This window comes from Leptolyngbya sp. FACHB-8 (assembly GCF_014695575.1).
Classification (GTDB): Bacteria; Cyanobacteriota; Cyanobacteriia; order Elainellales; family Elainellaceae; genus Vacuolonema.
The window spans coordinates 1-57,671 of record NZ_JACJOO010000031.1 but is presented as its reverse complement, the minus strand read 5'-3'; the positions used below and the strand labels follow the sequence as shown (position 1 = coordinate 57,671).

General features: G+C 52.5%; 48 protein-coding genes (1 of these 48 running past the window's edge). 28 read left to right on the top strand and 20 right to left on the bottom strand.

The window, feature by feature from the left end; all coding sequences use genetic code 11:
• Nucleotides 1-1,855 carry the end of a filamentous hemagglutinin N-terminal domain-containing protein gene (locus tag H6F91_RS06445; protein WP_190773266.1) on the top strand. 2,051 nt of this gene lie to the left of the window's left edge, so only the last 1,855 of its 3,906 coding nucleotides appear in the window; its start codon lies off the left edge, out of view; its stop codon occupies nucleotides 1,853-1,855.
• Nucleotides 1,856-1,926: 71 nt separating this feature from the next.
• On the top strand, nucleotides 1,927-4,437 hold the full coding sequence (locus tag H6F91_RS06440; RefSeq protein WP_190773267.1) for a CHAT domain-containing protein: 2,511 nt from the start codon (nucleotides 1,927-1,929) through the stop codon (nucleotides 4,435-4,437).
• 220 nt (nucleotides 4,438-4,657) lie between these two features.
• Here the strand turns inward: H6F91_RS06440 and H6F91_RS06435 are convergent, their stop codons facing one another.
• Nucleotides 4,658-5,377, bottom strand: a complete 720-nt coding sequence (locus H6F91_RS06435) for a bifunctional 4-hydroxy-2-oxoglutarate aldolase/2-dehydro-3-deoxy-phosphogluconate aldolase (RefSeq protein ID WP_199307667.1) — start codon at nucleotides 5,375-5,377, stop codon at nucleotides 4,658-4,660.
• A gap of 44 nt (nucleotides 5,378-5,421) precedes the next feature.
• On the opposite strand from H6F91_RS06435, the gene H6F91_RS28535 reads away from it, so the two are divergent.
• Both H6F91_RS28535 and H6F91_RS06425 read left to right on the top strand, forming a co-directional pair.
• Nucleotides 5,422-5,850 carry a TMEM165/GDT1 family protein gene (locus tag H6F91_RS28535; protein WP_190770288.1) on the top strand — a complete coding sequence of 143 codons (429 nt, stop codon included), beginning with the start codon at nucleotides 5,422-5,424 and terminating at the stop codon, nucleotides 5,848-5,850.
• Between the two features lie 59 nt (nucleotides 5,851-5,909).
• The gene (locus H6F91_RS06425; RefSeq protein WP_190770279.1) at nucleotides 5,910-6,200 is read left to right on the top strand and encodes a TMEM165/GDT1 family protein; all 291 of its coding nucleotides are present in this window, start codon (nucleotides 5,910-5,912) and stop codon (nucleotides 6,198-6,200) included.
• A gap of 295 nt (nucleotides 6,201-6,495) precedes the next feature.
• Here the strand turns inward: H6F91_RS06425 and H6F91_RS06420 are convergent, their stop codons facing one another.
• A complete protein-coding gene (locus H6F91_RS06420; RefSeq protein WP_199307666.1) occupies nucleotides 6,496-8,157 on the bottom strand; it encodes an ATP-binding protein in 1,662 nt (553 codons plus the stop codon).
• 351 nt (nucleotides 8,158-8,508) lie between these two features.
• On the opposite strand from H6F91_RS06420, the gene H6F91_RS06415 reads away from it, so the two are divergent.
• On the top strand, nucleotides 8,509-10,020 hold the full coding sequence (locus H6F91_RS06415; protein ID WP_190770280.1) for a UDP-N-acetylmuramoyl-L-alanyl-D-glutamate--2,6-diaminopimelate ligase: 1,512 nt from the start codon (nucleotides 8,509-8,511) through the stop codon (nucleotides 10,018-10,020).
• Nucleotides 10,021-10,101: 81 nt separating this feature from the next.
• On the opposite strand, the gene H6F91_RS06410 is transcribed toward H6F91_RS06415, so the two are convergent.
• Both H6F91_RS06410 and H6F91_RS06405 read right to left on the bottom strand, forming a co-directional pair.
• Nucleotides 10,102-11,196, bottom strand: a complete 1,095-nt coding sequence (locus tag H6F91_RS06410) for a HAMP domain-containing sensor histidine kinase (RefSeq protein WP_190770281.1) — start codon at nucleotides 11,194-11,196, stop codon at nucleotides 10,102-10,104.
• A gap of 2 nt (nucleotides 11,197-11,198) precedes the next feature.
• Nucleotides 11,199-12,512: a hypothetical protein gene (locus tag H6F91_RS06405; RefSeq protein ID WP_190770282.1), complete on the bottom strand. Its 1,314-nt coding sequence runs from the start codon at nucleotides 12,510-12,512 to the stop codon at nucleotides 11,199-11,201.
• Nucleotides 12,513-12,831: 319 nt separating this feature from the next.
• Here H6F91_RS06405 and H6F91_RS06400 point away from each other — a divergent pair, with 319 nt between their 5' ends.
• The 3 genes from H6F91_RS06400 to H6F91_RS06390 all read left to right on the top strand — a co-directional run bounded on the left by H6F91_RS06400 (nucleotide 12,832) and on the right by H6F91_RS06390 (nucleotide 15,088).
• Nucleotides 12,832-13,029, top strand: coding sequence for a hypothetical protein (locus tag H6F91_RS06400; protein ID WP_190770283.1), 198 nt, complete (start codon nucleotides 12,832-12,834; stop codon nucleotides 13,027-13,029).
• A 229-nt stretch (nucleotides 13,030-13,258) separates the two neighbouring features.
• The gene (locus tag H6F91_RS06395; protein WP_190770284.1) at nucleotides 13,259-13,861 is read left to right on the top strand and encodes a DUF721 domain-containing protein; all 603 of its coding nucleotides are present in this window, start codon (nucleotides 13,259-13,261) and stop codon (nucleotides 13,859-13,861) included.
• Between the two features lie 912 nt (nucleotides 13,862-14,773).
• Nucleotides 14,774-15,088: a hypothetical protein gene (locus H6F91_RS06390; protein WP_190770285.1), complete on the top strand. Its 315-nt coding sequence runs from the start codon at nucleotides 14,774-14,776 to the stop codon at nucleotides 15,086-15,088.
• On the opposite strand, the gene H6F91_RS06385 is transcribed toward H6F91_RS06390, so the two are convergent.
• The gene (locus H6F91_RS06385; RefSeq protein WP_190789258.1) at nucleotides 15,030-16,178 is read right to left on the bottom strand and encodes a TonB family protein; all 1,149 of its coding nucleotides are present in this window, start codon (nucleotides 16,176-16,178) and stop codon (nucleotides 15,030-15,032) included. The genes H6F91_RS06390 and H6F91_RS06385 overlap by 59 nt on opposite strands.
• A gap of 466 nt (nucleotides 16,179-16,644) precedes the next feature.
• On the opposite strand from H6F91_RS06385, the gene petN reads away from it, so the two are divergent.
• Together petN and H6F91_RS06375 are read left to right on the top strand one after the other, a co-directional pair.
• Nucleotides 16,645-16,734 carry a cytochrome b6-f complex subunit PetN gene (gene petN, locus H6F91_RS06380; RefSeq protein ID WP_075599400.1) on the top strand — a complete coding sequence of 30 codons (90 nt, stop codon included), beginning with the start codon at nucleotides 16,645-16,647 and terminating at the stop codon, nucleotides 16,732-16,734.
• A gap of 13 nt (nucleotides 16,735-16,747) precedes the next feature.
• Entirely contained in the window at nucleotides 16,748-16,894 is a 147-nt protein-coding gene (locus H6F91_RS06375) for a hypothetical protein (protein ID WP_190770290.1), read from the top strand.
• Nucleotides 16,895-17,186: 292 nt separating this feature from the next.
• Here the strand turns inward: H6F91_RS06375 and H6F91_RS06370 are convergent, their stop codons facing one another.
• Both H6F91_RS06370 and ligA read right to left on the bottom strand, forming a co-directional pair.
• Complete coding sequence (locus H6F91_RS06370) at nucleotides 17,187-18,863, bottom strand: alpha/beta hydrolase (protein ID WP_190789257.1); 1,677 nt, start codon at nucleotides 18,861-18,863, stop codon at nucleotides 17,187-17,189.
• Nucleotides 18,864-19,072: 209 nt separating this feature from the next.
• Nucleotides 19,073-21,115, bottom strand: a complete 2,043-nt coding sequence (ligA, locus tag H6F91_RS06365; protein ID WP_190770712.1) for an NAD-dependent DNA ligase LigA — start codon at nucleotides 21,113-21,115, stop codon at nucleotides 19,073-19,075.
• 220 nt (nucleotides 21,116-21,335) lie between these two features.
• Here ligA and H6F91_RS06360 point away from each other — a divergent pair, with 220 nt between their 5' ends.
• The gene (locus H6F91_RS06360) at nucleotides 21,336-21,827 is read left to right on the top strand and encodes a hypothetical protein (RefSeq protein ID WP_190770711.1); all 492 of its coding nucleotides are present in this window, start codon (nucleotides 21,336-21,338) and stop codon (nucleotides 21,825-21,827) included.
• A gap of 344 nt (nucleotides 21,828-22,171) precedes the next feature.
• Entirely contained in the window at nucleotides 22,172-24,901 is a 2,730-nt protein-coding gene (locus H6F91_RS06355; RefSeq protein ID WP_190770710.1) for a GAF domain-containing protein, read from the top strand.
• 30 nt (nucleotides 24,902-24,931) lie between these two features.
• Here the strand turns inward: H6F91_RS06355 and H6F91_RS06350 are convergent, their stop codons facing one another.
• Nucleotides 24,932-25,552, bottom strand: coding sequence for a DUF3611 family protein (locus H6F91_RS06350; protein ID WP_190770709.1), 621 nt, complete (start codon nucleotides 25,550-25,552; stop codon nucleotides 24,932-24,934).
• Between the two features lie 176 nt (nucleotides 25,553-25,728).
• Nucleotides 25,729-26,589: a CPBP family intramembrane glutamic endopeptidase gene (locus H6F91_RS06345; RefSeq protein WP_242035660.1), complete on the bottom strand. Its 861-nt coding sequence runs from the start codon at nucleotides 26,587-26,589 to the stop codon at nucleotides 25,729-25,731.
• A 213-nt stretch (nucleotides 26,590-26,802) separates the two neighbouring features.
• On the opposite strand from H6F91_RS06345, the gene H6F91_RS06340 reads away from it, so the two are divergent.
• Both H6F91_RS06340 and H6F91_RS06335 read left to right on the top strand, forming a co-directional pair.
• Nucleotides 26,803-27,585, top strand: coding sequence for an SAM-dependent chlorinase/fluorinase (locus tag H6F91_RS06340; protein ID WP_190770715.1), 783 nt, complete (start codon nucleotides 26,803-26,805; stop codon nucleotides 27,583-27,585).
• Between the two features lie 81 nt (nucleotides 27,586-27,666).
• Nucleotides 27,667-28,650, top strand: a complete 984-nt coding sequence (locus tag H6F91_RS06335; protein ID WP_190770708.1) for an ATP-binding cassette domain-containing protein — start codon at nucleotides 27,667-27,669, stop codon at nucleotides 28,648-28,650.
• A gap of 305 nt (nucleotides 28,651-28,955) precedes the next feature.
• Here the strand turns inward: H6F91_RS06335 and H6F91_RS06330 are convergent, their stop codons facing one another.
• Complete coding sequence (locus H6F91_RS06330) at nucleotides 28,956-29,690, bottom strand: response regulator transcription factor (RefSeq protein WP_190770707.1); 735 nt, start codon at nucleotides 29,688-29,690, stop codon at nucleotides 28,956-28,958.
• A 373-nt stretch (nucleotides 29,691-30,063) separates the two neighbouring features.
• Nucleotides 30,064-30,483: a hypothetical protein gene (locus H6F91_RS06325; RefSeq protein WP_190770706.1), complete on the bottom strand. Its 420-nt coding sequence runs from the start codon at nucleotides 30,481-30,483 to the stop codon at nucleotides 30,064-30,066.
• 97 nt (nucleotides 30,484-30,580) lie between these two features.
• On the opposite strand from H6F91_RS06325, the gene H6F91_RS06320 reads away from it, so the two are divergent.
• A complete protein-coding gene (locus H6F91_RS06320) occupies nucleotides 30,581-31,165 on the top strand; it encodes a TIGR00730 family Rossman fold protein (protein WP_190770705.1) in 585 nt (194 codons plus the stop codon).
• A gap of 84 nt (nucleotides 31,166-31,249) precedes the next feature.
• Here the strand turns inward: H6F91_RS06320 and ruvB are convergent, their stop codons facing one another.
• On the bottom strand, nucleotides 31,250-32,410 hold the full coding sequence (gene ruvB, locus H6F91_RS06315) for a Holliday junction branch migration DNA helicase RuvB (protein WP_190770704.1): 1,161 nt from the start codon (nucleotides 32,408-32,410) through the stop codon (nucleotides 31,250-31,252).
• 256 nt (nucleotides 32,411-32,666) lie between these two features.
• Here ruvB and H6F91_RS06310 point away from each other — a divergent pair, with 256 nt between their 5' ends.
• Together H6F91_RS06310 and H6F91_RS06305 are read left to right on the top strand one after the other, a co-directional pair.
• Entirely contained in the window at nucleotides 32,667-33,218 is a 552-nt protein-coding gene (locus H6F91_RS06310; RefSeq protein WP_190770703.1) for a hypothetical protein, read from the top strand.
• 56 nt (nucleotides 33,219-33,274) lie between these two features.
• Nucleotides 33,275-33,703 (top strand): hypothetical protein, encoded by a 429-nt coding sequence (locus H6F91_RS06305; protein ID WP_190770702.1) that lies wholly within the window; start codon nucleotides 33,275-33,277, stop codon nucleotides 33,701-33,703.
• Here H6F91_RS06305 and H6F91_RS06300 read toward each other — a convergent pair.
• The 4 genes from H6F91_RS06300 to H6F91_RS06285 are packed head-to-tail and all read right to left on the bottom strand — an operon-like array spanning nucleotide 33,700 to nucleotide 38,634.
• On the bottom strand, nucleotides 33,700-34,941 hold the full coding sequence (locus tag H6F91_RS06300) for an O-antigen ligase family protein (protein WP_190770701.1): 1,242 nt from the start codon (nucleotides 34,939-34,941) through the stop codon (nucleotides 33,700-33,702). The genes H6F91_RS06305 and H6F91_RS06300 overlap by 4 nt on opposite strands.
• A gap of 4 nt (nucleotides 34,942-34,945) precedes the next feature.
• On the bottom strand, nucleotides 34,946-36,388 hold the full coding sequence (gene wbaP / locus H6F91_RS06295; RefSeq protein WP_190770700.1) for an undecaprenyl-phosphate galactose phosphotransferase WbaP: 1,443 nt from the start codon (nucleotides 36,386-36,388) through the stop codon (nucleotides 34,946-34,948).
• Nucleotides 36,389-36,433: 45 nt separating this feature from the next.
• Nucleotides 36,434-37,540: a glycosyltransferase family 4 protein gene (locus tag H6F91_RS06290; protein WP_190770699.1), complete on the bottom strand. Its 1,107-nt coding sequence runs from the start codon at nucleotides 37,538-37,540 to the stop codon at nucleotides 36,434-36,436.
• 2 nt (nucleotides 37,541-37,542) lie between these two features.
• Nucleotides 37,543-38,634, bottom strand: coding sequence for a polysaccharide pyruvyl transferase family protein (locus H6F91_RS06285; protein WP_190770698.1), 1,092 nt, complete (start codon nucleotides 38,632-38,634; stop codon nucleotides 37,543-37,545).
• Nucleotides 38,635-38,924: 290 nt separating this feature from the next.
• Between H6F91_RS06285 and H6F91_RS06280 the strand changes: the two genes are divergently transcribed.
• The 3 genes from H6F91_RS06280 (at nucleotide 38,925) to H6F91_RS06270 (ending at nucleotide 41,392) form a co-directional block, all read left to right on the top strand.
• Nucleotides 38,925-39,716: an ABC transporter permease gene (locus H6F91_RS06280; RefSeq protein WP_190770697.1), complete on the top strand. Its 792-nt coding sequence runs from the start codon at nucleotides 38,925-38,927 to the stop codon at nucleotides 39,714-39,716.
• Nucleotides 39,713-40,510, top strand: a complete 798-nt coding sequence (locus H6F91_RS06275; protein ID WP_190770696.1) for an ABC transporter ATP-binding protein — start codon at nucleotides 39,713-39,715, stop codon at nucleotides 40,508-40,510. Before H6F91_RS06280 ends, H6F91_RS06275 begins: the two co-directional genes overlap by 4 nt.
• Nucleotides 40,511-40,651: 141 nt before the next feature.
• Nucleotides 40,652-41,392, top strand: a complete 741-nt coding sequence (locus H6F91_RS06270) for a PspA/IM30 family protein (RefSeq protein ID WP_190770695.1) — start codon at nucleotides 40,652-40,654, stop codon at nucleotides 41,390-41,392.
• A gap of 45 nt (nucleotides 41,393-41,437) precedes the next feature.
• Here the strand turns inward: H6F91_RS06270 and H6F91_RS06265 are convergent, their stop codons facing one another.
• Nucleotides 41,438-41,629, bottom strand: coding sequence for a DUF2949 domain-containing protein (locus H6F91_RS06265; protein ID WP_190770714.1), 192 nt, complete (start codon nucleotides 41,627-41,629; stop codon nucleotides 41,438-41,440).
• A gap of 544 nt (nucleotides 41,630-42,173) precedes the next feature.
• Nucleotides 42,174-42,497, bottom strand: a complete 324-nt coding sequence (gene trxA, locus H6F91_RS06260; RefSeq protein WP_190770694.1) for a thioredoxin — start codon at nucleotides 42,495-42,497, stop codon at nucleotides 42,174-42,176.
• A 396-nt stretch (nucleotides 42,498-42,893) separates the two neighbouring features.
• Here trxA and fabG point away from each other — a divergent pair, with 396 nt between their 5' ends.
• Nucleotides 42,894-43,649, top strand: a complete 756-nt coding sequence (fabG, locus tag H6F91_RS06255) for a 3-oxoacyl-[acyl-carrier-protein] reductase (RefSeq protein WP_190770943.1) — start codon at nucleotides 42,894-42,896, stop codon at nucleotides 43,647-43,649.
• Nucleotides 43,650-43,866: 217 nt separating this feature from the next.
• Here fabG and H6F91_RS06250 read toward each other — a convergent pair whose 3' ends face one another.
• A complete protein-coding gene (locus tag H6F91_RS06250; protein WP_190770944.1) occupies nucleotides 43,867-44,499 on the bottom strand; it encodes a Crp/Fnr family transcriptional regulator in 633 nt (210 codons plus the stop codon).
• A gap of 628 nt (nucleotides 44,500-45,127) precedes the next feature.
• Between H6F91_RS06250 and H6F91_RS06245 the strand changes: the two genes are divergently transcribed.
• From H6F91_RS06245 to H6F91_RS06230, 4 genes are all read left to right on the top strand, one after another.
• Nucleotides 45,128-45,436 carry a DUF6679 family protein gene (locus H6F91_RS06245; RefSeq protein WP_190770951.1) on the top strand — a complete coding sequence of 103 codons (309 nt, stop codon included), beginning with the start codon at nucleotides 45,128-45,130 and terminating at the stop codon, nucleotides 45,434-45,436.
• 519 nt (nucleotides 45,437-45,955) lie between these two features.
• Nucleotides 45,956-46,966: an MraY family glycosyltransferase gene (locus H6F91_RS06240; protein ID WP_242035659.1), complete on the top strand. Its 1,011-nt coding sequence runs from the start codon at nucleotides 45,956-45,958 to the stop codon at nucleotides 46,964-46,966.
• 80 nt (nucleotides 46,967-47,046) lie between these two features.
• Nucleotides 47,047-48,309, top strand: coding sequence for a competence/damage-inducible protein A (locus H6F91_RS06235; protein WP_190770946.1), 1,263 nt, complete (start codon nucleotides 47,047-47,049; stop codon nucleotides 48,307-48,309).
• Nucleotides 48,310-48,615: 306 nt separating this feature from the next.
• The gene (locus H6F91_RS06230; RefSeq protein WP_190770947.1) at nucleotides 48,616-50,616 is read left to right on the top strand and encodes a DICT sensory domain-containing protein; all 2,001 of its coding nucleotides are present in this window, start codon (nucleotides 48,616-48,618) and stop codon (nucleotides 50,614-50,616) included.
• Nucleotides 50,617-50,888: 272 nt separating this feature from the next.
• On the opposite strand, the gene H6F91_RS06225 is transcribed toward H6F91_RS06230, so the two are convergent.
• Nucleotides 50,889-51,773, bottom strand: coding sequence for a DUF1361 domain-containing protein (locus H6F91_RS06225; RefSeq protein ID WP_242035658.1), 885 nt, complete (start codon nucleotides 51,771-51,773; stop codon nucleotides 50,889-50,891).
• Between the two features lie 365 nt (nucleotides 51,774-52,138).
• Between H6F91_RS06225 and H6F91_RS06220 the strand changes: the two genes are divergently transcribed.
• The 3 genes from H6F91_RS06220 to H6F91_RS06210 all read left to right on the top strand — a co-directional run bounded on the left by H6F91_RS06220 (nucleotide 52,139) and on the right by H6F91_RS06210 (nucleotide 57,453).
• The gene (locus tag H6F91_RS06220; protein WP_190770948.1) at nucleotides 52,139-54,757 is read left to right on the top strand and encodes a DNA polymerase III subunit alpha; all 2,619 of its coding nucleotides are present in this window, start codon (nucleotides 52,139-52,141) and stop codon (nucleotides 54,755-54,757) included.
• 446 nt (nucleotides 54,758-55,203) lie between these two features.
• Nucleotides 55,204-56,016, top strand: a complete 813-nt coding sequence (locus H6F91_RS06215) for an exosortase-dependent surface protein XDP2 (RefSeq protein WP_190770949.1) — start codon at nucleotides 55,204-55,206, stop codon at nucleotides 56,014-56,016.
• Nucleotides 56,017-56,553: 537 nt separating this feature from the next.
• Nucleotides 56,554-57,453: an alpha/beta fold hydrolase gene (locus H6F91_RS06210; protein WP_190770950.1), complete on the top strand. Its 900-nt coding sequence runs from the start codon at nucleotides 56,554-56,556 to the stop codon at nucleotides 57,451-57,453.
• Nucleotides 57,454-57,671: the final 218 nt, after the last annotated feature.

Here is a 57,671-nt window from a genome sequence, read left to right as displayed (position 1 = left end):
TGCCATCTCGGCCAACTCCCTGATCGCAGCTCGCAATTTGCAAGTTACCGCTCAAACAGGAACTCTACAAATCCTTGATTCTGCTGCAGATGCGATTGTGTTTGAAGCGGGTAATAACATGACCTTGCGGGGTGGTGGTGGCATTAGCCTGAATGCTTTGACGAATACAGGTTCTGTCTTCCGCAGTAATGGGGATATCACATTAATCAGCAACAATGCGATTACGGCGAATGGACGGTTCGGGGCCGGGAGTGATTTCGCAGTGCTGGATGCTCTGGGTAATCCCCGTGCCTTTACCACCACAAACCAAAATGCTAGCAGCGTCATCAGTGCTAGTGGCAACGTGACGTTTGGGAATTACAGTGGCGTTTCGCTTTGGGTAGAGGCTCTGGGCAGCATCCAGGGCGGCAATATTGACATTACGGGGCCAAATACAGCCCTGACCGGAACTGACCCAGAAGTTGCTCTGCTGAGCACCACAGGGTCTGTGGTTTTGCGGGCAGGGGTAACGCAATTAAGTAATCCGGCTAACCTGGGGGCTCCAACGGCCCTTGGGGGCACAACGTTTACTCCAACGACGGCCTCTGGCGGCAATTTGACTGTGGGCAATGTCACCGTTGGGTTTGATGGACGGGTGGTTCTCTCAGCCCGTGGTTCTATACAGACGGGCGACATTTTAGGTGGTGAGGGTATTCGTTTAAATGCTGGTGGCAACATCACGACAGGGAACCTGAATACCAATATTTCAGGAGACTCGCTAGATTTTGGGCAAGTGCGGCTCACCTCAGGTGGTGACATTACTGTAGGGGCTATTGATGCGGGGGCAGGTGGTGTCGATGTCACAGCGGCGGGGGCATTTCGGGCTTTAGGCTATGGAGCAGGTTTGCTGGAGACCTTTGTGCCCTTACGCGGCAATACCCAACTCATCAACTACTTGATCAGCCAGGGAGTACCTGCCAGTTTGTTTGCTGATCCAAACAACGTTGCCGAGTTTATTAGCATTCGCCCTGGCTCCTCAAATGGCACGTTTGACCCAACCAGGACAGATAACACACTGTTTCCCGTAAGTATCTTGACTCGTCCCAGTAGTAGTGTCGTGACCAGCAGTGGGTTTAATGCCCCGGTTGTGATTCGTTATGGTGGGGCGGGAGCCTCTACCCTGGTGGACAATCAATTTACTGTGGAAGGACGACCCGGACGGATTACTGTCATCGGTGCTGGGGAGTCTTTTTCAACGGGGCCACTGACGACAACGGCTAATCCTACTTTGGTGCCAGAGGATGCCGCAAATACCTTCGCGACTTTCGACCCCAACAATCCCTTCAACCTTCGTCTCAACAACACCTACGGCTTGGTGCCGAGCAATGTTGTGAATAATGCCAGCGGTACAGTGGGGGCGATCGCCGTAGGAGCCGGCACGAATGTCAACCTCTACGGCTCATTGCAGAACAACACTTTTGCGCCGATTCCTCCCGATAATGGCGGTGGCCCCGGTGGTGGTCCTGGTGGTGGTCCTGGCGGTGGCCCCGGTGGTGGTCCTGGCGGCAGTCCTGGTGGCGGCCCCGGTGGTGTTGGCAGTGGTGGCAATGGTGATGGTGGGTCAGGGGCTTCAGGCAACAACGTGACTACAGCTCAGTTGGAGAACGACGAGAGCAGTACAGAAACTTGCCCTGTAAACCCAGGGCTGACTCCCAACACCCCGGAAACGATCGCCCTCCGCAGCAGCGAAACCGCAGCTTCACCCTGTACAACCCGATCTGATGAGGAGCCAGTGCTACGGATTGAGCCGGGAGTTGTCCCTCAACTGGCAATTCCTCCGGGGGCAGCAGAGCCGAACACCTCTGATTCTCCTTGATACCCCTTATGCACCGATCGCGCTTGAGTCGCTTGGTCAAATTCCTCAGCTGCTTGCTTTTGGGTCTATGTTTGAGCGGAATAGGGACACCGCTAGTTGCCCTGAACCTGCCAGTAACCCTGGCTGTGGAATCAGCACCTACCACTTCTCCGTCCTTATCGGAGCAGGCCTTGGAGCTATTTTGGCAGGGCTACCGGCTTTATCAAGATCAGCAGGTGGAGGCGGCGATCGCCCCCTGGCAACAAGCCCTCACCCTCTATCAGCAAGCCCAGGATCGTGCGGGAGAGCGCTCTACCCTCAGTGCCCTGGGTTCTGCCTATTTAAATCTGGAGGATTATGGGCAGGCGATCGCTCACTTGGAGCAATTTCTGAGCCGAGTCGAGGCAGAATCCGCACCTTTGCCTGAGGCAGATCGCTTAGCTCAGGCTCAGGTACTCAGCAATTTAGGCGTAGCTTACCGCGAAGTCGGACAATACGCCCGAGCGGTAACCGTGCAGGAGCAAGCTCTCCATCTCATGCAATCCCTCGGAGACGCTTACCAATCTGCAACGGGTCGCGTGTGGGGCAATCTAGGCAATGCCTATGCGGCTGTGGGGGATTACAATGCCGCAATTCAAGCTCATCAGCAGGCACTGGCTATTGTGCAAGCGCAGAATGATGCGGTGGGCGAAGCGGAGACGCTCAGCAATCTGGGGGTGCTCTATGCCAATGAGGGCGACTATGACGAGGCGATCGCCCAGTACCAGCAAAGTCTGGTGCGGCTCGAAGCTCTGGGTAGCCAACCCGAACCAACCCGCTATCACCAGGCTCAGGCACACCTACTCCTCAATATGGCGTCGGCTTACCATGCGAAGAGCGATCTGGATCGCGCAGAGGTTTATTATCGTCAGAGTTTAACCCTGGCGCAGGAGGTAGGCGATCGCTCCCTGGAGGCGATGGGCTTGGGCAGTCTGGGGATGGTGCAGGAGGAGCGAGAGGATCTGGAGGGGGCGATCGCTTTACAGCGGGAGAGCCTGGTCATTGCACGAACCCTGGGCGATCCGCGCCTAGAGGCAACCGTACAGAATAATCTCGGCCATACTCTGTTTAACCAGGGCCAGTATCGAGAAGCAGAGGAGTTGCTGCGGCAGGCGATCGCCCATCTCGAGTCCTTGCGCCCTGGTCTGTCGGATCTGGATAATATCGCCCTGTTTGATAGTCAGATATTCAGCTACAACCTGTTGCAGCAAATTCTCGTGGCTCGGGAGCGCTACGAGGCCGCATTGGAGGTATCGGAGCGGGGGCGGGCGCGAGCCTTTGCAGAACTATTAACACGTCGCAGCAATCCTGGCTTCCCGTCCGATGTGCTGCCACCGCCTACGGTGGAGGAGATGCGAGCGATCGCCCAGCGTCAGAACGCCACACTGGTGGAGTATGCGATCGTGGCAGATGATGCATTTCGGTTTCAGGGGCGGCAGCGGGGGCGGGAGGCAGAGTTATTAATTTGGGTGGTGCCACCATCGGGGGCGATCGCTTTTCGTCGTGTCGATTTACAACCTCTCTGGGATCAAAACCGCTCGAGTAGCTCCCTGAGTAATCTGGTTGCTAGTAGCCGCCGTGCTTTGGGGGTGCGCGGCGAGGAGCGCGATGGTGCCAGTGCAACTAGCTTCGATTGGCCCAAGTTGCAACAACTGCATGAACACTTGATTGCCCCCATCGAGGATCTCCTGCCTGCGGAACCCACCGCTCCTGTCATCATCATTCCGCAGGATGCGTTGTTTTTGGTGCCTTTTGCTGCGCTTCAGGACACTGACGGTCGTTATTTAATTGAACGCCACACCTTGCTCACAGCCCCCTCCATTCAGGTCATTGGATTGGCCCAGGCTCAGCAGGGCCATCGTGAGACGAGAACAAGCGGTGATGCACTCGCCTCGGTGCTGTTGGTGGGTAACCCAACGATGCCCGCAATATCGTCTAAACCCGGTGATCCACCCCAGCCTCTGGCTCCTCTGCCCGGTTCTGAGCAGGAAGCCCGAGACATCGCCCGATTGCTCAATGTGCCTGCTCTTTTGGGTGAACAAGCCACAGAGGTAACTGTACGCGATCGCATGCCTACAGCCCGCATTATTCACCTGGCAACTCACGGTCTGTTGAACTATGGTCAGGCTCAGCAGGGAAGGGGGCGTGATATGCCGGGGGCGATCGCATTAGCTCCTTCTGAAGAAAGGCCCGCCCTTGGTTCACCGCCACTTTCCTCTGCTGAAACCGATGGGCTTCTAACCACCGCCGAAATTCTCAGCCTGCGTCTAAATGCCGATCTGGTGGTGTTAAGTGCCTGTAACACGGGTCGCGGCGAAATTACGGGGGATGGGGTGATTGGTTTATCCCGCTCCTTTATCTCGGCAGGTGCCGCCAGCATCATCGTTTCCCTGTGGGCCGTGTCTGATACCTCCACAGCCTTTGTCATGACCCACTTTTACGAGAACCTGCGCCAGGGGCAGGGTAAAGCCCAGGCCCTACGACAAGCTATGCTGGATGCCAAAAACGAATATAATCACCCATTTGACTGGGCCGCCTTCACATTGATTGGTGAGGCTCAATAATCTGAGTTCGGGTTAAGGAGATTTCCAGATAAGAACTTCCCCATTATTTGGAAAAAAGGCGCGGCTTCGCCGCGCCTTTTTTCCAAATAATGGGGATATTGTTTCTCAGAAATCTCCTAAGGGCGTTAGATCGCAAACGAGCGTTTTGGGCGTACCGAAGCATACCCATAATGCTCAAGAACTAGAGGGATAGTGTGGCTCAGTAGGTTTGAAGCCGCCCTTATGCTTTATCCATTCCGCTATGTATAGGCGAGTGTCCATTGGCTCCTATCAAGAAGCTGTGAATTCGTTGGCGCAGGGTTTGAGCCAGATCAGTAATTTGCGACCAATCTCCTGTGGCGATCGCCTGCTGTGGAAACAATTGCCCGGAAAGGCCTACGGCGATCGCTCCTGCCTCTAAAAAGGTGCGCGTATTCTCCAGTGTCACACCCCCTGTCGGAATCATGGGAATCTGACCTATCGGCCCCTGCAAGCAGCGCAGGTAATTCGCTCCACCTACCGATTGGATTGGAAATACCTTCACTGCCGAAGCCCCAGCTTGCCATGCCGTCACAATTTCTGTGGGGGTTAGAGTACCGGGCACCATTGGCACATGGGCTCGATCAGCTGTTTCGATAAGACGAGGGTTTGTGTGCGGGGTAAAGAGAAACTGGGCTCCGGCGGCGATCGCTTCCTCTACCTGGCTTTCGGTCATCAATGTTCCGGCACCAATGGTGCAGTGGGGTAAAGTTTCTCGCAGGTGAGCAATGAGATGGGCCGGACGATCGCTATTCCAGGTAATTTCAATCAGCCCCATGCCGCCGGCCGCAACGGCTTGGGCCATTTGAAAGCCCAGAGCGAACTCAGGAGAACGGATAACGGCGATCGCCCGCTCTTGGCGCAGTTGCGATAACCAGTCAATGGACATTAAGGATGAAATTTGGGATTGCGTTCCAGACATTTCCACAGGATAATGAAAAGAATATGAAAAATTAGTCCGCCAGGCTGCCAGTGACACTTACTTCCAACTCCCCAACCTTGGCTTCAGACGCTCTAACTTCGGTGACTCCTGCTCCTTCCCTAGCGGTCACCCCGGACGAAACTCTTTCCGAGACTCCGGCCACAGTAGAACCTCAAAATTGCCTCACCTGGCAGGCCGAGCTGCAAATTTTCCTCTCTACATTCTTCACTATTTTTCTGGCCGAGGTGGGAGATAAAACCCAACTGACCGTGCTGCTCATGAGCGCCGAGTCAGGTTCTCCATGGACGGTGTTTTTGGGTGCGGCAGTGGCGCTCGTGGCAACGAGCTTATGTGGCGTGCTGCTAGGGCGTTGGCTTTCCTCTCGGATTTCCCCAAAGGTTTTGGAGAAATCCGCTGCGGTCTTACTGCTGGGTATCGCGGCCTTGTTGTTGTGGGATGTGAGCCAGGGCTGACAGAATTTTACCCTTGTTTCCTTCCTGTCTTAAACCTCTTTCTCCTGGAGCCTGGAGCGGTGAATTTACAATTATTGGGTTTGACCTTTGTAACGGTTTTTATTTCTGAGTTAGGAGATAAAAGCCAGTTGGCCGCGATCGCCCTTGGCAGTAGTTGTAAATCCATCCGGGCGGTATTTTTGGGGGCTTCTCTGGCGCTGGTACTGGCAAGTTTTCTGGGGGTTTTATTAGGAGAAGGGGTTGGCACACTCCTGCCAGAACGATGGGTGAAGGCGATCGCCGCCATCGGTTTTATTATCATGGCGTTCAAACTACTCCTCAGTCGCGAAGACGATACAGAAGCTGCGTAGTTTTGACCATGAGTTACGCCATCAGAAGCTATGCCAGGGCTATAAAGAGTGCGTTGAGTTTGTCCCTCATGTGCTGAAAATTTTGTAATGACGCTGCATGCAGTGTCATTACAAAATTTTCAGCACATGAGAATCTTTTCAGCAATTCTCATTTTGATATCCAACCCGAAAATAGCCCGCCGAAGGCGGGCTATTTTCGGGTTTCAAAGCTGAGAGTTCGTGCCCGTCGGGCACGAACTCTCAGCTTTGAAACCCATACTGAGAATTGCTGGAATCTTTTGGTGAATCATGCAGGCTAAACGGGAGTATAGCCTTTCACCAGTTTCAGAATGGTTTCGACGAGTAGCGCTGGCTCTAATGGTTTCGGCATGTGTTCCTGAAAGCCTGCAGCCAGGGCTTGTTGGCGATCGGCTTCGCTGATGTAAGCGGTAAGGGCGATCGCGGGAATTTGACTGGTTTGCGTTACTTTTCGAATGTGCTGCATTAAAGTGTAGCCATCCATCTCAGACATGCCAATATCGCTGAGCAGAACGTCGGGTTTGCATTGGGACAGCGTGTCGAGAGCATCCGATGCTGAGGAGGATGTGGTTACCCTGGCACCATACATCTCCAGGGCAAAGGTAATCATCTCGCGGTTGTCGGCATCATCGTCCACCACCAGGACATGAATGTTGTCCAGTCTGTCCTCGTTTGTAGGAAGGTTCGTAGAAACTGGCATGGATGGCGTGGCCGCTAGGGGAATTTGCACCGTAAAGGTTGCCCCTTGGCCTTCTCCATAGCTGGCAGCGTGAATGCGGCCCTCATGTTTATCAACGATTTGTTTAGCGATCGCCAATCCTAAACCCAGGCCGCCATAGGTACGTGTTGTCGTGCTATCCGCCTGTTCAAAATGCTCAAACACATGAGGCAGAAAATCGGCGGAAATACCCCGACCGTCATCAATCACCTGGATCTGGGCAAAGACATCAAAATAATTGAGTTGAATAATAATTTTGCCTCCAATCGGGGAGAACTTAATGGCATTCGACAACAAATTCCAGACCACCTGCTTTAAGCGGTTCGCATCACCCAAGGCATAGTGTGGAGTATTCTCAAACTGTGTAATTAATTGAATTGACTTTGATTTTGCCATGGAATGAACTGTCTCCATGGCATCTTCAATAATGGGAATTAGAGGTGTTGGAACAATATTTAAAGTGAGTTTATCCCGCAAGATCCGAGACGTATCGAGTAGATCATCGATCATCTGTGCCTGTAATTTGGCATTGCGTTCAATGGTTTCTAATGCTCGTTGGGTTACCTCTGCATCCAGTTTTTGCAAGAGTAGCAATTTACTCCATCCCAGAATTGAATTAAGGGGCGATCGCAACTCATGGGCCAGCACCGCCAGAAACCTATCTTTTAAGTGATTGGCTTGCTCTGCTTCCTCTTTTGCTGCTTGGGTTTCCAGTCTGAGCTCCCGTTCTCGGCGCTCACTGATAATCTTCTGCGTTGTTTCATTGACGGCAATAAAAATGCCTCCCACTCGGCCCGATTCCTCCCAGATGGGCGTATAGGAGAAGGTGAAATAGCCGATTTCAGGCTGTCCAAAGCGCTCCAATTGGAGGGGCAAATCCTCCGACCAGGTAGCCTTTCCTGTGGCGACGACCTGATTCAACATCGGGCCAACTACGTCCCAAACTTCTTTCCAGCACTCGCTTCCCGCTTGCCCGAGGGCTTTAGGGTGCTTGCTGCCTGCAATAGAAATATAGGCATCGTTGTAGAAATGAATGTAGTCTGGCCCCCACAGAATCTGCATGGGAAACTTGGACAACAGCAAAACCTGTAATGTGACCTGAAGGCTTTGGGACCAGGTTTCAATAGGCCCTATCGAGGTCGAGGCCCAGTCAAAGGCTTTGATCCGAGCCCCCATTTCTCCACCCTGTTCAAAGAGATCAGTCAAAACTCCGTTTTTCACGTGATACTCCCTGCATTTCTGGTGCTGTTTTCGATGGGTGGTTGGTTATTGTGGAAGGAATGCTTCGCGCCCCTTCCACCCACAGTAACCAACACAGATTTGAAATTTCACCCAGCTATTTTATAGCGTTACTCAATGAGACGTTAATTATTTATTCCCTTGAAAGATAAAAGGTGATCCTCTATGGCGGAATAGCGCTAACATCAGCCTAAACTTACGCTAGAGAAGGGTCAGGGTCTGCTTCAACGACAATTTTGTAAGATAACTTGCCTCAGGTTGTCAAAAGGAAAACAGAAAAATAGGGGTGGGGATCATTCACAATAGGGGCAGCAGTTGTGAGGAGATTCTGACATGAAACTGAAGGAACTACTGGCCACCCTGTCGGACATGTCTGGACTGCCAGAGCATCCAGCCCTTGACCAGGAAGTGACAGGTCTTTGTACCAACTCCCATGCCTGCAAACCGGGAAGTCTGTTCATTGGGATGCCGGGAACGCGGGTGGATGGCGGCGAGTTTTGGGTCAGTGCCGTGGAATCGGGAGCGATCGCCGCCCTCGTCTCCCCCTCAGCGCTGCAAAACAAGCCTCCCAGCAGTAGTGAGTTTCCCAATGCGTTGGTGATTGCAGTGCCAGATATGGCGATCGCCTGCGCGGCTGTCTCCGCCGCCTTCTACGATTACCCCAGCCGCAAGATGCAGCTAGTCGGCGTGACGGGTACCAATGGTAAAACCACCACGACTCACCTGATCGAATTCTTCCTGCAACAGGCTCAGAAACCTGTCGCTCTACTGGGTACTCTCTACGCACGCTGGCCGGGTTATCAAAAAACTGCGGTTCATACGACTCCCTTTGCCCTGGAGTTGCAGGAGCAACTTTCAGAAGCAGCCCAGGCCGGTAGCCAGATGGCGGTCATGGAAGTCAGTTCCCATGCTTTAGCTCAGGGACGCGTGAGCGACTGTACGTTTGAAGTGGGGGTGTTCACCAACCTGACGCAGGATCACCTCGATTACCACAAGGATTTAGAAGATTACTTCCAGGCCAAAGCCTTGCTCTTCAGTCCGCAATATTTAGCGGGACGGGCGATTATCAATTTGGATGATGCCTACGGAAAGCGTATTGCCTCCAGTTTAGAGGTCGGTCGCGTCTGGACCTATAGCACCCAAGACAGTACTGCCGATCTGTGGACGAGCGACCTGGTTTATGAACCCGATGGTGTGAGTGGCATTCTCCATACTCCTGTGGGCAACGCCTCCTTTAAGTCTCCGCTGGTGGGGCAGTTCAACCTGGCAAACCTGTTAGCGGCAGTGGGAGCTGCTCTGCACCTGGGAGTGGATGTGGAAACCATCGTAGCGGCGCTGCCCCGGTTCTCCGGCGTACCCGGTCGAGTAGAACAGGTGCAAGTGCAACCCAATCAAGATATTAGTGTGATTGTGGATTATGCCCACACCCCTGATAGTCTGGAAAACTTACTTAAGGCATCCCGACCTTTCATTAAAGGGCGGATGATCTGCGTGTTTGGATGCGGGGGCGATCGCGATCGCACTAAACGCCCTCAAATGGGCAGCATCGCCGCTCGCTTGTCAGACTGGGCCATTGTCACCTCCGACAACCCCCGTACTGAAGATCCTCAGCGCATCCTGGATGACATTGTGGCTGGGATTCCCGAGGGAACTAACCCGCTGGTGTTGGGCGATCGCGCCCAGGCCATTCGCACCGCTATTTTAGAGGCGAAGCCTGGGGATGGCGTTCTGATCGCAGGCAAAGGGCACGAGGACTACCAGATCCTTGGCACCGAAAAGGTCCACTTCGACGATCGGGAGCAGGCGCGTGTAGCACTAGAGGAGCGGTTTGCGGTAACGGCCTAAGAGAGAACTTTGGGAGAAAAGGAGTGGGGCGGCGCAACACGCCGCCCCACTCCTTTTGTTAAAAAAACTTTCAGCCCGTCCTCAAGCCATGGGCAACGAAAACCGAAACACGCTTCCCCTTCCTAACTGGCTTTCTACCTCAATGGTGCCGTTCTGCAATTCCACCAGACGGCGGCAAATGGCGAGGCCGACGCCGGTACCGCCAGAGTTGCGATCGCGCGATCGATCTGATCGCCAAAACCGTTCAAAAATGTGAGGGAGATCTTCGGGGGCAATACCGATACCAGTATCACTGATAGCTGTCCAGACGCGATCGCCTTCTTCCCAGGCGGTTACGTGAATTGTTCCCTGCGGAGTGTAGCGCATGGCATTGCTGATCAAGTTGACCAGAATCTGTTCAATGCGAACCATGTCTCCCCGGACGAGGGGCAAATCCAGCGGCTCATCCAGATGTAGGGTAAGCTTTTCATTCTCTACCAGTTGATCCGAAAAGCGCTGCACGACAGACTGCAAGATGGGGTAGAGGGCCGTGGGCTGAGAGTCGATGGGGAGGTAGCCTGCCTCAATTTTGGATAACTCCTGTAAGTCATTGACCAGCCGCCGCATCCGGTTCGTTTCCTTCGATAGGAGCTGGTATAGCTCCGGCGATGCCTCCAGAGTACCGTCGCCCATGCCTTCCAAATAGCCTTCAATAACGGTCAGGGGAGTACGCAGTTCGTGGCTCAAATCCGTGACGAGATCTCGCCGCCGCTGCTCGACCCCCTGCAACCCCGCCGCCATACGGTTAAAACTGCTGGCAAGCTGATCGAGCTCAGGAATTTCTTGAGAAGGCAGTCGCTCTTGTAAGTTTCCAGCCGCAAACTTCTTGGTGATTTCCTCCATTTGGATCAGCGGTTGCACAATCCGCTTTGAAACTAGATAACTCAAAATGCCTGCTGTGCTGGCACCTACCACCACAGACCAGAAGGCTCCCCGGTTCCAGGCATACTGAAACCCCTGTATCAGGTCTCGGCGAAATGGCCCCACGACAATCTCCCGTCCCTGAATTCGCTCAAGGTACAGGATAAAGTACCGGGGAGATGAAATTTTGCTGATCACTACCAGCGTAAGGGTTCCCAGCAGTGTAACCAGCAGGTGGGACAGAAACAGCCGGGAACCCAGAGCTAACTTGGACATTGCTAATTGGATTCAGCCCGATAGATTCTGGCTCGGATACCTTGCTGTTGCAAATCCTGAAGTAGGGATTCGGCGCGGCCTTCTTCCTGAAATGCTCCAAACTGGACAACCGCACCAATCTCAAAGTTGCGCACATAAGCGTCGCCTACAGCACGGCGAGCTGACTCCAGGCTGCGATCGCCTGTATAGTCTGTCACGACATAGTAATAGGCGGATGGCCGCGATGGGGCGGCTGCTACTGTAGGTGCCGGTCGTGACGGTGCCGGACGAGAGGCAGCAGGGGATGGAGCCGGACGGGAAGCAGCGGGTGCCGGGCGAGAAGCTGGACGGGCAGCAACCGAGGGCCGGGTTGTAGGGCGTGGAGATGCGGCTGGAGCCGGACGGCTGGCGGTGCGAGATGGGGTTGCCGGCCGGGAAGCGGGAGCTGTGTTGGCGCGTTGAGAAGATGCAGCCGGGCGACTGGCTGAAGGAGAACTGGCCGCTCGGGATGGCTGGGCTGCTCGAGCAGTATTCGGAGCAATGGAGGGAGCTGCTGTTGGAGTGCGGGGAGTCGCAGACGTCCCTGAGCTTGAGTTGACAGTTGGAGGTTTCGGTGTTGTTGAGGCTTCGGAAGTTCCATCCTCAGGCAGTGTGCTGAGGGTGTCCAAATTCAGATCACGAAATTCTTCGCTTGATAGGTCTGGGTAGAAGGAACTGGGCTCATTGCTGGCGGTGGTTGTGTCTGGGGTTGTAGAAGCGGCTGTGCCAACCTCATTAGCTGGAGCTTTGGCGCTCGTGAACGGCAGTCCGTTCGGGTTGGTCATGATGTACCCCAGGGTCACACTGGAAAGTAGCAGTAGCACCATGGAGCCTACCCCAAGCGGAGTCAGGAGCGTATCCATCAACCGAGGAGCTGACTGTGACTCTGTGCGCAGCTCAGCTTCGTCTTCAGCCAGGCTACGGAGCAAATGCTCAGAGGATTCCAAATAGTCTGGATATCCTTCGGTTTGGGGAGGGGTAAAGGGCTTGGAGGGAGCTTCGGGCGCTAGAGGAGCGGTGAAACTGGGTTCAGGTTGTAGATTGGCAGCCAGGTTTGGAGCGATCGCCAACGCAGCAGTCTCCGCAACGGGAGGAGCGGCTTCGATCGCGCTGACTCCGGGGTCTGTGATCGGCTGCCCTTCTCCCCAGCGAGACTGGACGGGCGATCGCCGTCGTGCACGCCGATAGCGAGCCAGTTCGTCCTCCAGGCGCACATCCATACAGTGCAGCGTTGTCTGAAGCACTGGATGTAGATCCGTCAGGGGTGCAGCGGAATCAGTGGATGGACGGCGAGGCATGGGTCTTTCTCCTGCCATGGAAGGACGCAACGTATAGCCGGGTCGAGGGGTATGCCCTCTATTCTATTGATGATGACTGATAATAATAGCGAATTTTAATAAAGTCAGGGGTAGAACTCGTCTGAATCGGCAATTCTCGCCAAGAACGAGACTGGAAGGTCGGGCTCTACCAGTATGAACTTCTAGCCTCGGAGCTCAAATCTAGCCGTCAGCGGTCCAGTTTAAGGATTGATTGCACGTAGGAAATTGTTGCGCCTGCATCGCTGGGGCCACTGCTTTTAAGAGCTGACAGAACTTACGCATTAATGTTGGGTGTCGTGTGAAAAGCACACCCAACATTAATGCTCTGATAGAGCGGACTTGCGTAAGCCCTGAGCTGAACTGTAGCCAGGTTCATTTGAGTTGCGGCGGTGGGAGAGCTGAGGACTTAGTCTTTAGCTCTCCCACCGCTGTAACCGTATTGGGTGAGCCTGCCATCAATGAACGCCTACTCGAAGGCAGCATTTTTGATCCGTGAGAGAGGGGGATCACCGAATTCTTTAGCAAATTTAATAACTAGTGTGGCTGTACCATATATAGTGGACAATGTTCGAGTAAAAAGCACAACTACGCTAAATCTGGTAAAGCCATAGGAGTCCTGTTGATAGTATGAATTGACGTTAGATTGGTATCGATTGATGTCGGCTAGGGTATCGGTAGACTCGGGATTCGTTAATCAATTTTGAATTGAAGGTTTTGGAAATCTTATGGCGTGGCGATCGCTCCACCAAGTACTAGGTTCTTTTGAGCAGGAGCCCACCTGGAACCATCGGCAACAGTTTCAGCGCTTGCTGGCTCACTGGCCCGAGGTGGTGGGAACAGCGGTTGCAGCCCAAACTCGTCCCATTGCGTTGCAACGGGATGTACTTCAGGTAGCGACCAGTAGTTCGGTGTGGGCACAGAACCTGATGTTTGAGCGGCAGCGTATTCTCGATAAGCTCAACTCTCAGCTATCTTTAGCCGTTAAAGATATTCGCTTCTCCACAGCTCACTGGTATAACGGCGGGGCAGAAACGATCGCTTCCGAGTCGCAAAAGATTTGGCAGCAACATCCCAGCCGTACAAGCGGCCCGGGGTCTGTGATTGTGCCTCCGGCTCCTTCGAAGGATGCGACGACAGCGTTTCAGGCTTGGGCAGGGCGAGTGCGATCGCGCGCTCAACACTTGCCGCTGTGCCCTGACTGCCGTTGTCCTACGCCAGAAGGGGAATTGCGGCGCTGGTCAGTTTGCTCGTTATGTGCTGCAAAAGCTTGGGCTCCCGGTGGAGACAATGCTTCAAAGGATGAGTCTGTGCCCGACCCATCCGTTTAACTTGAGATGTTGGCAGGGTGGACAAAGCCTTCTTAACGTTATAGGGGCGTGCTTTGTAGCCCTACGTAATTTTGTACCAAACCTGAGTTTGGGATATGGGCTTTTCGAGGGGCGCGCAAAGCGCCCCTCGAAAAGCCCATTTTGATGTGCGCGTTGGGCCATGCCTTCCCAAAATTAGTTTTTTGAATAAATTCTAGGTGGTAGAAATACAGTCCCTGTGTTTGAGATGAAGGTGCAAGCACCTCCATCTCAAACACAGGGGCATTGAGCTGTCAATCTAGGCCCTTGTGGGAGTCATAACCGTGCCGCTACCCCCATCAGCAGTTCTTATTTTGGAATCAAGCCTGAAAACCGCTCGCCTGAGGTGAGCAGTTTTCAGGCCTCAAAGCCCACTATGAGAATTGCTGCACTTCCACAGAAGATGCAAGGTGTCGATGCGTCATTCTAAGTATTTGCTGGATTGCTGCTTGGTTTTGCCGAGGTTTCTTGGGGCTACTGGTACTACACCAAGAAGATTTTTTGAGGATCCGAAAATTTGCCTAATAAAAGTGAAATTAGCTCAATCTCTGGGTGGAAGCGATCGCTAAATTGTTTTTTAACTCTGGAAATTCCTACTGGAAGATTGTATTTCTTTCCATACTCCTGGCTTCCTGTTTCCGATGATCCCCGATCAGTTGCTCTTGGAATGAGAGGGTTCTTAGGTTTGTAAAGGATAATACCTACTACAGAAAAACTAGTGCTTTTTTTCTGTGTCTTTAATTAACCGAAAACGGAAGAGAATGTAAAACTTGTTTTTTATTTGGGATCGCTAGAACCCTTACAAAAATAAGGTCTTGAGTGGGTTTTTTATAGAAAACTTCGATCGAAACCCAACGCAGAATAGGAGTACTTCCTCCACTATCAAATCTTCCAATGAGCAGCATTTCTCCCAAAGTTTCCGCATGCCGTCATTGCCTTTATTACCAGGTTGAAGGGCGTCGGGGCGGTAACTGTCATCAGCTGGGGGTTCCCGTACAGGCTCAATGGAAAGCGTGTCCTTTAGCGACACCCTGTTTTGCTGAATCTTCCGTTAAAACAGACGAAGATTTACTCTATCAACCAGCGCTTACCCCTGTTATGGAAGTGATCCCCACCGTTGCCGTCATGGAAGTACCAACTGCGGCGGACGTCATTCCGATTGCGGGTGCGGTGCGGCGATTGGTGCGGCCTCCCTCCCTGATGGCGTAGCAGCTGTTGTGGGTGTCGCGATGGTGTAATTGAACGTCATATTGATCCCCAAGCGCTCATCGGTCATCTCATCATTAAAAGCTTGAAAGGGTGCTGTATTACGCACAGCCTCCAATGCGGCTTGATCGGCTGCAGCAGAACCGGAGGGCTGTGTTAATGCCACCTGTCGCAAATTCCCCAGGCGGTCGACCTCCAAACGAACGATCGCCTGACGGCTAACATCCAAAGGAATTCGTTCCCACTGAGCAATAATTTGGGCATTGACCTGGGCAGCGTAGGCTCCCCGTAACTCATCCTGCTGGGCGGCAACCTGTACGGGGCCGTCCTGGTTGGTGTAATCCGGGTTCGGTGTTCCTTCTAACCCTGTGTTCGCAGCGATAGGCTGGGTTACCGAGGCGGGTGTTGCGTCTGCGGGGGCGCTTTCAGTGGGGACGCTCGCCTCTAAAGTTTCAGCCTCTGATATCGCCTGCGGCGAGGGAACTTCTGGCGGTTCGGGCAATGGGAAAGGCTGTGCAGCGGGATCAACTTCAGGTTCTGGTGAAATCGTGCTCGGAGAAACCACTACCTCAGAGGGCAACGTTGGGACCGGTGTAGAGAGGGATGGGGCGACCAAAGGGGGTGGGGTCGTGGGTGCATCAGCTGTTACAGCTTTTGCTTCTTCGACGGGCGGAGTTTGTGATGCCGGAGGGGGCACGTTATTTTGGGCTGGACGCACTTCTCCTGGGATGTTGAGAGTAGCCGCATTAACGGGTTTAGAAGCGTCTTCAGCCAGAATTGCTTTTTGTGGAGCAGCGGTTGCTTTCCCAGCATTAATCGGTAAGTTAGGCCGGTGCTCACCCTGAGCTTTGGTATTAGATTGCGCTCGTCGAGGGGTATTTTCTACAGACGCATCATCGTCAGCATCAATATAGATGAATTCAATGGGAGTGCTGGCGATCGCCTCTGGAGCAGTGGCTTGCCATTCTTGCCAACCGACAAATCCGGCAGCCCCAGCCCCAGCATGGAATGCTATAGCTGTTACTAAATAGAACAGAATGCGATCGCCCCGGGGAGCCGCAAACTGAACGCGATACTTTCGAGCAAGACTCATTCCTCACCACCCAAAAACCTGGAAGACCTTAGCCACGACCGAAGCTGTCACGATAAGCTTCTACGCCATTAAAATTGCCTTCCCGCTAAAAATTGCCTTCATCTAATCACACCTTCAGGTGTTTGACGACCGTAGCCAACCCTAACTCGATGCAAGAGATATTTAGCACGCTGCGCTGCTGATCTCTCCGCATTAGGATGGTACTTCCGCTATTTTGTCAGATGTTGCGGAAGCACCTATGTCATCGAGCAAAGTAACGCTATATTTGGCAGATTTATATAGGCTTTAAAACTGATTTGCAAGTCTTGGAAAGGGTTGATGCTTCATACGCAGTATCAACCCTTTCCAAGACTTGCAAACGGATTCTTAGAGGGATAATGGGATCGTTGCGGCTGGCTCTAAGGCTATCCAAAAGGCGGTATCATAGGCGATGAACGCTGTGTTATGTCAGTTGGGTACTGCACTTATGGATATCTTGACCTTGGGCTGGGTTTCGCTGCTGGTCGTTTTTACCTTCTCCATTTCAATGGTGGTGTGGGGACGTAACGGTTTCTAGATGAGCCTTTCCAATGCCCATTGAGATCTCACCTCTGATTATTCTGTCTACAGTTGCCCTGCTGTTGATGTTGCTGGTTACGGGTGGTGTGGCTTATCTCACCGCCATCGATTGGCGCGATCGCCGCCGTCAAGATCAGGAGCGACGGGGTAAGCGGTAGCTACCTAAGAACCGTCTATATAAAAAGGTGCAGCGTAACATGCTGCACCTTTTTGCGTTCAACAGGACTGGTCATCGGCTCAGGCGGTTTTAAGAGTCATTTTCTTCGTAACCTGAGTTCGGGTTAAGGGCGTTTTCGAGTGCCGCGCAACGCGCGGCACTCGAAAACGCTCATTTTGGCGTGCGCTTTGCGCACGCCAAAATGAGCACTTCAGCTTATCCCGAACTGAGGTTTCGTACGGTAAGCGCACGAAAAAAATGACTCTTTCATCCAGTTTTAGAGTTCCTCCAAACTATCGGTTGAGAGGAATTGCCTCAACCAGGGAAAGCACGCCTGGGGAGAAGTTACGAACTAGGTCAATGGGCAAATCGGGTTGGCTCAGATAGCGGGCATAGGCCGGAGTAAGGTAATTCTCCAGAGAGCCATCATTTTGCAGATAATGCCCAAAAAAGGCCAGGCTGAAGGCTGTGAGATACTGATGAGCGATCGCCGGGCTTGGTCCTACCAGTTCCGAGGGCAGGGTGACCGTAGCCGTCTCGCCTTCTGGAATGTCGATGGCGGAAAAGTGAGTTGCATTTTCCATCATCAACAGATAGCGATCGGGTATGGCCAATTGAGAGAAGGGGGTGATCTGCTCCGGTAGGGCCGGAGTGACGGTATCTGCACCACCCGACACTACCATGACAGGAATATCGACCTGAGCCAGGGCCGTGCGATCGAGCAGGCTGCTACCTACAGTGTTAATGGCAAAAATAGCTTTGACCCGCTCATCTCGAAAGTTGAGTTGATCGGGAATGGGCAAATTTAGCACATCACACTGCAATAGCAATGAGAGATTGAGCGAGAAGGTGATGGTGTTTGTCGCGGCACAATCGGCTGCCAACTGGGTACGGTTGAGAGGAACCCCGGCCAGAGCAAAAGCGGTATAGGCTCCGAGGGATTGTCCCATGACCCCAACGTGCTGCACGTCATACCGTCCTCGCAAGGTCGGGTCTTGCTGGGCCCGGCGCTCCAGTTCGTCGAGCAACCGGGTTACATCTAGAGGGCGATTGATGAATTCACTGGGTTCTGTGACCTGCTGGGCCCGCCCCTCAATCAGGGCTTCCAGTTGTTGGGTGTTGCTTCCGGGGTGCTCGGGTACCGCCACGGCAAAGCCATGGGAGGTGAGGTGCCGGGCCAAATAGGCGAAGGTATCCCGGTTTGACCCCAGACCATGGGAAATGACTACGATAGGAGGCGGTGGTTGATTCAGTTCCAGAACGGGGAGGTACAGGTCAACGGCAAAGGTGCGATCGCGCTCTGTATCGACTAGCTCAAAGGTGTATTGATCAATGCGAAAAGACCCACGCCGTTCTAGTTGTGGTAACTCTGAGAAGTTGGGCGAGGGGGTGTTATCAATCGACTCATCAGCTTCTGCTTCGATGGCAGCGATCGCCCGCTGGGTCTGAGTTACTTGCCGCTGCACCTGGGCAACAATCTGGGAGGTTTGGGTCAGGTCAATTTGCAAGCCATCCAGGGGGAAGTGTTGCAGCACCGTGAGGGGAGTCAGCCCCTCTGGGTCAAAGGCCGCCAGCACGAGAGCCGCTCGAAGGGCACGAGAACCCGATCGCCCGGACTCTGTGCGCACAACGGCTCCCAATTGTTCCAGCAGAGCTTCTCCCTGATCGGTATAGAGAAACTGGGAAATGCCGACCGGAGAAAGGTCAAACCGTGTCCTGAGTAATTGTCGAAACTGTTCGACCTGTTCAGGGGTAAAGGCTCGCGTGTAAGACTTGAGCTCCTGAGGTATGTCTTCGCTGGCAGAGAACTGTTCGAGGGTTTCGATGCTGATGCTGCGTTCGAGTAACCCATAGGAAAGGGTAATCCGCTCGGCGGCATGAGCAGGGGTCAGAGCCATTGCTAGGGGCACAATCCATCCTAACCAACGTTCCCAGCGCCAGGGCGTTTGTCTCGGACGCCGTCCAGCCAAGGCACGATCCCCCAACTTTAAATTGTGATACCTGCTCATGGGGGTAATCCGCTACGCTATCCAGTGCCGCCGCTTGTGCCCGGTCAATCTTTAAGAGTCAGCTACTCGGCTCTTAAAAAGTAAGTTTAAGAACCTTTTTGTAGATTCGCAGACCTGACAAAAATTCTTGACAGAGCACCAGGGGCAGCAACCTAATAATATGGATGAGCTTATTGTTTCAGAAGTTCCAGGAGTTCTGCTTCCGACAACTGGGTGATTCCCAGGGCGATCGCCTTCTCCAATTTTGATCCCGCATCTTCACCCACAACCACGTAATTCGTCTTCTTGCTGACTGAGCCCGTTACTTTTCCACCGGCTTGTTTAATCAGCTCGGCAGCATCATCTCGGCTGAGGGTGGGTAGGGTGCCGGTCAAGACAAAGGTCTTGCCCGTGATGGCAGTGACTGTGACAGATTTCTGGCTGGGTTCCGTTGCTTCTAACGTAACGCCCGCCGCTTTGAGTTGCTCAATTAAATAGCGGTTATTGTCTTTTCGAAACCATTCATAAACCGACTGAGCAATTTCGGGGCCAATGCCGTGAACCTGGGCGATCGCCTCTGTCCCTGCCGCCGCCAGTGCATCCACCGAAGAGAAGTGCTCGACCAATACCTGAGCATTTACTGCTCCCACATGGCGGATTCCCAAACCGTAGAGTACGCGAGACCAGGGTTGAGATTTGGATTGGGCGATCGCCTTCACCAAATTCTCTGAGGATTTTTTCCCCATCCGTTCCAGGGTTTGTAGTTGCTCGGGGGTCAGGGTGTAGAGATCGGATACTCGCTTGAGGAGACCGTGCTTGGCGAACTGCGCTACCCACTTTTCCCCCAGGCCATTAATATCCAGCGCACTCCGGGAAGCCCAGTGGATGATGGCGCCTCGCACAATAGCGGGACACTCAGGGTTAGGGCATCGGGTGACAGCTTCCCCTAACGGTTTGACCAGAGCGGTGCTGCACTCGGGGCAGTGGGGTGGCATTTGATAAGGTGTCGTTCCTTCGGGGCGCAGGTCAACCAGCACGCGCACGACCTCGGGGATAATTTCCCCAGCTTTGCGAACGATGACCGTATCTCCCTCTCGTACATCCAGGGCGGCTACGAAGTCAGCATTATGCAGGGTAGCCCGCTGTACAGTGGTGCCCGCTAGTTGGACGGGGTTGAGTTCCGCTACCGGGGTGACGGCACCCGTCCGGCCGACGTTGACGGTAATTTGCTTGACGACGGTGGGGGATTCTTCGGCGGGGTATTTGAGGGCGATCGCCCAGCGGGGAAACTTTTGGGTAAAGCCCAGCCGTTCTTGCAGGGCAAAGGAATTGAGCTTCACTACCAACCCATCCGTTAGATAAGGCAGATTGAACCGCTCTTGCTCCCAACGGTTCGTAAACTCTTGCAGCTCGGCCAGAGAGCGGCACAACTGCCGATTGGGATTGACCCGGAAACCCATTTTCTGAAGCTGTTCCAGGGCTTCCCACTGGCTTTTCAGGGAGCCATGCCCCTCCTCACCATTGACAGGAATTTGTAGAGTATAGGCAAAAAAGTCCAACCGTCGCTGGGCCACAATCCGCGAGTCGAGTTGCCGCAAGGTTCCGGCAGCAGCGTTGCGGGGGTTGGCAAACAGAGCTTCGCCAATCTCCTCCCGTTCCCGATTAATCTGCTTAAAGGATTCCAGGGGTAAAAACGCCTCGCCACGCACTTCAATGCGAGGGGGCGGATTGTCCAGTTGTAGCCGTAGAGGAATGGTGCGAATGGTGCGAATGTTCTGGGTGATGTCTTCCCCGGTAACGCCGTCACCTCGGGTTGCGCCTCTGACCAGGAGACCGTCTTCGTAGGTGAGGGCGATCGCCGACCCATCAATTTTCAACTCAGACACATACTCAAAGTCGTTCACCTCTGGTGCTACCCGCTGCCAGCGCATCTGCCAGGTGGCTAACTCATCCACATTAAAGGCATTTTCCAGGCTGTAAAGCGGAATGTTGTGGCGCACCGAATTAAACTGGGCGGCGGGCCGTTCGCCCACCCGCTGCGTAGGGCTATCGGGAGCGATCAGGTCGGGGTATTGGGCCTCCAGGTCTTGCAATTCTCGGTAGAGCTGGTCATAGACCGAGTCAGGCAACGTCGGCGCATCCAATATGTAATATTCGTAACTGGCCTGGTTCAACTGCTGTCGCAGTTGGGCTGCCCGTTGCTGGGCTGTAAGGGGTGTCGCCAACGATGTCACAATTCCTCTCCTTGTCTCTCCTTTGGCTAGTCTAAAGCAGCAATTCTCAGTATGGGCTTCAAAGCTGAGAGTTCGTGCCCTTCGGGCACGAACTCTCAGCTTTGAAGCCCGAAAATAGCCCGCCGAAGGCGGGCTATTTTCGGGTTGGATTCCAAAATGAGAATTGCTGAGTCCAAAGGCTTTTGTAGAGGTCGGGCGGATGTAGTCAGCAATTCCGGCCTTGGCTAAAACCTCATCAGAATTGCGGGAATGGAGCCTGCCTTACTGCCAGAACTTGTGTCATTCGTCCTATCTTTCGGTATCCTGCGAAGATGGGGAACGTTCCGGAGCGCTGTCCGGGCGAGAGTGCCCCCTTTCGACTCTCATGCGTATTTGGGTTACCCCCTTTCTCGTTCTATTTGTAGTGTTTTTTGGTGCAGCGGAGCTGTATCCCTGGCTGTCGAGCCTGGTGGGGTCGCCGCCAGGGGTTTTGGTGGCAGGCATTTTGTTAGCGATCGCTTCCAACCTTGATAAACTTCCCAAGCAGCTAAAGCCAGGGAGCGCTCAAGGTTTGCCTGGCTCCACGCAACCAGCTTCAACCCCGATCCCTGCTGCACCTCCTCAGACCCAAGTTATGCCGCCTAAAGCATGGTCACCGTCCAGCACGGCTCCTGCTCCTCCCTCGACGCCTTCCCGCTCCATCTCCTTCACAATTAAGAAGCGGGACTCGTAATCTTTGCCCCTAATCTCTACACCAGGCAGAACTGCTGGGATGGCTTAGCACTTCTCGGGTAAAACCTTCTTAAAAAGTCGATGAAGAGCGATAGCTTTCTATCATTTGGTATGGGAAGCATCTTGTCTGATCTAGATCTACTGGCTAGAGTCATAGGTAAAAGCATCGTGCTTTTTTCGGCCTGGTCGTAATTTTTTCTTTAAATCTGCATCTGCCCTAGTGATTTCTTGGCCTATCCTGCCCTTAGACCTGCGTCTCACTTTATTGAGTGATGTGAGAAGGAGAAACAGAGTGCGGTATTTTCAGGAAAAGAGGCGATCGCCCCATTATCAGGTTTCATCGCTATGACTCCAACGTCTTCGCATCTACCCGACCGGAACTCAGCCCTCCCCGTGGTGCCAGCCGCTGAAGGGGAGTTGACTGTAGTACCGGTTCAGACGGAGACCCCCTCAATCATTGAACAGGCAGTACAGCGGATGCATCCGCGCGATCGCCAATCCGATAGCATCACGCTCGATGTCACTCCTATTAATGAAGCATCCAAAGATGGTGGGCAGTTGGCGCGTGCTCAGTCTCAAGTACCAGGGTTAGCTTCCCCAGGCAGCTCCTTTTCCAGCTTTCTGGCTCCCCTCACGCAAGACACCTTCCGCCAGGTGGTCACTGATGTTGAAGAACGACTGCGGGTGGTGAACCAGACCCTCTCGATGCTGGATGTGCAGGGGTTTGATGCCATTCTGGAGGAAATGCTGAGCTCCATTACCTTTAAGACGGCGGAACTGTTGAATGCCGATCGAGCCAGCATCTTTCTGTTAGACGAAGAGAAGAACGAACTTTACTCCATCGTGGCGAAAACCGCAGGGGGAGGTACCCTCGAAATCCGCATCCCTGCTGATAAGGGGATCGCAGGAGAGGTGGCTACTTTCCGGCGGGTGGTCAACATCCCCTACGATTTCTACAATGATCCCCGTTCGACCTTCGCCCAAAAAACAGATAAAGAGAACGGCTATCGCACCTACACGATGCTGGCCATGCCCCTACTCAACGACCGGGATGATCTGGTCGCTGTGGTGCAACTGATCAATAAGCTCAAGCCTGGGGTTGATGGAGAATTACCTCTAAATGAAAAAATTGACGATACAGGCTTTACTGCCGATGATGAGCAGGTTTTTCGGGAGTTTGCCCCATCGATTCGCCTGATTCTAGAGTCCTCGCGCTCCTTCTATCTGGCAACTCAGAAGCAGCGGGCCGCCAGCGCTCTGATTGCGGCAACAGAATCCCTTAGCCGTAGCAGCCTTGACCTGGATGACACCCTGAAGCGGGTGATGGACGAGGCGAAAAAGCTAATGAATGCCGATCGCAGTACCCTCTGGCTGCTCGACCACGAACACCATGAGATCTGGACCAAAATTGAAAATGACGATGGTTCCTTAAAGGAGTTGCGCATTCCTATTGGGGTTGGTTTTGCCGGTCAGGTAGCGGAAACAGGGGAGGTGCTCATTATTCCCTTTGATCTCTACGACCATCCGGCTTCAGAAACCTCTAAAAAGTTAGATCAGACCAATCACTATCGCACCTGTAGCTTGCTCTGTATGCCCGTGTTCGCTGATGGGGAACTCATCGGTGTTACCCAGTTGGTGAACAAGAAGAAACAGGGTGACTTACCGCCCTATGATCCGCAGCACTGGCCCGAAGCTCCTGAGTGCTGGCGTGCCAGCTTCAACCGCACGGACCAGGAATTCATGGAGGTGTTCAACATTCAAGCTGGGGTCGCGCTGAAGAATGCCAAGCTGTTTGCCAAGGTGAAGCAGCAGGAGCAGACCCAACGGGATATGTTGCGATCGCTCACCAATGGTGTCATCTCTGTTGATAAAAATGGCATTATTATCGCGGCTAATGAGAGTGCCAAGGAGTTGCTGGGTCTTGATCCAGCCTCCTATCTAGAGGGGCAATCTGTCCGCAAGTTGATGCAGTTGGAAAAGGGAGAGTTCGATCGCTGGGTCGATATGGCCCTGGAAGCCAAGGATGACAAGAGCCGCGAGCAATACTACCCTGACCTGACGCTTCAGGACCTAACGGGTAAAGAACAGCACAGTATCAACCTGTCCATCAACACCATTGCTGATGCCGCCGATGCGACCCAGGTTTCGGGGGCACTGGTGGTCATGGAAGACATCAGTGATGAAAAACGGCTGAAGCTCACCATGTCGCGCTATATGAGTGAAGAAGTGGCGCGTCAGTTGTTCGAGAATCCCGATGCGGCGAAGATGGGGGGCGATCGCAAGGAGGTTTCGGTTCTTTTCTCTGACATTCGCAGCTACACCAGTCTGACGGAAACCATGAGCGCGGAAGAGGTGGTGGTTATGCTAAACCAGTACTTCGAAGCGATGGTGGAAGCTGTATTTAGCTATAAAGGTACCCTGGATAAATACATTGGGGATGCCATTATGGCCGTCTATGGCTCACCCCTACCCCTGGCAGAGCATCAATGGATGGCGGTGCAAACGGCAGTAGAAATGCGGCATCGCTTGGCAGAGTTCAACATTAAACGGGCAGAGAAAGACTTACCCATTATCCGCATTGGGATTGGCTTAAACTCTGATACCGTGATCAGCGGCAACATCGGGTCGAGTAAGCGGATGGAGTTTACGGCGATCGGGGATGGAGTAAACCTGGGCTCTCGTCTGGAAAGTGCCAGTAAGCTTTATGGCACCGATATTGTGCTGAGCGAGTTCACCTACGAACCCTGTGCCGATCGCATCTGGTCTCGTGAACTCGATCGCATCCGGGTGAAGGGCAAAAACCAGCCCATTCGGATCTACGACCTCATGGGTCTACAAGATGAACCGCTGGATGACGTGAAGAAACGCCAAATTGACCTTTATCGTGAAGGTCGCGAACACTATCTTAATCGCCGCTTTGCCAGGGCGATGGCTTCCTTTGCCACGATCCTGGAAGAAATTGATACCAAGGACAAAGCGGCCGAGTTGCACCTGCAACGAATCAATTACTGGCTCAGTAACCCTCCCACAGATGAAACATGGGAAGAGGGTGTGTGGACGATGACCGAGAAATAAAAAAGAGGGGCCGAAGGCCCCTCTTTTTTATTACGCTTGTCGGCTCATCGCTCGTAATAACCAGAGCGATGAAACGATCGCCACAAAGTGAGCCAGTAACACTAGAAAGACGCCCTGGACGGGGAAAATATCGGAGGCGGTGATGAGGCGATCGCCGATTCCTCCCAATGCCGACACGGCCGTAACCTGAAATGCTTTACCTACCAGCGTCCCCACAATGGCAAACCCACCCAGCAGGGTCAGCAACATCCCAACCATATTGAGGGTCAACCCCATCCGCAACTGACGGAACACATCGGTGCGTTTGGGCCGCTTACCGGAATCGTTATCCCGCAGCTTTTTCGCCAGTCGAATATAGGTGTAGGCCCAATAAATGCTGACGTATAACGCAAGGAGCCCTAACCCAATCAACACCAACCCGAATCCTGCGCCAGGGTTACTTTGGGTTGTGACCACGTTGGGGACATTGGGAAGATTGGTGCTAACCGTCGAGCGGTTGGCGAGAAATAAGCTACTGAAAACCAAAACGACGGTAGAAACTGCCCCCAAGACCACCTGTGACCAGAAACTCAACAGACCCGCTCGCCGGAATGCGAGCGCCACACGACGCACAGCAGGGGGAACCGAGTAAGAGTCCAGTTGGCTCGACATAGGGTTCATGGAGGGGAGTCTACACAGTGGTTTTGTTTCAACTATTCTAAACCCCGTTTTGTTGATGCTGTATGCGCTTCGTCACATCGCATTAAGGAGGTTTTTGCATAAGAACTTACCAGGATGTTGGGTGTAATTTCATTGCTGGAAATCTCCTAACAGGAGTGCCTCTGGGTTTAGGAACGTTTCAATGCGGTTAATGGAACGTTGTTAAGCCCTATCAGGACAGCCAGCAAGAGCAATAAACCCATTGCCCCAGCCAGGGGATTACCGTTGATGCCCGTGAGCCAGGAGGGAATGCGATCGCCATACACCACCCAATCTCCGACATCCACCAGGTAATAGCCCCAGACAAGCCCCCCATGCAATCCAATGGATAACCCCAATTGGCCCGTCCGTTGCTTTGCCCGCCCCAAAATTAGACCCAATAACACCAGCCCAAAAAATTGGGGCAGTGTATACAAAACCTGCTCCAAAGGTTTGATGAAATGCAGCGTAGCGAATAGCCCAGCATTCCAAATGGCCGCAGGCCAGGGCCGCAAATCTCGCTGCAACTCATCCAGCCACCAGCCTCGAAATAGCAATTCCTCCACAATCCCAACAGCAATTCCAAGCAGTGCCCCTTGGGTTAGCAGCAGCCCAAAATTGGCTGGAAGTGCATTCCATCTCACCCATCCCAACAGAGTTTCTACACCAAATAACAGAGCAATGAGCCCCAGTCCAACTCCCAGTCCAATCAACCCGGCTCGGCCGTTATTCCAATGCCATCCTAACCCGTAGTACTCAAAGCATTGGGTAACCCCGTGAACCTGTCGCCCCCACACTCGCAGTAACCCTAAGAAGATACCGTAGAGCCCGACCATGACCACAATGGTTTCCAGGGTGAGGTTGTCTACAAGGGTTGACACCACGGCCCATAGAGGTAACCAGAGCAGCAGCAGCAGCAGCCAAAATGCGCCGACTCTTAGATACCAGGGTTTGGGGGCCAGGGCTGTGAGGTAAGTGAGCATGGCGATCGCGGAATGACTCATTGTCATTAACAGTAGGACACAAGGAGTGATGTAGCGCGCTATGCTACCACTCTCCTTGTATCATCACCACCTACTTGAAAAATTCTTGTATGCCAAATAATGGTGCTGATGTAACGCAGGAGCGTTGTCGTCTCAGTCTCTAAGCTCTATTGTTTCAGGGGATGCATTCCACACAAACCCCCTATTGTTGCCTGGAGCCTCACCATGACGACCGAACCCTTGAGTATTTCCTTAATTGCTGACTACGGTACGGGTGACCCTGCCTTTTCGGAAGTGACCCAGCGTCTGCTCATGTATCTGCCCGATGCCCGTATTCACTGGCTATCGGTTCCCCCCTTCAGCACCCTTGCGACAGGTTTTTGGATTGCTCAGTTGGGGCTTAATCCTGGGCCTGCAAATCGCTTGATCTACCACAACTGCGCTCCCCGCAAGGATGACCCAGAGGCCCGTCAGGATAATGAGGGTGAGGGCTTAACCTATGGACTGTTACCCAATGGTGTCAAAGTAGTTGGGGTGAATGCCGGGTACACTTTGTCCTTTATCAAGGAACATGCGACTACCCTGCAAACCGTCAATGTATCTCGGGGAGGCTCTCAATTCCGCTCACGGGATGTGTTTCCTCAGGCGGCGGGGGCGATCGCTCAGGACGACTTCAGCTTATTGGGGGATGTGCTGAACCCCACGAATCTGCCAGATATACCCTTGGGACGCATTGCCTGGGTCGATGGCTACGGCAACCTGAAGACGACCGTTCCTGCTGATCGTGTCAAGCTAGAGCCTCAGTCGCGGGTGTTGATTCGCGTGGGCGATCGCGTCAGTGATGCCGTCTACTCCGATGGCAGCTTTAAGGTTCCCGAAGGTACTCTGGCCTTCGCCCCTGGTAGCTCGGGTTGGGACACCGCTGACCACTCTGTCCGTTGGATGGAAGTCTTCCTTCGGGGTGGCAACGCCTGGGAACGTCTTGGCAGACCTGAAGTTGGCCAAACCATTGCCTATGCCTAGACAATAAAAATATCCCTACTCTCCCGTCTTTCCTACCTCTCGATCGTCATCCTTGCCCCTCCCCTTCACCCCTTTCCCTCCATGTCCCCCATCATCACCGTCGATCGCCTCAACAAGACTTACTCTGTTGCTGTCAAGGAACCCGGTATCAAAGGCACTCTGTCCCACCTATTTCAGCGGCGCTACCGTCCCATCGTGGCGGTCAAAGAGGTGTCCTTTGAGATTGAGCCCGGGGAAATTGTGGGATTTCTGGGGCCAAACGGGGCGGGCAAGACGACCACGCTGAAAATGCTGACGGGGTTAATTTATCCCACCAGTGGTCAGGTCGCGGTGGCAGGCTATAAACCCTTTCGGCGAGAATCGGGTTTTCTACGCACCATTACCCTGGTGATGGGGCAGAAGCAGCAGTTGATCTGGGATTTGCCTACCATGGACTCCCTTCGGATCAATGCTGCTGTGTATGGCATCTCAGATGCAGATCTGCGGCAGAGAGTTGGCGAATTGGCCGAGATGCTGTCCCTCGATCGCCAACTCACCCAACCTGTGCGCAAACTCTCGTTAGGGGAACGCATGAAGGCGGAATTACTGGCAGCCCTGTTGCACCAACCCAAGATCCTGTTTCTGGATGAGCCGACGTTGGGCTTGGATGTGAATGCTCAAACTAGCGTGCGAGATTTTCTCAAAACTTATAACGAACGCTTTCAAGCAACGGTACTACTGACGAGCCACTATATGGCTGATATCACCGCCCTTTGCAAGCGGGTGCTGATGATCCATCAGGGCAAGCTCATCTATGACGGTAGCCTGGAAGAATTATTGGAACGGTTTGCTCCATGCCGCGAGGTGACTGTGGAGATGACTCGGGAGCGATCGCCGGCTGATCTCGCCACCTATGGCGACCTGCAATCTTTAGATGGCCGCGTTGCTCACTACATCGTGCCTCAGGAGCACTTGCCCCAAACCCTTTCCCGCCTCCTTGCCGACCTGGATATCGTCGATCTGACTGTCACAGATCCGCCTGTTGAAGATGTCATTAGCCGTGTCTTTGAGGCCGGAGCGGTGTAATGTTTGAGCTGAACTCTATAGCAATGTGCAAGTGCGTTAAGTACAGAAACGGTGGTGTGGGGCACGAAGTGCCCCACACCACCGTGCTTAGTCAACGTGCACAGCGCTATATTGCTGGTATGTCATTTAGGCCAAAGCAATTTAGGAGCAATGTTCCCAATCGCTCCTGATGGCCTAAATGAGACAAAGGCTATCCATGCTCTAAGACCCGTGTAGAAACGTTATATGCAACGTTTCTACACGGGTCTTGAGAATCTGAAAAGTGCTCGATGCTCAGCATTCACACTTCTTAGGTGACTAGAGTTTTATGAGACAGCATTACTGGTTTCAGCGGTAACCGCCTGGGGCAACTCTAGACAGTACCCAGCACCATAAACTGTTTTGATGTACTTAGGATGGCGGGGATCTGGCTCCAGCTTGGTGCGCAGATGACGAACATGAACCCGAATGGTTTCGATGTCGTCATCAGGGTCGTAGCCCCAAACCTCTTTAAGAATTTCGCTGGGCGAAACGGTCTGCCCGTGACGTTGTAACAAGCAGTGCAGTAATTCAAACTCCAGATGAGTCAGCTTAACAATCTGATCAAACCAAATCGCTTCTAAGCGCTCAGGAACCAGCGTCAGGGGGCCATAATTCAGAATCTCAGCGTGCTTAGCCGCTTGAGGAATGCGGTCAGTGCGGCGGAGTAAGGCGCGCACTCGAGCCAGCATTTCTTCTACTTCAAAGGGTTTGGTGAGGTAATCATCCGCCCCTGCGTTGAACCCTTCGACTTTATCCTGAGTCTGGCTGAGAGCCGTAAGCATGAGGACAGGAATGTCAGCGGTACGCTCGTCACGACGCAAGCGCTGACATACCGTGAACCCATCCACTTTGGGCAGCATCAAGTCCAGCATAATCAGGTCAGGGATGAGCTGGAGTGCCAACGCCTGGCCTTTAATTCCATCAGGGGCACGGCTCACCTCATACCCGGCCATCTCCAGGTTGACTGAAACCAACTCAGAGATAGCGGGATCATCGTCAATAACTAAGATACGAGGCATGTTAAATCGTCTTGAAGAACACTACGTGTTTGAAAACGGCGAATCCCGATAGATTGACCAAGTTTCGTACCAGTCTATGTAAAATTCTAAAGTTTTTCCTCTATTTATGCACCTTTTGGACGCTGCATTATACGCAGTATCCGACTATGGTCTACATCTTTATAATTTTTATTAGCTAGTTTGGAGAAAGTAAAGAATCTACTCAGATTTTTACAAAGTCTACTCTTAAATCCGGAATTTAAGGGCTGTGTGCAAAGCACAAAGCTACCCAAATTAAACGTTACCCAGACTAAAGGGATTGTCTCAGGTTGATTTTGCGATCGAGAGGATAGGTTCTCAAACTGAGCCGCACCCGTTAAGTCCTCCATCTTCATCAATCAATATGAGCCGGTTCCTGGGCACGCTGGTCATAGAGCTGGCTCTGCATCTGCAGGCATTTATCCAGCCAGAGTACCCGAAAATCTGCAACGCTCACCACTCGTCCCATCAGGTCGCCAACGGAGTAAATCTCTGATTCCTCGCACCAGCGTACGCAGATTTGGTAGGCATCCCAATCGAGCGGGTCGGTTTCCCAACGAGCCGTGATTTTGTCGTGGCCCATCAGCCAGGCTGCAAAGGCTCGGGTGTGCCCGTCAGTCAGCACCAGGCGATCGCCCAGACGCCAGATTGGTACCGCTTCCTGAACATCAATGGGATGATGGGCTAACTGATGCATCATCCGTGATAGCTTGTCGGCGTTGATATAGGGCTGGCTGGGTTGAAGGTTTCGGAGGGAAACGCGGAATAGGTGCACGACGAGTCTGGCGAAAGAGCAGAGTAGAAGTAGCTAAGCTTGAAGAAAGAATCGTCCAAAGAAATTGTAGGTCTTACGGGCTTGGAAGGGGTGAGGTATGAGATCCATCTGTGTGTTTTGTGGCTCTAGTATCGGTTCAAATTCGGCATTTCAATCAGCGGCAGTGGAAACGGCAAAGGCGATCGCCCGTCGCAACCTGCGCTTGGTTTATGGTGGCGGTAAGGTGGGTCTCATGGGTGTGCTGGCTGATACCGCTCTGGCAGAAGGAGCTGAAGTGATTGGCGTCATGCCAGAGTTTTTGATGGCCAAAGAAATCGGTCACGATGGGCTGAACCAACTTCATATTGTTTCATCAATGCATGAACGCAAAACTCAGATGTCCGGCATGGCGGATGGATTTATTGCCCTACCGGGTGGCTATGGCACTCTGGAAGAGTTTTGCGAAGTCTTGACCTGGGCTCAATTGGGATTGCATCAGAAACCCTGTGGTCTGCTGAATGTGAACCACTACTACGACCCCCTGCTACAAATGTTTGACCAGGCGATGACGGAAAACTTGATGCGTCCTCGGATGCGATCGCTCGTGCTCACTGCTGACACGCCCAACGCGCTATTGGATGAAATGGAGCGCTATAAGCCCCAATTAGTCAACCAATGGATGCAAAAGGACACTCAGGTATAGCGCTGCCTGGGTCATGTTGCAAACCTCTGGATAGATGGGGTGGAGGCACTTTGTGCCTCCACCCCATCTATCCACAAATGTAAACTACCGCAGAAGCGATAACTGGCTTTCAGGTGGTTCAAAGCCTAAATGTCTCCAGGCTGCAGGAGTTGTCACGCGGCCTCTGGGGGTACGGTTCAGGTAGCCGATTTGCATCAAGTAAGGCTCGTACACCTCCTCAATGGTTTGAGCGTCCTCTCCAGTGGCAGCGGCCAGAGTATCAAGGCCAACTGGCCCGCCTCCGTAGTGTTCAATAATGACACTGAGCATCCGGCGGTCTGTCCAATCCAACCCGCAAGGGTCAACGTTAAATAGTTCTAATGCTTCAGCCGCGATCGCCTCATCAACGGCTGTATTAGGCCGTTTTACCTGCACATAGTCCCGCACCCGCCGTAGCAGGCGGTTCGCAATCCGAGGCGTGCCCCGAGCTCGGCGAGCAATTTCGGCTGCTCCATCCCGCTCAATAGAGGTTCTGAGGATCTTGGCAGCCCGCAAAACAATCTCAGTCAGTTCGTCAATTTCGTAGAAGCGTAGGCGTTGTACCAGACCAAAGCGATCGCGCAAGGGTGAGGTCAGCGCTCCCACCCGAGTTGTGGCTCCCACCAGGGTAAATTGTTGTAGCGGAATACTCCGGGTTCGAGCGCTCTGACCTTTGCCAATGGTGATGTCAATCCGTGAGTCTTCCATGGCCGGATATAGAATCTCTTCCGTCATCCGGGATAGGCGATGGATTTCGTCGATAAACAACAGATCTCCTGGTTTCAGGTTAACGAGCAGCCCAACAATGTCACGGGGGCGCTCCAAAGCAGGAGCGGTGGTAATTTTGCAATCCACCTTCATCTCAGCAGCCAGAATTAACGCCATGGTTGTTTTTCCCAACCCTGGCGGGCCATATAGCAGTAGGTGATCGAGCGGTTCCTGTCGCGCTTGGGCCGCCTGAATGGCGATCGCCAGTACCTCTTTCAAGTCCTTCTGTCCGACATATTCTGCCAAACGCTGAGGCCGTAACCCCTCTTCAGACTTTCCTGTGTCCTCGGGCTGTCGTTCGGGCTGCAAAATTTCCTCAGCAGGGGTATTCTGCTGAAGTGAGGCCAAAGGAAGGTCCGGCTGGATGGGCGCTGGTGCTTGCTTGGCCCGACGGCTGGTTTGCCCTGAAGGGGAGGGCTCGGGTTCGGGAGTGATGGGTTTGGAAGAGATGATCGCCATATCACTCGGAGGTGAGCAGGATTATTAGAATACTAATGCACTATTGAAGCCCTTAAAATGCATTCGTTCCCGGAAAATACCTTAAAGCTGAAACTTTTACGACAAAGGCGTTTCATGAAACCTCTCTGCCATAAAAGTTTCAGCCCATCATAACGCTGTTACATAGAGCGGTACTTTGTACTCCTTGCCGGAGGGAGTACCGGTGCAATGTTGAGTGATAGATGATAGGGATGGCAGATGACGAGGGAGAATAGCGATGAATATTCCAACAACGGTAAGTTTTGAAGAGGCGATCGCCCACACCCATCAGCTCATGGAGGCTCTAGAGCAGGAAGCCCTGACGGATGCTGAAATTGAACATACTCTGGCCCAATTAGTTAGTACCGAAAATGGCGCTCGGGGCTTCTTTGTGACCTACCTGACAGACGATCGCCCCCTGGCAGACCACCCTTCTGAAGCGGTTCTTACGTCTCTAAAATCTTCACCTGATATTGTCTCGGAGTTGTTAGTGAAGAACCTGGCCATGTCGTCGGCAATGGCGATCGCCCACCGCCGCAACAACAACGAAGACATGGCGCAGGGCTCTGACCGGGTGCGAACTCGTACGCTCAATCTGGTACAACAGCTTCAATTACCCCAGATTGCCACCAAGCTACAGCAGCTAAATGAGAGCGCTACCACTGGCCAGGGGGTTTATCAATCCTTCCTGGATCGATGGAATTACGATGCTGAGCAACGGCAGGTCATTCAAGTGGCGACGCAGGAGGCGGTAAGGCAGGAGGCAGACGGGGAGCAGGGAAGCGTTTGAGGCGTGAGGGCGTCCTGAGAAATTGATTTTTTTGCGATTTGAAGGGAGGGGCAACCATGACAATTGGGTTGCAGAATTGGCTAGGCCAGCAGGTGGTTGATAATACGCTGTCACCGGTGCGCTCGGCGCTGGATCAGTGGTTGGCGGAGCATGGGTGGATTCTATTTCTGGTGAATCATCCCCTGGTGCTGTTGGGGCTACTGCTGCTGGGGTTGTTTCTGATTTCGGGAGTGTGGCGGGCCCTCAGCCGACTGAGTGAGAATTTGTGGATTTTTATCGTGGGTCTGCCGTTTCAAGTGCTTGGATGGTTCGGCTTACGGGGAATTTCGTTGCTAAAACAGCGGACACAGCCACGCGTTAGCGGAGCACCCTCCCAGGAGAATCGCCTGACGGAATTGCTGAATCGCCTGGATGCATTGCGTGAAGAACAGGAGACAGTGCTGAAGGAAGTGCGATCGCTCCTGGAGCAATCCCCTCAACGTTAATCAGGGCTCACCTTACTCTTCCAAAACTGGCCAAAGAACCACAACCCTGACAACGTCAACCAATTCAAGATGTGTACGCGGCCATCAAAAAGGGTGACATCCAAGAACCCATAGGCAAAACAACCCCAGAAGCCCAAACCGTAGGCTAGCAACACACCGTTTTCTACAGGGGGGAATTGTTGGCTGAGCCAGACTCGCGCTGCCCGGTAGCAAATATAGCCAACAAACAACGTAACCAACGCGGTCACAATCAGGCCCATCTCGCTCCCCAGCAGCAACCAGATATTGTGGGGATGAAACATTTTGGGATAGTTCACCGGGTCAAAGGTACGGGGAGGAAACAGAACCTTATAATTTCCTGGCCCCCACCCTAGCCAGGGGCGTTCGCGGATCAGGTCGATGGCAACTCCCCAGGCTCCAGTGCGAGGGTCTTTCGCCCAGTTGTCGGAGAGCGATCGCCCCCCAACTCCAAACAAAACGGCACCTCCTGCCACAGCCACCAGACCGATAAGGCCGCTAAGTAAGAGTGTGAGATTGATGCGGGTTAGCAGCAGAAACACACCAATTTGCGAAATGGCGACCAGTAAACCATTGCGGGAGCCTGAGGCAAAAATTCCGATGAGGCAGGAGAAGGTAGCAGCCAGCAGCCAGAGGTTCTGACGCGTCAGGAGAGTGCGTTCCCTTTGCTGCCCCAACTGGCTGAGCAGCAAGCCCAAGCCTAGACCAAAAACAATGACCAGGTAGCTAGCAAAGGCATTGGGATGATCGAAGGTAACCACTGCCCGCCCCCGATGAGGCTCCAACCGTAAGGCTTCTATCCAGGGAATTGTTTGCCAGGCTAGCGGTAGGGCAGGAGACTTGAGGCCATATTCCACCAGGCTCAGCAAGTTGAGAGGAAGAATGGTAAGAACCAGATCTGTTGCCGCTTGCTGCCAGTGCTCAATGCGATGGAATACAAGGGGTGCTACGGCGAAAAAGAGGAAGTAGGGCAAGAAGTTGCCCAGTTGCAGAAAGGCCTCTGGACGGCTATAGGCTACGGTGCTACTGAGCACCATCAAACCTATTATCAGGAGTAGGGCTCGGCCTGTGAAGGAATCGAGTGCCGTGCGTTTGGCTTGGCAGGTTATGAGGGTAACAACCAGGATGCCCAGAAAACCCAGGTAGGAGGCGTAGGGCAATAACACGAGACTGGCTCGTAGAACTTTACGAAGAGACGGAGAAGGCGATACCGCCGTCATAACATCAGTACGCCCCTTCGCCCGATATAACCACCCAAACGGTGCGGATCAGGATGTATAGATCGAGCCAAACTGACCAGTTGCGGACGTAATAAGCATCCAGGTTGACCCGCTCCTCATACGGTAGGTTGTTGCGTCCGGAGACTTGCCATAACCCGGTCAACCCCGGCGTCACTTTGGTATAGAGGGAAAATTTGTCACCATAGCGCTCGATCTCTTCCGTGACGATAGGACGTGGCCCTACTAAGCTCATCTCGCCTCGTAGAATATTCCACAACTGCGGAAGTTCATCCAGGCTAGTTTGCCGCAGAAATCGCCCAACCCGTGTTACACGAGGGTCATTCCGCAGTTTCTGATTCAATTCCCAATCTTCCCGTAGCTCAGGATGCTGGTTGAGGTAATCCTTCAGGACGGTGTCCGCGTTCTGAACCATAGAGCGAAACTTCCACGCTTTGAATAGCTGGCCATTTTGTCCAATACGGCTCTGCCGATAAAAAATGGGGCCAGGGGAATCCAGGCGAATAAGCAGAGCAATTAACAGAAAAATGGGCAGAATAAAAAGCCCACCGATCAGAGTCGTCAAACGATCGATGAGAAACTTCATCAGACGTGGACCGGGAAGCAAGAGCTGTTGCCGGATTTCCAGCCCCAGAATTCCTCCCATGTCTTTAGCGGCTACCCAGAGGCTAGAGAACCCGAACAGGTCGGGAATGATCAGCAGGTGGGCAAAGGTTTGACCGTATTGTTCTAGCAGGCTGAGGAGCCGCTCGCGTGGTACCCCTGGCATGGCCACAATCGCGTAGGGGATATGGCGAGCTCTGGCGATCGTTGGGGCCAGCTCCAGTCCTCCCAAAACAGGAATGTCTAAGAGAGAACCGTGCTTCTCGGGGTCATCGTCCAGGAGGGCAACAGGCTTGAGCCCGATCCGGGGGCGGCGCTGTAGTGTACGAACCACCATCTCCCCAGTTTTTCCGGCTCCCAGGATGATCACCGGGTAGCCCCACCAGCGCTGTCGGGCAAAAAAATGGCGGCTCAAGGCACGACCCGCCAGTACCAGTACGATGGATAGAAACCAGGATGTTAGAAAAATACCCCGGGAATAAACTTCGCCCTCTTCTTGTAGAAATACGGTTGACCCCAAAACGAAATAGACCAGACTGGTGGAAATGCTCACACGTCGCAATTCATCCACCGGGCTGATCGCTACGCCAGGATATAGACCCGAAGCCGCATAAGCGACGACAAAGAGACCTGAAACCGGTAGGAGCTGCCAGTATAGGGTCGGTGCAAAGTTTCCATGCAGCAGCAGGCGCACCCAAAAACTCACTAGCCCAGCAGTACCCAGGGCTAGCAAATCGGTCATGATGGTGACGGCAACTGTCGGTGCTGATCGCGTTGAAACGCGCAGCCCGGACAGTGTAGGTCTTGAAGCTCGGTCTAGCTGCATTAAATTTAATTACTACTCCTCACGCTTTAAATTTATGCCATGCTGTCACCGAAATTCTGTCCACCGTTGGTCAACAAATTGAAAAAACTCTCGCCGAAAGCGATCGGGAGCAAAACGTTCGGCGTGGAGACGGAGGACTTCTATATCAAAGGATTGAGCTTGTGTTTCAAAGAACTGTACAGCTTCTACTAAACATTCGACAGTTTGTTGTGGAAACAGGATCCCAGTTTTTCCGGGAATCACCGTTTCAGTTGCACCCCCTTTACCGTAAGCGATGACTGGAGCGCCTGCCGCTTGTGCTTCTACAACGGTGATGCCAAAATCCTCTTCTGCCGGAAATACAAAGGCTTTGCAGCGTTGCAGGTAATCTTCCACGACATCGTCGGGTTGTCGCCCCAGCAGTTGAACATTAGCAGCCGCGATCGCTTCCACCCGTTTCCGATCCGGCCCATCCCCAATGACCACCAGGGGTAAGCCCAGTCGGTTAAAGGCTTCTACGGTCAGATCTACCCGTTTGTAGGGCACAAATCGGGACACCGTTAAATAAAACTCCTCTCGATCCGGGTTCGGTCGAAACCGATCCACCGAGACGGGAGGATAGATGACTGTTGCGTCCCGACGGTAGGTCTTTTGCACTCGGCGGGCAACAAAGTGAGAGTTTGCCAGAAAGTGATCCACTCGGCTGACGGTCGCCAGATCCCACAGCCGCAGGTAGTGAAGGATGATCGCTGCGGCGATCGCCCCCACCCCCTTCTTCAACCCCGCCCCCTGCAAGTACTGCTGCTGCAAATCCCAGGCATAGCGAATGGGGGTGTGGATGTAGCTGATGTGGAGTTGGTCAGCTCGGGTCAGTACCCCCTTAGCAACCGCATGATTGCTTGACAGAATTACGTCGTATCCCTCCAGGTCGAACTGCTCGATCGCCAGAGGCATGAGCGGCAAATACTTACGAAAGTGCCCCTGAGCAAAGGGTAAGTTTTGCAGGAACGATGTGGTAACAGGGCGATGTTGAATGAAAAATCGTAGCTCCTCGGACAGAAAATCTACCAGGCTAAACAGGTCAGCCTCTGGAAAAGTCTGGAGCATCTGTTCACAGACCTGTTCAGACCCTGCATAGGTGACAAGCCATTCGTGGATAACTGCCGTTTTCATGCCTATAACCGAATTTTTGAGAGAATCGAGTGCCCCTGAAAGGGCTCTCCGCTCAGAGGGTTAAATGCTAGAGGAAGTGGAAACGCTTCTAGAAAAGCGTCTGGTGACCATTCGATCGGTTCCCAATTCTTGGTGACAACCTCGATGACCCGCTCCCAGTTGGTCCGCTGGTGCCTGTCCTGCCGATAGACAAAGCGCTGGGTTGCCCCTATACCCCAATAAAAATCTCGAATGCGGTAGTCAATCTTCGTCTGGGGGAACATCATCGACATCACGTCACCACCTTTGCCTCGATAGTGGAGATAAGCACAGGGAATGCCGTAGGCTTCTGCAATGACCAGACCATGCAGGCTGGTGCTCACAATACACTTGCAAGCCGTAATTTCGTCAATTAAGTTGGCGATCGCCTCAATACTATTGGGAGTGACGAAGGTATTAAAGAACCGCACCTGTGGTTCCATGGTCGGGGAAATCCAATAGCGCTTCAAATTAGGGCGCACAGGTGCATGGGCGCGAGATTCCTGAAGTTCCGAGATATGAACAACAACTCCCAGGTCGTAGCGCTTCTGAGAGGCCCCAGGAAAAAGGCTGGGTAAAAACCAGACGGGGTCACCGTAAACAGCAGGGATTTCGATGCCAAACTTTTGAAAGACTCGTGCGCTAGCCGGCCCTCGCAGGGCGTGAACTTTCACGGTGGTGTCGGGAGGAATTGTATAAAGCCCTGGTGCATCTTTTGGCCCCCGAGCCGGGTTAAACCCCGTCCCCCAATAATGAACGGTTCCCCCCACAAACTTATGGCCAATGGTGCCTACGCAGGCGAGCCGTTCCGTCTGCGACTCGAAGCGGTGATAAGCAATTGGTAAGCCAGATAAAGCACTGACAATAATGGGGCTGAGGGCATCTCCAAGGTTGGCGTCAGGGTTATTGGGTGTCGTCGCAGCCCAGGTCAAAGGCACTACGTATCCCCTATCATCCAGTTGGGGCAGCATTGTAGCTTTGCTACCAGGCTCAGCCAGGGGAGCCCGTGGGCGAAATAGATTTGCGACGGAGTCCGCAACCATCCGTTTTGGAAACTTTCGGAGGGGTGTCAGCATGGAATTTGCACCAAGGAACCAAATTTCAACAGGGGAAGCTTGTTACAGTAGACTATCATCATGAACTTTTGATTCACTGGGTAATCTTACTTAGTGGATTAAGAATCGATACGTTAGGTATTTGCGACCGCCAGTCTAGGGAGAATTGCGGATCCGCTGAAAGTGCGGGAGATACACATTGCCCCTAATGTTCTAATTTTCCTGCGTGAGTAGCTTAGGTGATCTGTAATCTTGTCCGGGTTACAGAGATCAGTGGTGTGATATGTAGTGAACGAGGCAGAATCAGACGCATGATTGGGATACCAAAATGGGGCGATCGCCGCAGCCTGGAGAGTTACTGGGATCTGCTGGTGCTTCTGGTGCAAAAAGAATTGAAGGTACGCTACAAGAAGAACGTTCTGGGCTACGTCTGGTCGATTGCGAATCCTCTGGCCTTTGCCTTTGTCTACTTCTTCGCCTTTAAAGTTGTAATGCGCATTAACACGGAGGCTTACCCTCTGGTGTTACTCTCCGGGCTCTTTCCCTGGCAGTGGTATGCCAACACCATTACAACGGCACCCAATTACTTTATTAGTACATCGGCCATTATTCGTAAGGTCAGCTTCCCCCTCAGCACAATTCCGCTGGCCGCAACCCTCAACAACATGCTGCACTTCCTGTTTTCAGTGCCAGTGCTCGTGTTGATGCTCTTCTTTTATCATCGGATGCCGACGGTAAACTGGATTTATGGATTGCCGTTGCTCATTGTGATTCAAACCACAACGCTCTATGGCATCTCCCTGATGCTATCGGCCCTCAACCTGTTTCTGCGAGATATTGAACGGGTTGCTCAAATCATCGCTCAGTTTGCCTTTTTCTTTACCCCCATTGTCTATACCGTCGATTTAATTCCCGATCGCTACCTCGTTCTTCTCCCCCTTAACCCAGCGGCTCCCCTCATGGTTAGCTGGCGTGACTTGATTCTGAACGGTCAATTTGACTGGATGTATGTCTCGATTAGCGCTGGTTATGCCCTGCTATTTCTAGGGCTGGGCTACTGGGTATTTAGCAAATTGTCCTATCGTTTTGCGGAAGTGGCATGAGAGAGCCCGTTATTGCATTTGACCAGGTGTCGAAGTCTTATCCCTTTTACCACCATGTACGAGGGATTAAACACCTACTTTTTAACCTACCCCGCAACGTGAAATCGTTTCAGCAGAACCAATACGAGGCTCTGCGCGATATTTCCTTTGAGGTTTATAAAGGGGAGCAGTTTGGCATCATCGGCCACAACGGTGCTGGAAAAAGCACAACTTTGCAATTGATTGCAGGGGTGTTGCGGCCGACCTCCGGGCGGATTGTTGTGCGGGGTCGTATTTCCCCTCTTCTGGCTCTGGGGGCTGGCTTCCATCCAGACCTGACGGGGCGTGAGAACGTCATTTTCAACGGCGTACTCATGGGCTTAACTCGGCGCGAAGTGATGGCCCGCCTGGAGGAAATTGTAGAATTCTCTGAGCTGGGTGATTTTATCGATCGCTCCATCCGTTCTTATTCCAATGGGATGCTGGCCCGACTGGGATTTTCCGTGGTGGCTCACCTGGATCCAGAAATTCTGCTGATCGATGAGGTCCTGGGGGTCGGTGATATCCGCTTCCGCCAGAAATGCATCAAAAAGATGATGGAATTTAAGAACAACAAAGTCACGATGGTGCTGGTGACCCACTCGGTTAATAGCGTGATGCAGATTTGCGAACGCGCCATGTGGATTGAGGATCACACCGTCAAGATGATTGGTGATTCTCAAAAAGTGGCTAGGCTCTATTGTGAAGCGGCGGGTGTTCCTCTCAATTCTCAAGAAAACGTGGGAATGGCTGAGTTGGAAGCCCCAGCTATCTAACACGGCTTAGTAGGAGTTGTCTCTCATCCCCGGAGAACTGATGAGTGGGTACGTTAGGATGGGAGCAAGTATTAACTTTTCGATCGGTATTACTGAGCGAAAATTAATCCTGAATGGGGCATGTAGCAGGCGGAGCGTCGTATGGGACTATTGGATCGCATCGCACGGATTATTCGCGCCACGTTAGGCGGCTGGGTCAGTCAAGCTGAAGATCCAGAGAAGATCCTGGAGCAAACAGTGCTGGATATGCAGGAGGATCTGATTCGGTTGCGGCAAGCAGTAGCCCAGGCGATCGCCACCCAAAAGCGCACCGAACGTCAGCAAATCCAGGCAGAGTCTACCGCCAAGGAATGGTATCAGCGGGCACAACTGGCCTTACAGAAGGGCGAAGAAACCCTGGCTCGGGAAGCGTTGACGCGCCGCAAAACCTATCAGGATACGGCCACCGCTCTCAAAACCCAATTGGAGCAGCAAAATTCCATTGTCAACCAGATGAAACAAAACATGGTGACCTTGGAAGGAAAGCTGGCAGAGGCCAAGACCAAAAAAGATATGTATATCGCTCGGGCCCGCTCGGCAAAAGCTTCAGAGAAGCTGAACGAGATGTTGGGCAATTCGGGCATGAACAACAGCATTGCTGCCTTCGAGCGTATGGAGGAAAAGGTGCTGGAGTTGGAAGCCCGTTCGGAGGCGATCGCTGAGCTCAATTCTGACTCTTTAGAGTCCCGCTTTGCTTCCCTTGAGAGCGGCAATGTGGACGCGGAATTGGCTTCCATGAAGGCCCAATTGCTCGGAGGTTCTACCTCTGGCAGTCTTCCCGCTGCGGCTCCTGAAGATCCTGAACTCGCCAAATTGCGGATGCAAATTGAGGAAGGAGGTTGATAGTTCGGGTACATCTGCGCACACGTACCATCAACCAAACTGGGCTTAAGCGGTTTCTAACCAGTCATAAATTCGATCAAGCTGCTCTAAAGTGACCAGGCCATACTGCCACAGCACCATAGGGAGCGGGCCAGGATCTTGTTCACAGTGCCGCTGAGCGATCGAAATGGCGGCATCTGGTACACCCAGTTCTTCCCGCAGAAATTGAATGAGATGGGCATAGCTTGTTGGTGTCATCAGATGTCCCTCCCTAGTTCTCAGGGTGAGCAGGTCATTCAGTGGGGGTTGAATGGAATAAACGGGGGCTCTCCGCTGGCGAGCCCAGGATTGAGCGGTATTGCCATTTTGGATGAGACTTGCCGTTTCGTCCGGTAACAGGGCCACTTGTTGATCCGTCCTGGTAAGTCCTTCTGCACCTTTAGGAAAAAAGCGCTCTGGTACTGGGCTTGACCGTTAGGCCTTAGCGTGACGATCACCCAAATCAGGGGCAGAAGGGCTCAGTGTCATATCCCCAAGGCTATGCTTTAGGATAGCGAAACTTTCTTACACTGAACGGATCAAGCTCAGAGTAAGGGATTAGGGGTGTTACCCCTTCCGCGATCGCACGCTAGTTTTCAAGTAATTGGGAGAGAATTCAACCGCTTGCCCGTAGATTCCTCAGGTTGTGGGTCATAAAGCCCAATAAGACGAGCGTCTGATACATTTTGGTTACAGCGAAAAGAGAGCTTGGGGTTTACCTAAGCTCTCTTTTCGCTGTAACCAAAATAAACGGAAGTATAGGTCAGCTTGGCAGCCGTTGTTGAAGATGGGCAATCAACTGATGGGCCGGAACAACCCCCTCAATCCGGTCTACAGGCTTGCCCTGGCTAAATAGCACTAGGGTAGGCAGTGCATAGATATGGTAACGGGATGCTAACTCTGGGTACTTTTCCGTATCAATCTTGATGATCTTTATCTGAGACTTGAGGGATTGGTTAACCTCTTCTAGAATCTTGGCCATGAGCTGGCAAGGGCCACACCAGTTAGCGTAAAAATCCACAAGAACAGGCTGATCGGAATCGGTGATCAGCGACTCGAAACTAGAAAATTCTTGCTTGACCGCCATGCTAACCTCGCTAATTGTAAGGTCGTGTCTCCTATGGTAGGGCAGAAAAATTCGGCTGTGGGGGCGATCGTACCCAAATGGGTAGGGTTCTGTGAACCTATGCTTTAGGTTCTGCCTTAAAGCACGGCTTGGTCATACCGCGCTGTCAAAAACCTTTTACCGCCACAAAGCGACGGTAAAGGAGGCCTCTGCTTCTGAGGTTTGGAGAGAGGATGCCGTTGCCCTCGTTCAAAACATTAGAGGGATCCAAATGCCGTAAGATAGCGAAGGACGATTTTTGCTGGGATGTAGCCAAACCCTACGTTGCCGCTGCTCTTGCAGCCGTGGCTTGGGGTTCTCCAACGGCAATTTCCTGCAAGTCGACTGATCGTTGAGGTGATCCTGAGAGGTGTGTTGATGACCGAATCTGCGAAGCGATTGCAAGACCAGGTGGCCCTGGTAACCGGAGCATCCCGTGGCATCGGTCGGGCGATCGCCCTGGCCCTGGCGACGGAAGGGGCCAAAGTAGTGGTGAACTATGCCAGCTCTGCCACGGCAGCGGATGAACTCGTGGCTGAAATTGCGGGTATGGGGGGAGAGGCGATCGCCCTCAAAGCTGACGTTTCCAAGGCAGATCAGGTAGATGCCCTTGTCGCAGCCGTGATGGAGAAGTGGGGACGGGTGGATATCCTCGTCAACAACGCCGGAATTACCCGTGACACCCTGTTGCTGCGGATGAAGCCTGATGACTGGCAAGCCGTTATCGACCTCAACTTAACCGGCGTTTTCCTGTGCACCCGTGCCATTAGCAAAATTATGCTGAAACAGCGATCGGGGCGGATTATCAATATCAGCTCGGTTGTGGGAGAAATGGGCAACGCAGGCCAGGCCAATTATAGTGCGGCCAAGGCGGGGGTTATCGGTTTCACTAAAGCTGTGGCAAAAGAAGTTGCCAGCCGTGGTATCACCGTCAATGCAGTTGCGCCGGGTTTCATTGCGACAGACATGACCCATGGTCTCAACGGCGATGACATTCTGAAGATGATTCCCCTATCCAGGTTTGGGCAGCCCGAAGATGTGGCCGGGGTTGTGCGGTTTTTAGCGGCTGATGCGGCGGCCGCTTACATTACAGGGCAGACCATCAATGTTGATGGTGGTATGGTGATGGCCTAATACTTCAAGAAGTGCGCAGTACTTTGTACCGTGCACTTCCTTTTAAGGACAAGGGTGGAAGCTTTGCTTCCACCCTTGTCCTTAAAACTGTTGGGAAAATCTTTCAAGAGCAATCTTCCCAAACGGGCTCAGGGATTAGATTTCTTGTATGAATCGTTGCACGGCTTCGGTGGGCAACGATTCATACTCTCAAAAGCCGATTCATGCAGGAGGTCTATCAGCAAGTGGCGATGGGGGAGAGGATGATATGGCGATCGCAGTCAATACTCAGCCAACCCTCCTCCCGAAACTGACTAATCAGACGAGTGACGGTGACGCGAGTCGTGCCGATAGCACTGGCGAGCTGCTGATGGGTTAGCCTGACTCCCAGTCGGGTGCCTTCTCGTATCGTCTGCCCAATCTCCTGCTTGAGTAAAAGCAGGAGATGTCGCAGCCGGTCTTCCACGCGTCGATAGCCCACAATCGCCAGAATAGCCTCGGTTTGTCGAAGTCGTCGGGAGGTCTGTTGAAAAATGCCTTGGGTTAGTAGTGGTGACTGCTCAACCTCCACCCAGGTCAACCGCATTAGATCCACATCTGTCAGCCCTACCGCATGATATGGACGAATCAGCGTGAGCGGCAGACCAAAGGGCATTGAAGGGCAGGCTAAGCCTAGCAAAGACTCATCTCCCGTGTCGTAGAGTGTCCCTAACTGAACAACACCCCGACAAACGACCCAAATTTCATGTGGCGAGAGAGGAATGTCCTGGCCACTGCGGAAGGGGTGTAGTGTTCTCCCCTGATAGACCTGCTCCAATAAGTGACGCATATCGGTTTGAGGAGCGACTTCAAGGGGAAAAGGCTGTAGCATAACTCAACTCTGCCGTCTAGTATTGCCGCTTACAACAGTAAGTGTTTTACCTAAAGACCAGGTAATTAGAAGTTTCAGTTCAGGTTAAGGTTCTAAAGCTATGGATCTTCTGTGGCGCGGCAAGCTACGAGTATAAATTGCTGGAATTGTGTATCTATTCCGGCATAGTCACGGGCGGAATCGCTAAAATGGGGAGGTATCCATTGATCAAGCTACCCCTCCGACCAATCTCCATCATGTTTCTGCATTCTGGTCGGTATTTGTGCTTGAATGATGTCAAAAGGCCGAACATTTCCCAAAGTGATGCACTTTTTTGCAGAACATCCTGGAGCGTTAATGGATGGGATCACGCTTTTCTCGCATCGGGTACATTTGATTCAGAATCAAATCAGGGAATGCTGTCTATTGAGACTATGGACGATATGAGTAGACAGCCATTAAATCCTCCTGCCATGCCACCGGGCACTGCCTTCTTTCCCTGGGTCAAAAAAAATCTGGTGCTGATACGGTGGTGTGTAGATTTCCTTGATCTGTGGTTCCTCACTTCTACCAGGTATTTCCCTTCTATAGCTTAGGGGAGTCCCTGGTTTTTCCCGTTTTTGCATTGTCCGTTCAGGAGAAGCAACACATGCTACACCGCAAGATTTATCAATTCTGTTGTGACGGTCGCGAAGTCTGGATTTTCTTGCGGGACCAGCAGCGATGGTTAGAGCGAGCTCGGATCCTAGACATTGAGGGAGATCTGGTTACCGTTCGCTACGAAACCGAAGAGGAGGACGAAATTTGCTCCTGGGAGGAGATGATTCGTCTTGAGAGTATTGGTTCCGTCATGCAGAAATTGGCAACGGTGCCTCGCGGAGATGTAGAGCCTCTAGTTTCGGAGGATTGCCCCGAAGCTGAGCAGATCCGCAATCATCGCCCCGATGGCAACGACTAGAGTTTCTGTAAGAGAGGGTGGGGTGCTTCGCATCCGCCCTCTCTTTTTGCTTTGAGTTTATCTTTCCAGGAAAAAGGGTACCTTGCTACCACAGCAAGGTACCCTTTTTCTAAGAAGTTACAACGCGATGGTTGCTCCTGAGCCTTTCTGAAACCTTGGCAACGCCCGGTTAAAGGGTTGCCCTTGAGCTGTCAAGATTTTTTTACGTTTTCTGAAGGTGATGGAGATATACTAACTACCGTTCTAGATTTACAGCTCAGCTTCTCCTCTCCTTTGATCGCTTCTGTGTACCCTATCGGCCAGCTACGTGTGGCTTCACTACCCCGGGATGAACCCGGAAAAGTGAATTTCAAAAATTTTGCCTCAACAAGATCTTAAACTTGCGTCAAAATTACCCCGAGGCGATCGCTTTTCCTGGATTGATCTAAAGGATTACCATCAGCCCTTCCTTTCTAAACCCACCCCTTTCCGATGCAGCCTCATCATTATCATTTTTTGTACGATATCTTAGCGTTTCTGATGGCGGCGGCGGTTGTGCTCGTTAGTACACCGATCGTTAAAAAAATTGGTCTTTGGAGTGGTTACGTGGATCTGCCGGGTGGCCGTAAGGTTCACCAGGATCCTATCGTGCGGTTGGGGGGCGTATCTATCTTCCTGGGAACGGTTGTGGCGTTGCTGACCGTTTGGGGCATGGGTGGATTTGGCGTATTACCCCCTGATAAGGAGTATGAAATTTGGGGTGTCACCCTGGGTGGCCTCGCTTTCTTCCTGATTGGCCTGGCGGATGATCTGTTTGGGCTATCACCTTTTGTGCGGTTGGTGTTTCAGGTGGTGGTAGCGGCGATCGCCTGGTCCGCAGGGGTGCACATTGATTTCCTCACCATACCCTTCATGGGGCTGGTGCAACTGCCTGCAGCGATCAGCATGGTCATTACAGTGATTTGGCTGGTGGGAATGGCCAACGCGATTAACTGGATCGACGGTCTGGACGGTTTAGCGGCTGGAGTTTCAGGCATTGCTGCCGTTGTCATGCTCATTGTTTGCCTATTTATGAACCAGCCCGCAGCAGCACTGGTGGTGGCATCTCTGGCTGGGGCAGCCCTCGGTTTCCTGCGGTACAACTTTAATCCGGCCCAAATCTTTATGGGAGATGGAGGTGCGTACTTTATCGGCTTTACTCTAGCGGGTGTCGGTATTGTGGGGCTGGTTAAGAGTGTCACGACCGTAGCGGTATTGCTGCCCTATGTGATTTTGGCCGTTCCTATCCTTGATATGTCGGCGGTTATTTTAGACCGATTGCGCAACGGTAAGTCTCCATTTATTGCGGATAAGCGACACCTGCATCACCGTTTGTTAGAGGCAGGGCTCCCCCACCGGACGACCGTACTATTTATCTATTCCCTGACGTTTTGGGTTGGGAGTTTGGGGCTGGCGCTGTCAGGAATTCCCAGTGGTTTAGCCTATGCGATCGCTGGAACTGCCCTGCTGAGTTACGCGACCTGGAAAGCGCGCAAGCAGGTCCGCTCCTGAATTTTGCTCAATCTCAGTGGTAGATTGCATCCCATCTCGATTCCATCAGGTTGCGCTCAACTGTTTCAGACGAGGCCGCTATGACGACCGTTCCCTCCGGGGCAGAAGTAATTTGTGTAGGCACCGAGCTGCTCTTGGGTGATATCCTCAATTCGAACGCGCAGTTTCTCGCCCGAGAACTGGCCCAACTAGGGATTCCCCACTACTTCCAAACTGTCGTGGGGGACAATATGACCCGATTGCATCATGCGATCGAGGTCGCTTCCAAACGCTCCTCCATTCTGATTTTCACCGGTGGGTTGGGGCCAACCCCAGACGACCTGACGACAGAGGGCATCGCCACCTACTTTGACACCCCTCTGACCGAACGCTCTGAAGTCCTGGAAGATATTACCCGTAAGTATGCGGCTCGGGGGCGTGAGATGGCTCCCAGTAATCGGAAGCAGGCACTTCTTCCAGTGGGGGCGGATGTGCTACCTAATCCGCTCGGTACGGCTCCAGGCCTTTTGTGGGAACCCCAACCCAACCTTATCCTGATGACCTTCCCAGGGGTGCCGTCCGAGATGCATGCCATGTGGCAAACGACGGCAGTGCCCTTTCTCAAACAGCGTGGCTACGGTCAAACGCTCATCCACAGCCTTATGCTGCGGTTTTGGGGCATCGCGGAGGCCACTCTGGCTGAAAAGGTTGGTGAATTTTTAGAGTTGGAGAATCCCACCGTTGCCCCCTATGCCGGCCACGGAGAGGTGCGGCTACGGGTATCGGCTCGGGCTGCTTCAGAACCGGAGGCCGAGGCACTAATTGAGCCTGTCGCACAGCAGTTACAGGCGATCGCCGGTCTAGACTACTACGGTTCCGACGAAGATACCCTATCTTCTGTAGTAGGTCGCTTGCTACTGAAAGCAGGACAAACCCTGTCAGTTGCTGAATCCTGTACCGGAGGTGGATTGGGCCAGATGCTCACCGCTGTTTCAGGTAGCTCTGCTTACTTCCTGGGGGGTGTCATTTCCTACGACAATGCTGTCAAAGTAGGGCTGTTGGGTGTCTCTGAGGCTGACCTGGAAACTCATGGGGCTGTCAGTGATGCTGTAGCCCAACAAATGGCAGAAGGGGTGCGATCGCGCCTCAACACAACCTGGGGTTTAAGCATTACAGGTATAGCTGGGCCCGATGGCGGCACAGACGAGAAACCTGTGGGTTTGGTCTATATCGGTTTGGCTGGGCCTAGTGGGGTGAAGAGCGATCGCTTCCAGTTTGGTGCCCATCGCAAACGGGATTTTATTCGTCATCTGAGCTCTTGTACAGCCTTAGATTTGTTGCGACGAGAGTTATTAGAAAGCTAGGGCAGATTCCCTGTGTCTGGCTCAAGCGAGAAGGGGTTAGGAGATTTCTGCATAAGAATCTACCCAGGATGTTGGTGCTTTGCCCGCGAAGCGGGCAAAGCACCAACATCCTGGGGGTAATTTCATTGTTGGAAATCTCCTGAGGCCTGATTTGGGCATGTAGAACCAGGGTTTCACGGCTCCAAGTCTAACCTAAATAAGGAATACCCATTTTTAAAGAAACAACCGCGAGATTTTGCCTGAGAATGGGAGTGGGATATTGCGTCTGTACTGAAACCCCCGTTTGGATCCCTCATAACGCTTTTGATGAGTATCTCCTCCTCGGTTCTAGACGAGCTATTGCAGCGATCGCCTCACCTCCGTCCTCAGTTGTATTTCAAGTCTTCGCTGACGGCCCTCTCTCATGCGATGGAAGATCAGGTGTTGGCGGCTGCGGGGCACCCATTGGTGATTGCTAATTTCCAGCAAGAGCGATTTTATCGCCAGGAAGCCCATCGCTATCGCCGTATTGCCACCCTCAGCTCGCAGGTCTATGTTCTGGCGGCTCCAGAAACCAGCTTTACGGATGGCCCCCAGGACTATGAGCTCATCGCCTTTGAGCCCGATGACCAACTGACTCAGGAATGGCACCTAGTGGTCATTGGGTCTAACTATGCGGCCTGCCTCATCTGTCGAGAGCGATTTTATGCTCCGGATGGCCCGGAGGCGATGGATCAGAACCGACGTTTTGAGGGCGTATGGACGTTTGATCGACAAATCAGTTGTCAGGCTGCTGAAATTTTGCTGGAGCGAATCCAGGCGTATCGACCTGACCTTAAAGCTAAAATTGCTGACGCTAAAGACCAGCTGAGAGAAACGGCACCCCCAGCGGCAGAGGTTGCCGCGGATCCCTTTGTTCAACGGCTGATTACGCACCTCCAGGCGGGGCAATATAAGCTGTTAAAGGCTTATCGTTCCATGGCGAGTCAAGAGCGTCGGGAACGGTTGGTCAACTCTATTGTCATGGCCATTCGCGAGTCCCTTGATCCGGCAGAGATTTTTCGGGTAGGGGTACAGCAGTTGCAGCAAGCGATGGGCGTTTGTCGCTGTATTGTCTACCGCTGCAAAGCGAGTGATGCTACAGCCCAGATTCTCTATGAGGCTCGCCGCGAGGAGACTATTCCTTCCCTGCTTGGGCAAACCTGGCCGTTGCAGACAAATCCTCTTTTTCAGCAGGTGGCTCAGACACGACGAACGGTGGCGATCGCCAACACCATCGCGGATCCTGCTCTAGAACTTACTCCTCTGCAACCTACCCTGGAACAATGGCACATTTATTCCTGGCTGTTAGTGCCCGTGGTGTATCAGGGGCGGTTACTGGGTGTGGTGGAGCTACATCACTGTATGCCACAACCTCATGCCTGGTCTGAGGAAGAACAGAGTCTGGTGGAGGCAATTGCTAATCAATTGGGGGTCGCCCTGATCCAGGCGGAGTCTTATGCCAACTTAGGAGATTTGAACGAACAGTTAGAGGCTCTGGACCGAACACGTAGCAACCTGATTGCGATCACGGGCCACGAACTGCGTACGCCCCTCTCAACGATTCAGATCTGTTTGGAGAGCCTGGCGAGTGAGCCAGATATGCCCCTGGAGTTACGTCAGGTGATGCTTAATACGGCTCTGACCGATGCGGAGCGGATGCGCAAATTGGTGCAGGACTTCCTCACGCTGTCACGGTTAGAGAGTGGACGGGTCGAGTGGCACCTGGAACCTCTGGCCATTGGAGAATGCGTCAGCCTGGCTTTAAGTAGCATTAAGACCCGACAAAACGAACTGCAACTCCCCGAAATTAATGCGCAGGTATCAGAGGAATTGCCTCTGGTGCGAGCGGATGGGGAACGGCTAGTGGAGGTATTGTCCAAACTGCTCGATAATGCGTGCAAGTTTACAGAGCCTGAGGGAGAGGTGGTGATTGAGGCTCATCCGAATGGCGATCGCATGCTAGAAGTGACCATTACCGATACCGGGCGTGGCATTGAACCAACCCAATTGGAGGCCGTATTTGACCGCTTCTACCAGGAAGAGGGAGCACTTCGTCGTACGGCCAGCGGTACAGGGCTGGGTTTAGCGATTTGTCGCCAGATTATTCTGGCTATGGGAGGACGGATCTGGGCCGAATCGGATGGGCGCGATCGCGGCAGTCGCTTCCATTTCACTGTGCCGATTGCCAAAGAAAATGGTAGATCCTCCGCCCGCCCGTCGGAAACGGTTCCTACTGCTCCAAGCCGGAAGCGCCGTTCTGCAAAAGATGCTCCTAAAGCGAAATAACTCTACAAACCATTAAATATGTGGTTGTTTTGGGAGGGTACTAATGCCCCTCTCACAACAATCCCATATCTAAACAGCATTCAAATAGAGGAGGTGATAGGTGCCCTGCACCTATCACCTCCTCTATTTGAACGTCAGTTCAGGATAAGCCGAACCGCCCATTATTGCGTGCGCGTCGCGCACGCAATAATGGGCTTTTTCGAGTGCCGCGCGAAGCGCGGCACTCGAAAAAGCCCTTAACCCAAACTGAGGTTATTTGAATACCAATGAATTCACTCCAACACATGTATACCCTTGCGGGCATAGCGAATGCGTAATCTGAGTCCTAAAGTAATTTGCTTCATAATCCAATAGAGAACCGTCAAAATTCCAAAGGTAACGATTATGACGGCGACGGGTCTACGAGCTGTCAAGGTGTTGACCGCCACTACTAAAACGCTACCTGGATCGACAACCAAATCCCAACTATTCAGCCGAATGAAACGGCCTAAGAAGATACCGATCGCGCTCATGCTATGCATGATGAGCTCTGCCGGTACAATCCAGCGTTCTGCCCCCCGCTGCTTCAAATAATAGCCCTGGTTGAGAAGCGAAATGACGTAGGCTTCAAAGCCTAACAGAATAGCGGTGGCATGAAGTGGAATAAAAACAATGGCAATGACCCAGACAGGAATTTGCCCAGAACTTGTGCCTCGAATCAGGTGGATAACATCGGTCAATAGGTAAGGTGCATTAGGTAGAAAGGCAATAAATGCCACTAGACCCATCCACCAAAGGAATGTCCGAAAGCTGCGCTGCCGTTTGTATAGCCAAATGCTCAGCATCGAAGCGATGATACACAGGGAAAATAGCCAAAAGACTGTAACTTGAGCTGAGAATTCACCCGCCAGTACCGACTGTGTGACATTACCCACGGCTCTCACAATATGGCGGTAACGGGGAAAAAAACCAATCGCTCCAATAAAGCCGACTATTCCACAGAAACCCCATAACCAGGGCTGAGCAATGGCTTTGCGACGAAACAGCAAAAAGCTAAGAACGAGAGGAATAAACGCGAGAAATAAGTTCCACCAAATCCAACCGCTGTAAACGTTATTGAAGGCGGCCAGCACATCTATTAGTCGCGATCGCATAGGTACAGCATCCGGTTGAATCAAACTACTACCCAGGTTAACCTTCCTGCCGGGAAGAAAGGATTCCTGAGATTTGTCAGGATTTGTGAATTGATTTAACCTGAGTTCGGGTTATGGGCGTCGAGTGTCGCGTGAATCTGCCATATGTAATGCCACTTCTCACTAGCTAGCAGATTCATAAAGGCGTTGCCTTCGGCCTTACTAATATCCTAATAACTTGATACATTAGTACTGTATAAACATGAATTTTAGTAATAAGAAGAAACGTTTTACTGGGGAATTTTGATAGCCCTAAATATGGAGCCAGTTTTCTAAGAAAAACCGAAAAGAGTCTAGATATAGTAGCTAGAATCGGTTACTCTTAGCTCATTCCTGTTGGGCGTTGGTTTATGTCGTTTGTTGGCCTGCATGTTCACAGTAGCTACAGCTTGCTCGATGGAGCCAGTCAGTTGCCAGCTCTGGTGAAACAGGCTGAGGAATTAGGGATGCCTGCGATCGCCCTCACCGATCACGGCGTGATGTATGGGGCGATCGAGCTGCTGAAGGTTTGCAAGAACAACGGCAACGTCAAGCCCATCATTGGCAATGAGATGTACGTCATCAATGGCGACATCACCAAGCAGGAGCGCCGCCCCCGTTACCACCAAGTGGTGCTGGCGAAGAATACCCAGGGCTATAAGAATCTGGTTAAACTGACGACCCTCTCCCATCTACAGGGGGTTCAGGGGAAAGGGATCTTCTCGCGCCCTTGTATTAATAAGGACTTGCTGGAGCAGTACAAGGAAGGCTTAATCGTCACCAGTGCGTGTCTGGGCGGCGAGATCCCTCAAGCCATCATGCAGGGTCGCCCGGAGATTGCCCGGAGGGTGGCAACCTGGTACAAAGAGCAGTTTGGCGACGACTTCTACCTGGAATTGCAAGATCACGGTTCTCCCGAAGATCGGATCGTGAATGTAGAAATCGTTCGCATCTCGGAAGAGTTAGACATCAAATATATCTGTACTAACGATTCCCACTACATCTCCTGCTTCGACGTAGAGGCCCACGACGCGCTTCTCTGTATCCAGACAGGTAAGTTGATTTCTGAGGATAAGCGGCTGCGCTACAGCGGTACGGAGTATCTGAAATCTGCCGATGAGATGCGGAAGTTATTCCGGGATCACTTGACTGAGGATGTGGTTGAGCGGGCGATCGCCACCACCCTTGAAGTTGCTGAAAAAGTCGAAGGCTACGATATCCTCGGCTCGCCCCGTCTCCCCAACTATCCCATCCCCGAAGGCTACACTCCCGAAACCTACGTCACGAAGATTGCTCGCGAAGGTTTGGTGGAGCGATTGGGGTTGAGCAGTCTGGAGGAGGTGTCGGAGGAGTATCGCGATCGCCTTGAATTTGAACTAGATGTTATCCACCAGATGGGCTTCTCCACATACTTCCTGGTGGTGTGGGACTATATCAAGTTTGCGCGAGATCAGGGCATTCCTGTGGGGCCAGGTCGGGGTTCGGCGGCGGGCTCCCTGGTGGCGTACTGTATGCGGATCACCAACATCGACCCGGTACATCATGGCTTGCTGTTTGAGCGGTTCCTCAATCCCGAGCGGAAGTCCATGCCAGATATTGATACAGACTTCTGCATCGATCGCCGTGACGAGGTGATCAAATATGTGACGGAGAAATACGGCAAGGATCACGTCGCCCAGATCATCACCTTCAACCGCATGACCTCCAAAGCGGTTCTGAAGGACGTGGCCCGTGTGCTGAATATTCCCTACGGGGAATCTGATCGTATGGCGAAGATGATTCCCGTCATGCGAGGCAAACCCGCCAAACTCAGCAAGATGATCTCGGATGAGACAGCCGCTCCCGAGTTCAAAGAGAAGTACGACTCTGACCAACCCATCCCCAATACCGATCCCCCTGTCACCTATCGCCGCTGGATCGACATGGCCATGCGGATTGAGGGAACAAACAAGACCTATGGGGTTCATGCGGCAGGCGTTGTGATTTCTGACACGCCCCTGGATGAAGCTGTACCCCTGCAATACAACGATAAGGGCTCAGTGATCACCCAGTACTTCATGGAAGACATCGACGCCATGGGTCTGCTGAAGATGGACTTCCTGGGCCTCAAGAACCTCACCATGATTCAGAAAGCGGTCGAGCTGATCGAGCGTTACCACAACAAGACTATCGATCTCGATCGCCTTCCCCTGGATGATCCTGAATCTTACAAGCTGCTGGAGAAGGGCTGGCTAGAAGGCATCTTCCAATTGGAATCTTCGGGGATGCGCCAAATTGTGCGCGATCTGAAGCCATCCGGTCTGGAGGATATTTCATCCGTTCTCGCCCTCTACCGTCCCGGTCCGTTGGATGCGGGCCTAATTCCCAAGTTCATCAACCGGAAGCATGGTCGAGAGCAGATTGACTACGCCGCTGAGGTGCTGGAACCGATTCTGCGAGAAACTTACGGCATCATGGTCTACCAGGAGCAGATCATGAAAATTGCCCAGGATATGGCGGGCTATACCCTGGGACAGGCTGACCTGCTGCGGCGAGCGATGGGTAAGAAGAAAGTTTCAGAAATGCAAAAGCACCAGGCTCAATTTGTTGGAGGGGCTCAGGAGCGAGGCATTGAGGAAAAGGTAGCCGCAGAACTTTGGGATCAGATGGTGCTGTTCGCGGAGTACTGCCTTAGCTACGAAACCCCAGTTTTGACAGTAGAGTATGGCCCCATACCCATCGGCGAAATTGTCGAACGTGGCCTGAAATGCTCCGTTTACAGCATGAATGATGAGGGCTTGATCTATACGCAACCGATCGCCCAATGGCATCTCCGTGGTCTCCAATCGGTGTACGAATATCAACTGGATGATGGCACCATCATTCGCGCAACTGCTGACCACCAATTCATGACAACGGATGGTCAAATGATGGCGATCGACGACATTTTTGAGCAGGGTTTGGAGTTGTTGAAGTGCCCTGTTGGTGGGCGTCAGCCTACTCTGGCCTAGACCCAGGCTAGTTTCATTGTGGCAATAGTTTTGCTCTGCATTACTGTTTAGAATTTGCAGAGAAAATTTGAGATGGGAAATGTTATGGGGAAGTACGGTTGCTGCAAGCTATGGGGCGATCGCAAAACCTATCTCGTTACACTTTATCCGTGAAATTACAAGCATCTATTTTTTGCTACTTCATTGCGTTATTAAAAATGCCAAAACCCTTGTCTGACCTATGTTCAGCTCATTTTTGGATATTATTTAGCGGTAATCTTTAACAATCAATTGGGCCTTATTGAAGAGGCAGTAAAATCAATAGATTTTCTAGAGACATCTATTTTGGGTTTGCTTAGGATAGCAGTGTTGAGGTTGAAGTGCTTCAGACGGTTCATCTACCACGAACCTTGCCACAAACCGACACCAAACCACACTATTCAGGCACCTCTTTTAGAGACATTATTATGCTGAGAATCAAACAACTGCTGACAGTTATGAGTCTCGCTGCCGGAAGCGCTTTGGCGATGGGAACAGCACCGGCTCAAGCTTTAGGCTTTTCGTTTTCCCCGTTCCAGTTCAGCACTCAATGGCAAGGCTCTGCTCCTACAGGTGATGTGATGCTGAAATCCATCACAACCGGTGGTAAAACCACCAGTGATTTCTACACAGTGACCGGGGCAAATATTCTGCAGAATGATGCCCGCGTTCCTGGCGTCAGTGATTCAGGTGCAGCCAGCTCTGACCGGGGTGACGCCGTGACCAATTACGGAACTGTTCAAGAAGATGCATCCAATGCCAGCATCGTCTCCAGCCTGGGCAACCTGAACTTGAACAGCATCATCGACACCGAAGATCGAGGTGGCTTCACCATCGATGTCACCTTCGGGAAAGCCATGAATGAGTTTCTGTTCTGGGAGCGTGGTATGAACAGTGCTCTGAAAGTGCAGGCTATAGGTGAAGGTGATACTGTCCTGGCTGAGTACTTACTAAACAGCCGTCCTGGTCAAGGCTTCAATTTCGCGGGCTTTGGTATCAACACGACTGAAATCAACGAAGTGCAAGCCGTTGGTTCTCTGGGGCTTAAGCTGGCGGGTGGTTACACCAATCGTCTCCGCCTGACGAGCGTTAAGAATAGCAGCCTTTACAATGGCCCTGACTTCAAGGTAGTTGGTGCGAATCCTGTACCCGAACCCATGACGATTGTTGGTACAGCCATGGCAGCTAGCGCGTTCGCCGCTGCTCGTCGTAAGCGCAAAGCCGCTGCAGAGCAAGCATAAACATAAAACGAATACCTAACGAGGTGGGTGAGGGCTTTGCCCTCACCCACCTCGTTGCATAAATCCTCTGGGTTTATCAAGAACGGTGCTTTAAAATCTGGTTGTTTTTGTGAGAGCTTCGCTCCGCAAGGCTCTCACAAAAACAACCGTGGCTGATTCAATCACAAAGTGCTGTAAAAGGCTGCTTCCAATGGTCCTCATACGCATAGCGCGTGAAGAGTCATTTGGAACGATCTCTAGCGCTTTAAGGAAACCCTAAATCATTTATGAGATGAGTTGTAAGAAAGGATGTGGGCTTCGGCCGCACCCTTTCTTACAACTCGTTTGGTATTGCCATATAGCACTCAGCCCTATAAGAAAAGACCCCTTAAATCCTATGTCTTGGAGGTCGTTAAACCTTTAATTCCAGAGGCATGCTTTAGCCTTCCATCACCCCCGTTGGCGAGTCTGCAAAGCGCTTGGGGAAGAAAATTGGAGAGGCAACTTTGAAGAAATAGGGACGCTATACTGAATTTAATACTTCTTTACATATGGGTTATGCAAACGGCGATCGCTCCCATCCACGGCAAAACCTGGGAATGGCAGGGACATTCCATCTACTACGTTCAGGCTGGAGAAGCTCGGAGCGATCGCCCGCCGCTGTTGCTTGTGCATGGGTTTGGTGCTTCCACCGACCACTGGCGCAAAAATATTGCAGGGTTACAGTCCGATTTTCAGGTTTGGGCCATTGATATGTTGGGGTTTGGGCGTTCAGCCAAGCCTGCTTTGGAGTACAGTGGCAACCTCTGGCGTGACCAACTCCATGACTTTATTACCCAGGTTATTGGGCAACCGGTAGTGCTGGCTGGGAACTCTCTTGGAGGCTATGCTGCCCTGTGTGTAGCCGCTCAACGGCCTGAGTCGGCAGCCGGTCTAGTTCTGCTGAACTGTGCTGGCCCGTTTACAGAGCCTGAGCCCCAGAGGCCTCCTCACCCCTTGCAGCAAACCTTTGGGCAGGTAGCGCGATCGCTTCTGTTACAACCGTTGCCTAGCTTCCTTTTGTTCCAATATGTCCGCCGTAAATCGGTTATCCGGAGTACTCTCGAAAAAGTCTATTTAGATAAAAGTGTCATTACCGATGAATTGATAGACGATATTTATCGTCCCTCTTGTGATCCGGGTGCTCCCCAGGTGTTTGCTTCAGTATTTAAGTCACCTCAGGGAGAGCGCAATGACGTTTTGCTGAGCCAAATGCAATGCCCGTTGCTCATGTTATGGGGTGATGCGGATCCGTGGATGAACTCGCGAACCCGAGGGGCCAAGTTCCGCCAATATTATCCGAATTTGACGGAGCATTACCTGCATGCAGGGCACTGTCCCCATGATGAAGTTCCGGGCCAGGTCAACGGCCTGCTACGTGAATGGATGTTGAATACGGTTGTGCCCGGGTTACAGTAATTCGTACAGACCCCATGAGTTTCTGAAATCTGTATGAATGGTTTAGACCATTTTTGGGTCTATTAATATGACATTTGATTAAATAGCCGTGAGCTAACTCTACTTATACCGTTTTAATATGAAGCTGCGCCAAATAGGGCTTCGAGAATGAAATCGTAGGACGTCAATGACGCAACCCTTTCAGGGGAAATCTTGTCGAGTTCCGAGGTCAGGAGTTT

What these genes read in the sequence shown, in the direction of transcription:
- H6F91_RS06300 (WP_190770701.1), bottom strand. Translation starts at nt 34,941, where the DNA reads ATGACGGCGGTATCGCCTTCTCCGTCTCTTCGTAAAGTTCTACGAGCC.
- H6F91_RS06415 (WP_190770280.1), top strand. Translation starts at nt 8,509, where the DNA reads ATGAAACTGAAGGAACTACTGGCCACCCTGTCGGACATGTCTGGACTG.
- H6F91_RS06285 (WP_190770698.1), bottom strand. Translation starts at nt 38,634, where the DNA reads ATGCTGACACCCCTCCGAAAGTTTCCAAAACGGATGGTTGCGGACTCC.
- H6F91_RS06245 (WP_190770951.1), top strand. Translation starts at nt 45,128, where the DNA reads ATGCTACACCGCAAGATTTATCAATTCTGTTGTGACGGTCGCGAAGTC.
- H6F91_RS06210 (WP_190770950.1), top strand. Translation starts at nt 56,554, where the DNA reads ATGCAAACGGCGATCGCTCCCATCCACGGCAAAACCTGGGAATGGCAG.
- H6F91_RS06265 (WP_190770714.1), bottom strand. Translation starts at nt 41,629, where the DNA reads ATGACACCAACAAGCTATGCCCATCTCATTCAATTTCTGCGGGAAGAA.
- H6F91_RS06240 (WP_242035659.1), top strand. Translation starts at nt 45,956, where the DNA reads ATGGCGGCGGCGGTTGTGCTCGTTAGTACACCGATCGTTAAAAAAATT.
- H6F91_RS06385 (WP_190789258.1), bottom strand. Translation starts at nt 16,178, where the DNA reads ATGAGTCTTGCTCGAAAGTATCGCGTTCAGTTTGCGGCTCCCCGGGGC.
- H6F91_RS06435 (WP_199307667.1), bottom strand. Translation starts at nt 5,377, where the DNA reads ATGTCTGGAACGCAATCCCAAATTTCATCCTTAATGTCCATTGACTGG.
- H6F91_RS06320 (WP_190770705.1), top strand. Translation starts at nt 30,581, where the DNA reads ATGAGATCCATCTGTGTGTTTTGTGGCTCTAGTATCGGTTCAAATTCG.
- H6F91_RS06395 (WP_190770284.1), top strand. Translation starts at nt 13,259, where the DNA reads ATGGCGTGGCGATCGCTCCACCAAGTACTAGGTTCTTTTGAGCAGGAG.
- H6F91_RS06215 (WP_190770949.1), top strand. Translation starts at nt 55,204, where the DNA reads ATGCTGAGAATCAAACAACTGCTGACAGTTATGAGTCTCGCTGCCGGA.
- H6F91_RS06235 (WP_190770946.1), top strand. Translation starts at nt 47,047, where the DNA reads ATGACGACCGTTCCCTCCGGGGCAGAAGTAATTTGTGTAGGCACCGAG.
- H6F91_RS06275 (WP_190770696.1), top strand. Translation starts at nt 39,713, where the DNA reads ATGAGAGAGCCCGTTATTGCATTTGACCAGGTGTCGAAGTCTTATCCC.
- H6F91_RS06390 (WP_190770285.1), top strand. Translation starts at nt 14,774, where the DNA reads ATGAGCAGCATTTCTCCCAAAGTTTCCGCATGCCGTCATTGCCTTTAT.
- H6F91_RS06310 (WP_190770703.1), top strand. Translation starts at nt 32,667, where the DNA reads ATGAATATTCCAACAACGGTAAGTTTTGAAGAGGCGATCGCCCACACC.
- H6F91_RS06405 (WP_190770282.1), bottom strand. Translation starts at nt 12,512, where the DNA reads ATGCCTCGCCGTCCATCCACTGATTCCGCTGCACCCCTGACGGATCTA.
- H6F91_RS06345 (WP_242035660.1), bottom strand. Translation starts at nt 26,589, where the DNA reads ATGACAATGAGTCATTCCGCGATCGCCATGCTCACTTACCTCACAGCC.
- H6F91_RS06330 (WP_190770707.1), bottom strand. Translation starts at nt 29,690, where the DNA reads ATGCCTCGTATCTTAGTTATTGACGATGATCCCGCTATCTCTGAGTTG.
- H6F91_RS06220 (WP_190770948.1), top strand. Translation starts at nt 52,139, where the DNA reads ATGTCGTTTGTTGGCCTGCATGTTCACAGTAGCTACAGCTTGCTCGAT.
- H6F91_RS06355 (WP_190770710.1), top strand. Translation starts at nt 22,172, where the DNA reads ATGACTCCAACGTCTTCGCATCTACCCGACCGGAACTCAGCCCTCCCC.
- H6F91_RS06350 (WP_190770709.1), bottom strand. Translation starts at nt 25,552, where the DNA reads ATGTCGAGCCAACTGGACTCTTACTCGGTTCCCCCTGCTGTGCGTCGT.
- H6F91_RS06230 (WP_190770947.1), top strand. Translation starts at nt 48,616, where the DNA reads ATGAGTATCTCCTCCTCGGTTCTAGACGAGCTATTGCAGCGATCGCCT.
- H6F91_RS06290 (WP_190770699.1), bottom strand. Translation starts at nt 37,540, where the DNA reads ATGAAAACGGCAGTTATCCACGAATGGCTTGTCACCTATGCAGGGTCT.
- H6F91_RS06270 (WP_190770695.1), top strand. Translation starts at nt 40,652, where the DNA reads ATGGGACTATTGGATCGCATCGCACGGATTATTCGCGCCACGTTAGGC.
- wbaP (WP_190770700.1), bottom strand. Translation starts at nt 36,388, where the DNA reads ATGCAGCTAGACCGAGCTTCAAGACCTACACTGTCCGGGCTGCGCGTT.
- fabG (WP_190770943.1), top strand. Translation starts at nt 42,894, where the DNA reads ATGACCGAATCTGCGAAGCGATTGCAAGACCAGGTGGCCCTGGTAACC.
- H6F91_RS06280 (WP_190770697.1), top strand. Translation starts at nt 38,925, where the DNA reads ATGATTGGGATACCAAAATGGGGCGATCGCCGCAGCCTGGAGAGTTAC.
- H6F91_RS06335 (WP_190770708.1), top strand. Translation starts at nt 27,667, where the DNA reads ATGTCCCCCATCATCACCGTCGATCGCCTCAACAAGACTTACTCTGTT.
- H6F91_RS06305 (WP_190770702.1), top strand. Translation starts at nt 33,275, where the DNA reads ATGACAATTGGGTTGCAGAATTGGCTAGGCCAGCAGGTGGTTGATAAT.
- ruvB (WP_190770704.1), bottom strand. Translation starts at nt 32,410, where the DNA reads ATGGCGATCATCTCTTCCAAACCCATCACTCCCGAACCCGAGCCCTCC.
- H6F91_RS06375 (WP_190770290.1), top strand. Translation starts at nt 16,748, where the DNA reads ATGCCCATTGAGATCTCACCTCTGATTATTCTGTCTACAGTTGCCCTG.
- H6F91_RS06250 (WP_190770944.1), bottom strand. Translation starts at nt 44,499, where the DNA reads ATGCTACAGCCTTTTCCCCTTGAAGTCGCTCCTCAAACCGATATGCGT.
- H6F91_RS06410 (WP_190770281.1), bottom strand. Translation starts at nt 11,196, where the DNA reads ATGTCCAAGTTAGCTCTGGGTTCCCGGCTGTTTCTGTCCCACCTGCTG.
- petN (WP_075599400.1), top strand. Translation starts at nt 16,645, where the DNA reads ATGGATATCTTGACCTTGGGCTGGGTTTCGCTGCTGGTCGTTTTTACC.
- trxA (WP_190770694.1), bottom strand. Translation starts at nt 42,497, where the DNA reads ATGGCGGTCAAGCAAGAATTTTCTAGTTTCGAGTCGCTGATCACCGAT.